Annotated in this window: 51 protein-coding genes (2 of these 51 only partly in view); 22 read left to right on the forward strand and 29 right to left on the reverse strand. The window is 70.4% G+C overall.

Going from position 1 to position 55,716, the window contains the following annotated elements; all coding sequences use genetic code 11:
- Positions 1-221, reverse strand: the 5' end (the start) of a protein-coding gene (gene epmB / locus ACX93N_RS04810; protein ID WP_459427258.1) for an EF-P beta-lysylation protein EpmB. The gene continues 805 nt to the left of window position 1, outside the view; the window shows 221 of its 1,026 coding nt (coding positions 1-221); it begins with the start codon at positions 219-221; its stop codon lies off the left edge, out of view.
- Positions 222-229: 8 nt separating this feature from the next.
- Positions 230-1,519: an NAD(P)/FAD-dependent oxidoreductase gene (locus ACX93N_RS04815; protein WP_459427259.1), complete on the reverse strand. Its 1,290-nt coding sequence runs from the start codon at positions 1,517-1,519 to the stop codon at positions 230-232.
- Positions 1,520-1,636: 117 nt separating this feature from the next.
- Here ACX93N_RS04815 and ACX93N_RS04820 point away from each other — a divergent pair, with 117 nt between their 5' ends.
- A complete protein-coding gene (locus ACX93N_RS04820; protein ID WP_459427260.1) occupies positions 1,637-2,986 on the forward strand; it encodes a glutamine synthetase family protein in 1,350 nt (449 codons plus the stop codon).
- A gap of 9 nt (positions 2,987-2,995) precedes the next feature.
- On the forward strand, positions 2,996-3,838 hold the full coding sequence (locus ACX93N_RS04825; protein ID WP_459427261.1) for a hypothetical protein: 843 nt from the start codon (positions 2,996-2,998) through the stop codon (positions 3,836-3,838).
- Between the two features lie 30 nt (positions 3,839-3,868).
- Here ACX93N_RS04825 and ACX93N_RS04830 read toward each other — a convergent pair whose 3' ends face one another.
- Together ACX93N_RS04830 and ACX93N_RS04835 are read right to left on the reverse strand one after the other, a co-directional pair.
- On the reverse strand, positions 3,869-4,087 hold the full coding sequence (locus tag ACX93N_RS04830) for a PA3496 family putative envelope integrity protein (RefSeq protein ID WP_459427262.1): 219 nt from the start codon (positions 4,085-4,087) through the stop codon (positions 3,869-3,871).
- Between the two features lie 367 nt (positions 4,088-4,454).
- On the reverse strand, positions 4,455-4,961 hold the full coding sequence (locus tag ACX93N_RS04835; protein WP_459427263.1) for a shikimate kinase: 507 nt from the start codon (positions 4,959-4,961) through the stop codon (positions 4,455-4,457).
- 138 nt (positions 4,962-5,099) lie between these two features.
- Here ACX93N_RS04835 and gcvT point away from each other — a divergent pair, with 138 nt between their 5' ends.
- Entirely contained in the window at positions 5,100-6,209 is a 1,110-nt protein-coding gene (gene gcvT, locus ACX93N_RS04840) for a glycine cleavage system aminomethyltransferase GcvT (protein ID WP_459427264.1), read from the forward strand.
- A 55-nt stretch (positions 6,210-6,264) separates the two neighbouring features.
- Here gcvT and ACX93N_RS04845 read toward each other — a convergent pair whose 3' ends face one another.
- From ACX93N_RS04845 to ACX93N_RS04870, 6 genes are all read right to left on the reverse strand, one after another.
- Positions 6,265-6,816, reverse strand: coding sequence for an HNH endonuclease (locus ACX93N_RS04845; protein WP_459427265.1), 552 nt, complete (start codon positions 6,814-6,816; stop codon positions 6,265-6,267).
- Positions 6,817-6,939: 123 nt separating this feature from the next.
- The gene (locus tag ACX93N_RS04850) at positions 6,940-7,557 is read right to left on the reverse strand and encodes a fumarylacetoacetate hydrolase family protein (RefSeq protein ID WP_459427266.1); all 618 of its coding nucleotides are present in this window, start codon (positions 7,555-7,557) and stop codon (positions 6,940-6,942) included.
- Between the two features lie 15 nt (positions 7,558-7,572).
- On the reverse strand, positions 7,573-9,381 hold the full coding sequence (locus tag ACX93N_RS04855) for a cation:proton antiporter (RefSeq protein ID WP_459427267.1): 1,809 nt from the start codon (positions 9,379-9,381) through the stop codon (positions 7,573-7,575).
- 175 nt (positions 9,382-9,556) lie between these two features.
- The gene (locus tag ACX93N_RS04860; RefSeq protein ID WP_459427268.1) at positions 9,557-9,991 is read right to left on the reverse strand and encodes an acyl-CoA thioesterase; all 435 of its coding nucleotides are present in this window, start codon (positions 9,989-9,991) and stop codon (positions 9,557-9,559) included.
- The gene (locus ACX93N_RS04865) at positions 9,988-11,742 is read right to left on the reverse strand and encodes an O-linked N-acetylglucosamine transferase, SPINDLY family protein (RefSeq protein WP_459427269.1); all 1,755 of its coding nucleotides are present in this window, start codon (positions 11,740-11,742) and stop codon (positions 9,988-9,990) included. The genes ACX93N_RS04860 and ACX93N_RS04865 overlap by 4 nt, the downstream gene beginning before the upstream one ends.
- Positions 11,739-13,106 (reverse strand): radical SAM protein, encoded by a 1,368-nt coding sequence (locus ACX93N_RS04870; protein WP_459427270.1) that lies wholly within the window; start codon positions 13,104-13,106, stop codon positions 11,739-11,741. The genes ACX93N_RS04865 and ACX93N_RS04870 overlap by 4 nt, the downstream gene beginning before the upstream one ends.
- Before the next feature lie 43 nt (positions 13,107-13,149).
- Between ACX93N_RS04870 and ACX93N_RS04875 the strand changes: the two genes are divergently transcribed.
- Positions 13,150-14,832, forward strand: a complete 1,683-nt coding sequence (locus ACX93N_RS04875; protein ID WP_459427271.1) for a choice-of-anchor U domain-containing protein — start codon at positions 13,150-13,152, stop codon at positions 14,830-14,832.
- Here ACX93N_RS04875 and ACX93N_RS04880 read toward each other — a convergent pair.
- Positions 14,829-16,199 carry an MFS transporter gene (locus tag ACX93N_RS04880; RefSeq protein WP_459427272.1) on the reverse strand — a complete coding sequence of 457 codons (1,371 nt, stop codon included), beginning with the start codon at positions 16,197-16,199 and terminating at the stop codon, positions 14,829-14,831. The genes ACX93N_RS04875 and ACX93N_RS04880 overlap by 4 nt on opposite strands.
- Before the next feature lie 126 nt (positions 16,200-16,325).
- On the opposite strand from ACX93N_RS04880, the gene ACX93N_RS04885 reads away from it, so the two are divergent.
- Positions 16,326-17,738: a DUF1254 domain-containing protein gene (locus ACX93N_RS04885; RefSeq protein ID WP_459427273.1), complete on the forward strand. Its 1,413-nt coding sequence runs from the start codon at positions 16,326-16,328 to the stop codon at positions 17,736-17,738.
- Positions 17,739-17,746: 8 nt separating this feature from the next.
- Here ACX93N_RS04885 and ACX93N_RS04890 read toward each other — a convergent pair whose 3' ends face one another.
- Complete coding sequence (locus tag ACX93N_RS04890; RefSeq protein WP_459427274.1) at positions 17,747-19,519, reverse strand: amidohydrolase; 1,773 nt, start codon at positions 19,517-19,519, stop codon at positions 17,747-17,749.
- A gap of 317 nt (positions 19,520-19,836) precedes the next feature.
- Here ACX93N_RS04890 and ACX93N_RS04895 point away from each other — a divergent pair, with 317 nt between their 5' ends.
- The 6 genes from ACX93N_RS04895 to ACX93N_RS04920 all read left to right on the forward strand — a co-directional run bounded on the left by ACX93N_RS04895 (position 19,837) and on the right by ACX93N_RS04920 (position 28,802).
- Complete coding sequence (locus tag ACX93N_RS04895) at positions 19,837-22,251, forward strand: TonB-dependent receptor (protein WP_459427275.1); 2,415 nt, start codon at positions 19,837-19,839, stop codon at positions 22,249-22,251.
- Between the two features lie 4 nt (positions 22,252-22,255).
- Positions 22,256-24,121, forward strand: coding sequence for an NAD(P)-binding protein (locus tag ACX93N_RS04900; protein ID WP_459427276.1), 1,866 nt, complete (start codon positions 22,256-22,258; stop codon positions 24,119-24,121).
- A gap of 3 nt (positions 24,122-24,124) precedes the next feature.
- Positions 24,125-25,495 (forward strand): Na+/H+ antiporter NhaC family protein, encoded by a 1,371-nt coding sequence (locus tag ACX93N_RS04905; protein WP_459427277.1) that lies wholly within the window; start codon positions 24,125-24,127, stop codon positions 25,493-25,495.
- Positions 25,496-25,541: 46 nt separating this feature from the next.
- On the forward strand, positions 25,542-25,976 hold the full coding sequence (locus tag ACX93N_RS04910) for a cupin domain-containing protein (protein WP_459427278.1): 435 nt from the start codon (positions 25,542-25,544) through the stop codon (positions 25,974-25,976).
- Positions 25,977-26,094: 118 nt separating this feature from the next.
- Positions 26,095-26,550, forward strand: a complete 456-nt coding sequence (locus ACX93N_RS04915) for a (2Fe-2S)-binding protein (RefSeq protein ID WP_459427279.1) — start codon at positions 26,095-26,097, stop codon at positions 26,548-26,550.
- Positions 26,547-28,802: a xanthine dehydrogenase family protein molybdopterin-binding subunit gene (locus ACX93N_RS04920; protein WP_459427280.1), complete on the forward strand. Its 2,256-nt coding sequence runs from the start codon at positions 26,547-26,549 to the stop codon at positions 28,800-28,802. Before ACX93N_RS04915 ends, ACX93N_RS04920 begins: the two co-directional genes overlap by 4 nt.
- 13 nt (positions 28,803-28,815) lie before the next feature.
- On the opposite strand, the gene ACX93N_RS04925 is transcribed toward ACX93N_RS04920, so the two are convergent.
- On the reverse strand, positions 28,816-29,769 hold the full coding sequence (locus ACX93N_RS04925) for an XdhC family protein (RefSeq protein WP_459427281.1): 954 nt from the start codon (positions 29,767-29,769) through the stop codon (positions 28,816-28,818).
- 330 nt (positions 29,770-30,099) lie between these two features.
- Here ACX93N_RS04925 and ACX93N_RS04930 point away from each other — a divergent pair, with 330 nt between their 5' ends.
- On the forward strand, positions 30,100-31,077 hold the full coding sequence (locus tag ACX93N_RS04930) for a zinc transporter ZntB (protein ID WP_459427282.1): 978 nt from the start codon (positions 30,100-30,102) through the stop codon (positions 31,075-31,077).
- Between the two features lie 69 nt (positions 31,078-31,146).
- The gene (locus ACX93N_RS04935) at positions 31,147-31,527 is read left to right on the forward strand and encodes a rhodanese-like domain-containing protein (protein ID WP_459427283.1); all 381 of its coding nucleotides are present in this window, start codon (positions 31,147-31,149) and stop codon (positions 31,525-31,527) included.
- Between the two features lie 29 nt (positions 31,528-31,556).
- On the opposite strand, the gene ACX93N_RS04940 is transcribed toward ACX93N_RS04935, so the two are convergent.
- The 7 genes from ACX93N_RS04940 to ACX93N_RS04970 are packed head-to-tail and all read right to left on the reverse strand — an operon-like array spanning position 31,557 to position 39,001.
- Positions 31,557-32,321, reverse strand: a complete 765-nt coding sequence (locus tag ACX93N_RS04940) for a hypothetical protein (RefSeq protein WP_459427284.1) — start codon at positions 32,319-32,321, stop codon at positions 31,557-31,559.
- A gap of 3 nt (positions 32,322-32,324) precedes the next feature.
- Complete coding sequence (fumC, locus tag ACX93N_RS04945) at positions 32,325-33,728, reverse strand: class II fumarate hydratase (protein WP_459427285.1); 1,404 nt, start codon at positions 33,726-33,728, stop codon at positions 32,325-32,327.
- Positions 33,725-34,159, reverse strand: coding sequence for an ion channel (locus ACX93N_RS04950; protein ID WP_459427286.1), 435 nt, complete (start codon positions 34,157-34,159; stop codon positions 33,725-33,727). Before ACX93N_RS04950 ends, fumC begins: the two co-directional genes overlap by 4 nt.
- The gene (locus tag ACX93N_RS04955; RefSeq protein WP_459427287.1) at positions 34,150-35,193 is read right to left on the reverse strand and encodes a DUF2955 domain-containing protein; all 1,044 of its coding nucleotides are present in this window, start codon (positions 35,191-35,193) and stop codon (positions 34,150-34,152) included. The genes ACX93N_RS04950 and ACX93N_RS04955 overlap by 10 nt, the downstream gene beginning before the upstream one ends.
- 27 nt (positions 35,194-35,220) lie before the next feature.
- Entirely contained in the window at positions 35,221-36,357 is a 1,137-nt protein-coding gene (locus ACX93N_RS04960; RefSeq protein WP_459427288.1) for an HlyD family secretion protein, read from the reverse strand.
- 9 nt (positions 36,358-36,366) lie between these two features.
- A complete protein-coding gene (locus tag ACX93N_RS04965; RefSeq protein WP_459427289.1) occupies positions 36,367-37,890 on the reverse strand; it encodes an efflux transporter outer membrane subunit in 1,524 nt (507 codons plus the stop codon).
- A gap of 10 nt (positions 37,891-37,900) precedes the next feature.
- On the reverse strand, positions 37,901-39,001 hold the full coding sequence (locus tag ACX93N_RS04970; protein WP_459427290.1) for an AI-2E family transporter: 1,101 nt from the start codon (positions 38,999-39,001) through the stop codon (positions 37,901-37,903).
- Between the two features lie 200 nt (positions 39,002-39,201).
- Between ACX93N_RS04970 and ACX93N_RS04975 the strand changes: the two genes are divergently transcribed.
- Positions 39,202-39,630 carry an FKBP-type peptidyl-prolyl cis-trans isomerase gene (locus tag ACX93N_RS04975; protein ID WP_459427291.1) on the forward strand — a complete coding sequence of 143 codons (429 nt, stop codon included), beginning with the start codon at positions 39,202-39,204 and terminating at the stop codon, positions 39,628-39,630.
- Positions 39,631-39,724: 94 nt separating this feature from the next.
- Entirely contained in the window at positions 39,725-40,573 is an 849-nt protein-coding gene (locus ACX93N_RS04980) for an ion transporter (protein WP_459427292.1), read from the forward strand.
- Here the strand turns inward: ACX93N_RS04980 and ACX93N_RS04985 are convergent.
- Positions 40,570-42,780 carry a hybrid sensor histidine kinase/response regulator gene (locus ACX93N_RS04985; RefSeq protein WP_459427293.1) on the reverse strand — a complete coding sequence of 737 codons (2,211 nt, stop codon included), beginning with the start codon at positions 42,778-42,780 and terminating at the stop codon, positions 40,570-40,572. The genes ACX93N_RS04980 and ACX93N_RS04985 overlap by 4 nt on opposite strands.
- Before the next feature lie 25 nt (positions 42,781-42,805).
- On the reverse strand, positions 42,806-43,774 hold the full coding sequence (locus tag ACX93N_RS04990) for a fatty acid desaturase family protein (RefSeq protein ID WP_459427294.1): 969 nt from the start codon (positions 43,772-43,774) through the stop codon (positions 42,806-42,808).
- 95 nt (positions 43,775-43,869) lie between these two features.
- Between ACX93N_RS04990 and ACX93N_RS04995 the strand changes: the two genes are divergently transcribed.
- Positions 43,870-44,064 (forward strand): DUF2061 domain-containing protein, encoded by a 195-nt coding sequence (locus tag ACX93N_RS04995; protein WP_459427295.1) that lies wholly within the window; start codon positions 43,870-43,872, stop codon positions 44,062-44,064.
- Here the strand turns inward: ACX93N_RS04995 and frdD are convergent.
- From frdD to ACX93N_RS05020, 5 genes are all read right to left on the reverse strand, one after another.
- On the reverse strand, positions 44,061-44,402 hold the full coding sequence (gene frdD, locus ACX93N_RS05000) for a fumarate reductase subunit FrdD (RefSeq protein WP_459427296.1): 342 nt from the start codon (positions 44,400-44,402) through the stop codon (positions 44,061-44,063). The genes ACX93N_RS04995 and frdD overlap by 4 nt on opposite strands.
- Positions 44,399-44,797, reverse strand: a complete 399-nt coding sequence (locus ACX93N_RS05005) for a fumarate reductase subunit C (RefSeq protein ID WP_459427297.1) — start codon at positions 44,795-44,797, stop codon at positions 44,399-44,401. Before ACX93N_RS05005 ends, frdD begins: the two co-directional genes overlap by 4 nt.
- Positions 44,790-45,545, reverse strand: coding sequence for a succinate dehydrogenase/fumarate reductase iron-sulfur subunit (locus ACX93N_RS05010; protein WP_459427298.1), 756 nt, complete (start codon positions 45,543-45,545; stop codon positions 44,790-44,792). The genes ACX93N_RS05005 and ACX93N_RS05010 overlap by 8 nt, the downstream gene beginning before the upstream one ends.
- Positions 45,542-47,317, reverse strand: a complete 1,776-nt coding sequence (gene frdA, locus ACX93N_RS05015) for a fumarate reductase (quinol) flavoprotein subunit (protein ID WP_459427299.1) — start codon at positions 47,315-47,317, stop codon at positions 45,542-45,544. The genes ACX93N_RS05010 and frdA overlap by 4 nt, the downstream gene beginning before the upstream one ends.
- Positions 47,318-47,402: 85 nt before the next feature.
- On the reverse strand, positions 47,403-48,875 hold the full coding sequence (locus ACX93N_RS05020) for an amidase family protein (RefSeq protein WP_459427300.1): 1,473 nt from the start codon (positions 48,873-48,875) through the stop codon (positions 47,403-47,405).
- Positions 48,876-48,973: 98 nt separating this feature from the next.
- Between ACX93N_RS05020 and ACX93N_RS05025 the strand changes: the two genes are divergently transcribed.
- From ACX93N_RS05025 to ACX93N_RS05050, 6 genes are all read left to right on the forward strand, one after another.
- Positions 48,974-49,390, forward strand: a complete 417-nt coding sequence (locus tag ACX93N_RS05025; protein ID WP_459427301.1) for a DUF1330 domain-containing protein — start codon at positions 48,974-48,976, stop codon at positions 49,388-49,390.
- Between the two features lie 8 nt (positions 49,391-49,398).
- Positions 49,399-50,643 carry a serine hydrolase domain-containing protein gene (locus ACX93N_RS05030; protein ID WP_459427302.1) on the forward strand — a complete coding sequence of 415 codons (1,245 nt, stop codon included), beginning with the start codon at positions 49,399-49,401 and terminating at the stop codon, positions 50,641-50,643.
- A gap of 90 nt (positions 50,644-50,733) precedes the next feature.
- Positions 50,734-51,471 carry a DUF1538 family protein gene (locus ACX93N_RS05035; RefSeq protein WP_459427303.1) on the forward strand — a complete coding sequence of 246 codons (738 nt, stop codon included), beginning with the start codon at positions 50,734-50,736 and terminating at the stop codon, positions 51,469-51,471.
- On the forward strand, positions 51,468-52,265 hold the full coding sequence (locus ACX93N_RS05040; RefSeq protein WP_459427304.1) for a DUF1538 domain-containing protein: 798 nt from the start codon (positions 51,468-51,470) through the stop codon (positions 52,263-52,265). The genes ACX93N_RS05035 and ACX93N_RS05040 overlap by 4 nt, the downstream gene beginning before the upstream one ends.
- A gap of 4 nt (positions 52,266-52,269) precedes the next feature.
- The gene (locus ACX93N_RS05045; RefSeq protein WP_459427305.1) at positions 52,270-52,620 is read left to right on the forward strand and encodes a P-II family nitrogen regulator; all 351 of its coding nucleotides are present in this window, start codon (positions 52,270-52,272) and stop codon (positions 52,618-52,620) included.
- Positions 52,617-53,018, forward strand: a complete 402-nt coding sequence (locus ACX93N_RS05050) for a CBS domain-containing protein (protein ID WP_459427306.1) — start codon at positions 52,617-52,619, stop codon at positions 53,016-53,018. The genes ACX93N_RS05045 and ACX93N_RS05050 overlap by 4 nt, the downstream gene beginning before the upstream one ends.
- Before the next feature lie 87 nt (positions 53,019-53,105).
- Here the strand turns inward: ACX93N_RS05050 and ACX93N_RS05055 are convergent, their stop codons facing one another.
- Together ACX93N_RS05055 and ACX93N_RS05060 are read right to left on the reverse strand one after the other, a co-directional pair.
- Positions 53,106-54,323, reverse strand: a complete 1,218-nt coding sequence (locus tag ACX93N_RS05055; RefSeq protein ID WP_459427307.1) for a lipocalin-like domain-containing protein — start codon at positions 54,321-54,323, stop codon at positions 53,106-53,108.
- Positions 54,313-55,716 carry the 3' portion of an FtsX-like permease family protein gene (locus tag ACX93N_RS05060; protein WP_459427308.1) on the reverse strand. The gene runs 1,152 nt beyond the window's last position, so the window shows 1,404 of its 2,556 coding nt (coding positions 1,153-2,556); the start codon falls outside the window, past its right edge; it ends in the stop codon at positions 54,313-54,315. The genes ACX93N_RS05055 and ACX93N_RS05060 overlap by 11 nt, the downstream gene beginning before the upstream one ends.

A 55,716-nucleotide genomic window follows, 5' to 3' on the forward strand; every position in this document is an offset into this window, starting at 1 on the left:
ACCTGCCTGAGCAGCGGGTCGTCCGGGTCGCCCCGGCGCATGCGGGCGAGGAAGGGCCGCGGCACGCGCAGGGCGAACGCCGCCGCGGCACCGGTGCTGTCGCCGAAGAGCGCCGGGTCAAGGTCCAGCGCCGTGGCGAGCTCGGCCGGGTCCGAGAGGGCCGTGCGCAGCTCTGCCTGCCAGTCGCCGGCCGGCGAGAGCGGGATGGCGTCGTTGGTCACAGCCAGGGTCAGCGGGCGAGGCGGTCGCGCAGACTGTAGAAGAGCATGCCGGCGACGAGGCCCGGGAAGCGCAGCAGGGTACCGCCGGGGAAGCGCCGCGTCGGCATGCCGGCCATGATGTCGAAGCGCTCGGCGCTGCCGCTGATGACCTCGGCGAGGATCTTGCCGGCGAGGGTGGCGATGGGTACGCCGTGCCCGGAATAGCCGTGGGCGTAGAAGATGCGCGCCGACAGGCGGCCGAGATCCGGCAGGCGGCTCATGGTGATGGCCAGGGTGCCGCCCCAGCCGTACTCGATGGCAGTGTCCTCGAGCTCCGGGTAGATCCTGAGCATGTAGGGGCGCACGAAGGCCCTGATGTCGCTCGGGAAGGTCCGCGTGTAGGTTTCGCCGCCGCCGAAGAGCAGCCGGTTGTCCGCGGACAGCTTCCAGTAGTTGATCACGAAGCGCGTGTCGGACATGGAAGCGTCGTCGCGGATCAGCCGGCGTGCGGTTTCCTCGGGTAGCGGCGCCGTGGCCAGCATGTAGTTGTTGATGGGCATGATGCGCCCGGCACAGCGCTTTTCGAGCTTGTCGAGGTAGCCGTTGCAGCCGAGCACCAGGTAGCGGGCCTTGACCGTGCCGTGCGCTGTGCGCACGCGCACGGCGGTGTCTTCCCGGTAGTCGAGGACGCGGCTATCCTCGAAAAGTTCGGCGCCCAGCGCCTGTGCCGCGGCGGCCAGGCCCAGCGCGTAGTTGAGCGGGTGCAGGTGCCGGGCGCCGTAATCCATGAGGCCGCCGTGCATGCCTCGGGCGGAGGTCCACTCGGGCAGTTCCGCCGGTGGCACGTAGCGCAGCTGGTCGTAGCCGTACTGCCGGGCGAGGTGCTCGGCCTCGCCTTCGAGGTCGGCCCCGGCCTGCGCGCTCGAGGCGACGTGCAGGTTGCCGGTCTTGAGTTCGCAGTCGATGGCGAACTCGTCGATGAGGCCGCAGACCGTGTCCACGGCCTCCAGGCCGAGGTCCCAGAGGGCCCTGGCCCGCTCTTCGCCGACCAGCTTCTCCAGCTCGGGCTGGTCGACCCGCTGCCCGGTGCCCACGTGGCCGCCGTTGCGCCCGGAGGCGCCCCAGCCGACCTTGTTGGCCTCGAGAAGGATGACGCTGTAGCCCTGGCGGCGCAGGTGCAGGGCGCTGGAGAGCCCCGTGTAACCGCCGCCGATGATGCAGACATCGGCCTCCCGGTCGCCCTCGAGGCGGGGAAAGGACAGGTCTCGATTGGCACTGGCGGCATACCAGGATTCGGTGTGGGGCTGGCCTTCTTCCATGGCAGAACTCTAGCAGGTGACAATGCGCGCCAAGGATACCACCCCGGGGTTAGGCCCCCTTGCCGGCCCGCGAAAAGTGCTGCGATACTGCCGTCAATCCCCCGAGTGGACGCATCCATGGACGATGAAAAGCAGGTCATCCGGGACTGGCTGAAACAGCACCAGATCTCGGAGGTAGAGGTGCTGGTGCCGGATCTGACGGGCAACGCCCGCGGCAAGTTCATCCCCGCCCACCAGTTCCTCAACGACAGCCTGCCCAAGCTCCCCGAGAGCATTCTTGTCCAGACGGTCACCGGCGAGTACTCCGACGAGCACTGGGAGTTCGTCGAGCCCACCGACACGGACATGCTCCTGAAGCCGGACGTCAGCACCCTGCGCGTCGTGCCCTGGGCGCGGGAACCGACCGCACAGATCGTTCACGACTGCTACAACCTCAAGGGGGACCTGCACCCGCTGGCCTCGCGCACGATCCTGCGCAAGGTGCTCGCGGCCTACAGCGAGGCGGGGCTTTCGCCGGTGGTGGCGCCCGAGGTCGAGTTCTACCTGGTCGCCCGCAACCTCGACTCCGACTACGAGCTCGAGCCCCCGGCGGGGCGCTCCGGCCGCAAGGAGACCGCGCGCCTGTCCTACGGTATCGATGCCGTGGCGGAGTTCGAGGACTTCGTGGAGGACATGTACGAATACGCCGACGCGCAGGAACTCGACGTGGATACGCTGATCCACGAGAACGGCGCCGCGCAGATGGAGATCAACTTCCGCCACGGTGACCCGCTGAGCCTCGCGGACCAGGTCTTCGTCTTCAAGCGCACGGTCCGGGAAACGGCGCACAAGCACAACATGTACGCCACCTTCATGGCCAAGCCCATGCGCATCGAGCCCGGCAGCGCGCTGCACATCCACCAGAGCGTGCTCGACGTCGAAACGGGCCGCAACATCTTTGCCGAGGACGACGGCACCTTCACCCCGGCCATTCTCAGCTATATCGCCGGCCTGCAGCGCTATACGCCGGAACTGATCAGCCTCTACGCGCCGAACGTGAATTCCTACCGGCGCCTGGCCCCGGATATCTCCGCACCGATCAACCTCAACTGGGGCTTCGACAACCGCACCACCGCCTTCCGGGTGCCGCACAGCACGCCGGACCACACGCGGGTGGAGAACCGTTTCCCCGGCGCCGACGCCAACCCCTACCTCGCCATCGCCGCGAGCCTGGCCAGCGGCCTCATCGGCATGCGCGAGCAGCTGACACCGACGGAGCCCCATGCGGGCACGGCCAACGAGGACGACGTGGAAGTCGCCCGGACCCTGGAGGAGGGCCTGCGCAACCTGCGCGCGACACCCGCGCTCTGCGACCTGTTCGGGGACCTGTTCCTGCGCGCCTACACCGCCGTGAAGCTGGACGAGTTCGAGGAGTTCAACCGCGTGATCAGCTCCTGGGAGCGTGAGCATCTTCTCCTGCAGGTCTGAGCGGGCGCGATGACTCTCACCGGGGGCCTCTTCGACAGCCGCCTCGGCTATCGCCTGTTCCAGGCGGTGAAGTACGCGACCTATCTCGCGCTCTGCTTCAACGTCTACCTGTTCCTGCGCGAGGAACTGCTCTCCCTGGAGCATACTTTCACCGGCGGCCTCGCCCTCGGCGAGGTCGTCCAGGTCTTCGCGGCCACCATCGACACCGCGGCCTGGGTGATCCTGCTGCTGCTCTTCGAGCTCGAGACCTGGGTGCTGGATGACGAGCAGATCCGCGGCTGGACGCGCCGGCTGCTGCACTGGACGCGGCTCGCCTGCGGCGCCGCGATCGTCTACGCGTTCACCGGCTACGTGGCCGAGCTGGCGACGCTCCTGGATGCCAGCGTCCTCGAGGGCTTCGACGCCTGCCAGCGGCTATCCGAGCCCTGGTCCGTGCTGGACAAGCTCGACGAGTACTCGCCGCTGACGGCGGCGAACTGCGCGAGCCTGGGGGCAGCGCCGCTGCAGATCAACGGCTTCCAGATCCTCGCCGACGCCGATGTGCTGCGCCAGGCGCGGTGGCTGGCCTGGACGGATGTGATCAACGCCGGGGCCTGGATCCTGGTGGTGATCCTGCTCGAAGTGGAGGTGCGCCTGCAGCTGCGGGGTGACCTCTCCGATCACATCATGCGGATCAACAAGTTCCTGAAGTTCGGGGTCTACGGGGTGCTGTTTCTCGCGGCGGCCTACTGGGGCTATGCGGGGGACTTCCTGGATTTCTGGGACGCTTTCCTCTGGCTCTTCGCGTTCATCTTCATCGAGCTGAACGTATTCGACTGGCAGCAGGAGACAATGCACGGCGCGCCCGCCTGAAGCGCGCCGCCGTGCCGCCGGTCTGCCCGGCTAGTAGTCGTCCAGTTCGAGGTCGTAGTCGCCCAGTTCCTCGCGCAGGCGCTTCTCCTCCAGCCGCCGTTCCGCCCGCCGCCGCATGGCCGCGAGGCGCTGCTTCCGGGAACTGAAGGCTTCCAGCGGCTCGAAGTCGTCGCCGTCGTAATCGCCGATGACGGGCTCGAAGCCGTCGTCGTGGCCGTCGAGGTCGGCCGCCTGTTCGCGCTCACCCATCAGAGATCCTCCCCGGTATTGGCCAGCACGCCATTTCCGCGGAATATCGGACACCGGGGCCGCCGAGTAAAGTGAATTTTGCTGGCATTTGCCGGCCATGGCCTGCTGCCCCGGACAACCGGTTTCCGCGCCCGGCGCCCCCGGCTTCGGCCCCCTGGGCCTCGAAACCAGGCGGCCCGGCCCCATCCCTGGCGGGTGCCGCGCAACGTCCCTGTCGCCGCTCCTCCCTGAGCGCGTGGCAGACCGGGCCGCCTGCGGGGGTCACAGCAAGGCGCATGCCAGCGCGCCGTCGGCCCTTAGCTACGGCGCTTGCGGGGCGGGTCAGCGCGCAGCGCGCGTTGCGGACGCGCCCGCGGACATGGCGGGGTCAGGGCAGGGCCCGGAAGATCGCATCGGCCACGGCATCGGCGTTGCCGGCTGCCGCGTCCACGGTGATGTCGGCGTAGCGTTCGTAGAGGGGACAGCGCTCCCCGTAGACGTCCGCGTAGGACTGCCCGGCGCCGCGGGCAATGCCGCGCAGCGGGTTCGCGGCGACCCGCGCCTCCAGGGTGGCGAGGTCCGCGGCGAGGTAGACCACCGGTCCGGCCGCGCGAAGCCGCCGCATGACTGCCTCGGAGTAGATCACGCTGCCGCCGGTCGATACCACGGCGTCGTCCAGGGGAACCTCGAGAAGCACCTCCTCCTCGATTTCCCGGAAGCGGGGGTTGCCCACGCGATCGACGATGTCCTGCAGGATCTCGCCCTCGCGCACCTGGATGGCGAGGTCCGTATCGGTAAAGGCGAGCCCCGTGCGCTTGGCGAGAATGACCCCGACGGTGCTCTTGCCCGCGCCGGGCATGCCGATGAGGCTGATGGTCTTGTGGCGGCTGGACATGGCGGGCCTCGTTCCCGGGGGCAGGGGGCATTATGCGATTCCCTGCCGCCACGGCAAGGGATGCGGGACCCGGGGGCGGCTTGCCTCGCGGCCGGGGGGCTGGGTAGAGTGTCGCGCCTGCCCGCCCGGAGAACGCCCATGAGCTTCCTGACCACGCCCCTCGATGCCCTGCACCGCGAGCTCGGCGCCCGCATGGTGCCTTTCGCCGGCTACGAGATGCCGGTGCAGTATCCCGCCGGCATCCTCCGCGAGCACCAGCACACGCGCGAGCAGGCAGGCCTTTTCGACGTATCGCACATGGGCCAGCTGGTGATCGAGGGCCCGGGCACGGCGGCCCTGCTCGAGCGCCTGGTTCCGGCGGATATCGAGGGCCTGGCTGTGCACAGCCAGAGCTACGCGCTGCTCACCAACGGCGAGGGCGGGGTGCGCGACGACCTCATCATCACCCGCTGGGGCGAGGAGCGTTTTTTCCTCGTAGTGAACGCGGCCTGCAAGGCCGAGGACATCGCCTACCTCGAGGCCAGCCTGGACGGGCAGTCCCTGGCCGTGCTGGAAGACCGCGCCCTGCTCGCCCTGCAGGGGCCGGCCGCGCGCGCGGTCCTGGCCGGGCTGGCCCCGGACCTCGCCCGGCTGCCCTTTCTGCGGGGGGCGGAAGCGGTCATCGACGGCGTGGATTGCTACGTGACCTGCTCCGGCTATACGGGGGAGGACGGTTTCGAGCTGTCGCTGCCCGCCGCCCGTGCGCAGGCCGTTGCCCGCCGCCTGCTCGCGGCGCCGAGCGTCGCGCCGGCGGGTCTCGGGGCGCGCGATTCGCTGCGCCTGGAAGCGGGGCTCTGCCTCTACGGCCATGAACTCGATGCGAAGACCAACGTCGTCGACGCGGGCCTTTACTGGTCCGTGGGCAAGGCCCGCCGGCCGGGCGGCGATCGCGAGGGCGGGTTCCCCGGTGCCAGTGCCATCTTCAGCCGCAAGGCCTCCGGCCCCGAGCGGCGCCGTGTCGGCCTGCGGGTGGAGGGCAAGCGGCCCGTGCGCGACGGTCAGCCACTGTTCGCCCCGTCCGGCGAGGAAGTGGGGGTGATCACCTCGGCCTGCTACGGGCCGAGCGCCGGCGGGCCCATTGCCATGGCCTACGTGGCTGCCGCCTTCAGTGAAATCGATACACCGCTTGAAGCCGAGGTCCGTGGCAGGCGTCTGCCGGTGCGGGTGGCGCCGATGCCCTTCGTCCCGCAGCGCTACTACCGCGGCTAGCGGCTCCTTGCGGCCTGCGGCGCCGGGCCGGCCGTTCGCGGGCCGCCGGCGTTGCTCAGTTGGCCCAGGCGCGCTCGGCGCGGAACTGTCGCGAGAGGTACTCCATCTGGTCCGCGAGGATCCGCTCCTTGGCGAGGAAGTGCCACTCGTAGGGGTTGGGGCGGAAGGGCACCGCGAGCAGGGGCATGCCCGCCTCCTCCGGCGTCCGGTTGTCCTTCTGCCAGTTGCAGCGCCGGCACGCGGCGACCACGTTCTCCCAGCGGTCCGAGCCGCCGCGGGAGACCGGAAGCACGTGGTCTCGGGTGAGTTCGCCGCGCGGGAACTGGCTGCCGCAGTAGAGGCAGCGGTGGTCGTCCCGGCGGAACAGGGTGCGGTTGCACAGGGGCGGGGTGAAGCGCTGGATCACGCGTCCGTCGAGGGCGACGATCGGCTGCACCTCGATGAAGGACCGCTCGCCGCTGAGGCGCTGGATGCCGCCGAAGACCGGCGGCAGCAGGTCGCCGATGCCGTAGACCACCGCACCCCGGGCGTAGGCGGTGATCGCCTCGTGGAGGCTCATCCACCCACGGGGCTGGCCCGCGAGATCCAGCTTCAGTATCGCTTGCACTTCAGCACCGCTCGCATAGGCCGCGATCCAGGGAAGTTCAACCCACGCTACTGCAATTGCCGCGGGGAAACAATCCTTCGCTGGTCCTTTGCCGGCCGGGGTTCGCCGGCCTGGGCCCGGCGCTCAGGGTTCGGCGGCCCAGTGCGCGCTGCACAGCGGCGCATCCGCGGCGTACACCGTACCCTCGAAGTCCGCGCCGGGCTCGACGGGCCCGACCCCGGCCGGTGTGCCCGTCATGACGATGTCCCCGTCCTCCAGCGTGAACACCCGGGACAGCTCTTCCAGGATGAAGGCGGGCTTGTAGATCATCAGCCCGACGCTGCCGGCCTGTCGTTCCTCGCCATTGATCGTGAGCCGGAGGGACAGCCTGTTCACTGAGCCGTCGAACGGCGTGAAGGGGCCGAACAGCGCCGCACCGTCAAAGGCCTTGGCCCGCTCCCACGGCAGCCCCCTGTTCTTGAGCTCGCCCTGGAGTTTCCGGCGGGTCAGGTCCAGGCCGAAGGCCGCCGCGCTGTAGCGGCCACCCTCCACGAGCAGGGCGATCTCCCCTTCGTAGTGGAGTGGCTCCCCGTCCCGCGTCGCGTACAGGCGGTGGCCGATGGCCGAGTTCGGCTTGGCGAAGACGACCATCTGGTCCGGTATCTCGTTCCCGAGCTCCTCGATATGGCGGACGTAGTTGCGCCCCACGCAGAGTATCTTGGACGGAGCGACGGCCCGGCCGGCGACGTCGATGCGGTTCATGGCTTCCTCCTGGCATCAGCCCCTGCTGGCGGGCTCTCCGGCACCGTTACCCCGGGCGGCCCAGACGAGGGCGATGAGCTTGCTGCCCGGGTCCAGGGGCGGCTCCTCGTCCTGGGTGAACACGCGCAGCTTCTGCCCTTCGGCGAGGGAGAACAGCGGGATCATCCGGTTGCCCGTGGTCTCCTTCCAGTTGTCGACGTCGAAGGATTCGGTGAGGTTGATCACCTTCACCTCCGCGCCCTGGGCGAGCAGGCTGGCGAACTTCTCGTAGGAGAGGTCCTCGCTGAACATGCGCGGGACCTGGTAATCCTCCGGCAGGCGCTCGCGCTCGCTGGCGTCCCGGTCCTCGGCGTTGCGCAGGCTGAAGACCCGGTTCGGTCCGAACTCGCCGCGGTATTTCATGCAGGCCAGCGTGTTCCAGCGCGAGCGGCGGGACATGGCGAAGAGCCGGCCGATGCCGACAAGTTCCAGGTACTGGTCGGCGTGCGAGGAGATCGGGTCGCCGTAGTAGGTCTCCAGCCCCGCCATGCGCGCAGCGCGTACCTCCTCGTAGGATGTGTCGGCCAGCTTGACCCGGAAACCCTGGCGCCGCAGCACGTCGCCGACCGCCCGGGCCACCGGATTGGCGCCGACGATGAGCATGCCGTTGGGCTCTTCCTCGGCAAGGCCCAGGGCCCGGGTCACGGGCCGCGCAGTGATGCTCTGCAGGACGACCGTGGCGATGATCACCAGGAAGGTGTAGGGCACGAGCTGCACCGCATCGCTGTAGCCCGCGTCGGCCAGGCGAAGCGCGAAGAGGCTGGAGACGGCGGCAGCGACGATACCCCGGGGCGCGACCCAGGACAGCAGCGCACGCTGCTGCCAGCTGTAGCCGGCGCCGATGGTGCAGGCCCAGACCATCACCGGGCGGGCGAGCAGCACGACCAGCAGCACCGTGACCCCGCCCCAGCCCGTGGCCAGGATGTCCAGCGGGTCCACCCGGGCGCCGAGAACGATGAACAGGACGGAAATGACAAGGATCGACAGGCTCTCCTTGAAGCTGAGGATCTCGCCCACGCCGACGTCCTTCATGTTGCCGAGAAGGACGCCCATCACGGTCACCGCGAGCAGGCCGGACTCGTGGGCCGCAAAATCGCTGGCGGCGAAGACCAGCACCACCCAGGCGAGGGTGACGACGTTGGCGAGATACTCGGGTACCCAGTGCCGGCGCAGGACGAAGCCGAGGCCGAAAGCGCCGGCAAGGCCGACCACGAGGCCTACCGCAATGCTCTTTCCGAAGACCACCCAGCCCTCGCTGCCCGGAACGAGGTACTGGAAGACGAGCACGGCGAGGAGCGCGCCGACCGGGTCGATGAGGATGCCCTCCCAGCGCAGTACCTGGCTCACGTCCGCGCGCGCCCGCATGGTGCGCAGGAGCGGGTTGATCACCGTCGGGCCGGTGACCACCATCAGGGCCGCGAAGAGCAGGGCGAGGTGGGGCGCAAAGCCCGCGAAGGCCACGCAGCCGCCGGCGATCAGCAGCCAGTTGAGCAGTGCGCCCCAGCTCACCAGGTGGGTGACGGTGCGGCCGTGCCCGCGGAGATCCCGGAAGCGCAGTGTCAGGCCGCCCTCGAAGAGCACGAGGGCGACGCCGAGGGAGATGAACGGAAAGAGCAGATCGCCGAACTGCTCGTCCGGGCGCAGCACGCCGGTGACGGGGCCGGCGACGATACCGAGCACGAGCAGGGCGAGGATCGACGGCGTTTTCAGCCGCCAGGACAGCCACTGCGCGCCCACGCCGAGGACGAGAACGGCGGCGAGAATATACAGCAGGTAGTTGTCCATGAGGGGCTCCCGGGGCAGCGGTCCGCCCGCGCGGGCGGCGTCAGTCGTCGCTACAGTACAGCTTGCAGGGTGCGCTGACGACCTCTGCGACCCTGCCATCGCCGGGGCGCTGGCAGGCGGCCCGCGCCTGCCGGTGGCCCGGGAGTGGCGCGCACGCGGGTGCGCAGGGGGTCGTTCACCCGCCGGCCAGCGCGGGCTGGCGTGTCAGGATCGCCTCGCGCAGGGCCGCGGGGATGGGCGTGGCGCGCCGGCTGCCCCGGTCGACAAACACCTGGCGGATGTGTCCGCGGGCCAGGGCCGTGCCGCAGGCATCGTTGAACAGGGCGAAGTCGAGTTGCGCGCTCGTGTTGCCGAGATGGCTGTAGCCGACCTCCGCCCGCACCGTGTCCTCGATGCGGCACTCGTCGAGGTAGTCGATATTGATGTTCACCGTGAAGACGAGGCAGGGCGTCGTCGAGGGGTCGCTCCAGTCGAAGCCCAGGGACGACAGGTAGGTGCCGGCGGCCTCGTCGGCGAAGACCAGGTAGTTGGCGAAGTACAGGTGCCCCTGGGCGTCCGTATCCCGGTAGCGGACCTTGAAGAATTCGCGGTGTGCGGTGGCTGTGTTCATGCTGTGGTTGTCTCCCCGGGTTCCGTGGGCCGCTTCGCGGTGGCGGCTTTGCGCAGCGCTGCCAGCAGCGCGTCCGCCGCAGCCTCGCGGTCGTTGAGGGCCGACTGCAGCAGCCGTTCCCGCAGCCCCGCGCGCAGGGCCTGCAGCGCCGTTCGGTTCCCGGCTAGGTCGGTGGCAGCGCTGACCCAGGCGTCCGGCGTGGCGGCAGTGAGCTCATCCAGCCCGCAGGCTTCCAGCAGCGCGAGCCCCTGGCGGCTGACCGGACGGAGGCCGTAGAGCGAAACCACCGGCACCCCCATCCAGAGGGCCTCCAGCGTTGTCATCCCGCCCGTGAACGGGTAGCTGTCCAGCATGATATCGATTTCGCCGTAGCTGGCCAGCAGGTCGCGATACGCGCTGGATCCGGCGAAGCGCAGGCGTTCGCCTGCGATGCCGTGGGCGGCAAACAGCTCGCGCACATGGGCCTGGTAGCGGGGGTCGGCGCCGTGGCGGTGCTTGATGAACAGTTCGCTGTCTGTCACGGTCGCGAGGAGCCGCGCCCACAGTGCCAGGCAGTCGTCGTTCAGCTTCGCGCTGTTGTTGAAGCTGCCGAAGGTGACAGCGCGGCGCCGGAGGGCGGGCGGCGGCTGCACCGGCGGGTCGGCGGGGAGGTCCGGGAGCAGCAGCGGCGGTGCGTCGACGGCGACCACGGGCTCAGGGAAGAAGCACGCGGCGCCGTCGGCAAGCAGTCGGCGGCCCAGCAGGCTGGCCGCCAGCGCCGGGTTGCCGACCGGCCCGGGGTAACCGAGCCAGCTCACCTGCAGCGGGGCGGGGCGCAGGGCCAGGGTCCGCTGGCGGTTCCCGGCGCTGTGTCCGGCGAGGTCGACCAGGGCGTCCGGCCTGTCGGCGGCAATCCGCATCGCCAGCTCACGGTCGTCAAGCCGCGCGGTGTCCCGCCAGTGACCGCAGGCCGCGATGCGCCCGCTGGTGCCGTCGCGGCGCGCGCCGTCGGCGTAGAAGAAGAGCTCGCAGCCGCGGGCCTGCAGCGCCGGCAGCAGCGGCGCCAGGATGGAGCCCACCGGATGCTGGTAGAAGTCCGCGGAGAGGAAGGCGATGCGCCGGGGCTCGGTGCGGGCATCGCGGGGTAACGGGGGCACCGGCAGGACGTCTCCGAAGCGCGCTGCCGCGGCACGCAGGTCGGCGCTAGCGAGCACGGGGTCATAAAGCGTCGCCATGGCGTGGTTCGAGAGGAGGTCCAGGCGGGAGCTGTCCTTCTCCCAGGCGGCGAGGAATGCAGCCCGGGCGGTCGTGGTATCGGCTGCATCCAGGCGCAGCATGCCCCAGCTGTTCCACGTGTCGGGGCTGCCGGGGGCGAGGCCCAGCGCCTGCTGGGCGAGAGCGGTGGCCTCTCCCAGGGCCCCGCGCAGGCGCAGGACACCGGCCTGGTTGGAAAGGAACGCGCCGTCACCGGGCGCGAGGCGGTGTGCCTCCCGGTAGCAGGTTTCGGCCTGATCCAGCTTGCCGGCGTGTTGCAGCGTGAGCCCCAGGTTGTTCTGCGTCGGTGCGTGCGTCGGATCGCGGCTTGCGGCCTGCCGCAGCATGGTCTCTGCGAACGGCTCTCCTGCCAGGTGTGCGAGATAGCCCCGGTTGCACAGCGCCGCCACACAGTCCGGTTCGCGGGCGAGCAGCCGGTCCAGCGTTTCTGCTGCAGCCTGCCGGTCGCCGGCGCCGAACTGTGCTTCCGCGGCGGCGAGGGCCTCATCCCTGTTCATCGGCTGGCCACGATGGTTTCGGGCAGCTCGCTGATGGAGTAGTCGAGCCCCGCGCCGCGGCAGCGTCCGCAGAGGGCATGCCGGTAGCGCGCCGCCTCAAGGTCCTCGTGCGCCGTGGTGAGGAAGCTCCCCGCGATGCGGTTTTCCGGCGCATAGGTCGCGCAACACAGGGAGACACTGCCGTCGACGTTGATCACGGTCTGGTTGAAGCGGAGTTCGCAATCATAGGCCTTGCGGCGGTGGCGCCGGACATGCTCGGCATTGCGTACCGGGTCGACGAGCAGTTCTCCGTAGAGCGGGTCGGCGATGTTCCGGCCCTCCACCAGCTGCAGGAGCTTTTCCAGCGGCTGCCAGAAGGCCTGCACCGGCTGCCACTCGAAGCCGAGTGCCTCGCAGGCGCTCCGGACCTCGTCGCGCTCATGGTAGTTGTGCCGGTACAGGTGCTGTCCGACCCAGACGCGGCATGGCCGCGGGCTTTCTGCAACGATTGCGCGCAGGCGTTCCAGGTTGTGCTTGACCCGGTCGATGTCGCCGCCGGTGTGCGAGCGCTGGTAGCTGTCCGGGTGCCAGCCAGAGAGCGACACCTTGATCACGTCGGGCAGGTTTCCGGCAAGGCGCTCCAGCCCCCGGTCGTAGTTCAGGTTGGTGGAAATCATGCTGGGCAGCCCCGCCCCGCGGACCGCGCCGATGATCCGGTCCAGAGCCGGATGGAGGAGCGGCTCGCCCCAGTTGTAGAGCCAGACGGCGGCGCGCCCGCCGGGAGCTTCGCGTTTCACCTTGGCCAGGATGTCGAGAAACAGCGGCTCCGGCATAGTGCCCTTGGGGCGATGGCTGTCGTCGCTGTTGGCAACCGGGCAGCTGGGGCAACGCAGGTTGCAGGTGCCGACGATATCGATGGCGTAGACGTAACGGTCCGCCTCGCGAGGGGCATAGCGGAGGAGGGTCTCCCCGGCGACGGGGTCGTAGACCTCGGGCGCCAGGTAGGCCGGCGCCTGGCAGCGCTCCCATGCATCGCGCAGCGCTCGGTCCGCCGGTGAGTGTGTCCGGGCCAGGCGGAGCCAGGGCCGGGCCTGCTCGCGATAGCCGCGGCCGAAGAGCTCGAGCCCGGCGCGGCGGGGAAGGTCAGCTGTCGCCGGCATGCCGGCCCCGAGCGACCAGGCCCTGTTGGCCTCCTGCTCGCCGCGAGCCAGCTGGCCGGCCGCGAGCAGCGCGACCGCCAGCCGGGTACGCAGGGCGACATCGCCCGGATCCGCTGCCAGGAGCCGTTCGTAAATGCGGGCTGCGGCGTCGTGGTCACCGACCCGCTCCCGGGACGAGGCGAGCGCAAGGTCGTCTGCGGCGCCTCTTTGCCTCAAACCGTCCATGGCCTAGTATGGCTGCCGAAAACAACGAAGAAGAGTACGCGCGATGCAGTCCCACCGCCAGCCCGCCTTTGCCCTGACACCGCTGGTTGTCGCCCTCGCAGCGCTGCATCATGCCAGCCCCGCCGGGGCACAGACCTGCCCCGCGGGGCAGTACGACGACGGTAGCAGCTGCGTGGATGCGCCCGCGGGCTCTTTTTCGACCGGCGGCGCGGTGACCGCCGCCACGCTCTGTCCGGCCGGTCGTTTCACGGCCACCGCGGGGCAATCCGCCTGCACCCTGGCCCCGGCGGGTACCTTCATCGCCAGCGCGGGCCAGACGGCCGCGAGCGATTGCCCGGAGGGGGCGTTTTCCGCGAACAGCGGCGCCTCGGCCTGTACGCTGGCGCCGGCGGGCAGTTTTGTCGCCAGTACCGGCCAGCAGGCGGCCACGCTCTGTCCCGCGGGTACCTTTTCCGCTACCCCGGGTGCGACTGCCTGCAGCGATGTGCCGGCCGGCAGTTTTGCCCTCGCCGGCAGCACGGCGGCCACGGCGTGTGCGCCGGGCAGCTTTACCAGCACCCCCGGGCAGTCCGCCTGCACCCTGTCCCCGGCGGGTACCTTCATCGCCAGCGCGGGCCAGACGGCCGCGAGCGATTGCCCGGAGGGGGCGTTTTCCGCGAACAGCGGCGCCTCGGCCTGTACGCTGGCGCCGGCGGGCAGTTTTGTCGCCACTACCGGCCAGCAGGCGGCCACGCTCTGTCCCGCGGGTACCTTTTCCGCTACCCCGGGTGCGACTGCCTGCAGCGATGTGCCGGCCGGCAGTTTTGCCCTCGCCGGCAGCACGGCGGCCACGGCGTGCGCGCCGGGCAGCTTTACCAGCACCCCCGGGCAGTCCGCCTGCACCCTGGCCCCGGCGGGCAGCTTCATCGCCAGCGCGGGCCAGACGGCCCCGAGCGACTGCCCGGAGGGGGCGTTTTCCGCGAACAGTGGCGCTTCGGCCTGTACGCTGGCCCCGGCGGGCAGTTTTGTCGCCAGTACCGGCCAGCAGGCGGCTACGCTGTGCCCCGCCGGTAGCTACACGGCGACCGCCGGCTCGAGTGCCTGCCTCGATGCACCGCCCGGCACCTTTGTGGCCAGCGCCGGCGCGGCCACGCCCGAGCCCGCACCGGTGGGCTTTTTCGTCGCTAGCGCCGGTGCTACGACGGCTCTGCAGTGCCCCGCGGGCACGACCACCCGCGAGCCCGGGCAGGCGGCCTGTGAAAACAGCGGTGCCACCTTCGCGGTGACGGCGGGCGCGGGCTGGAGCGTGCAGGACAGCGGCACACGCGTGCTCTTCCCGGGACATCCGTCCCTCGATGGCCTGCCTTCAGGCGTTGATTTCCCCCTGGGCCTGGCCGAGTTACGCCTCGACGGCGGTGCCGTCGGTGGCAGCGCGCAAGTGACCATCAGCTACGATTCAGAACTGCCGGCCGGCGCCGAGGTCTGGAAATACGGTGAACCGCCGGGGGGTGGTGGGCCGGCCTGGTATCGGTTCGATGGCAATGCATCGATCGAGGGCAACCGGCTTGTGATCACGCTGACCGACGGCGGTGTCGGTGATTCGGACGGCAGCGCCAACGGCGTGATTGTCGATCCGGTGGGTGCCGGCTGGGCATCGGCCCGCCCCGTGCCTTACCCAGCTGCGCTGTGGCTCGCCCTGGTCGCCGCCCTGGGCGGGCTCGGCATGCGCGTGCTGCGCCGACGCTAGCTGCGCTCCCTGCGCGCCGCGAGGCGCCGGCGCAGGTCGCGGTGCCTGGCCTCGTCGATGGGGAAGCGGGCCATCATCGCCACGGCGACCAGCTTGAGCACGATGCTCGGCGCGCCGTAGAGCACCGCGAGCAGGCGCACGGCCTGGTCGCTGTTGCCGCCCTGGGCCGAGAAGCCGACCAGGTCCAGCAGCGGAAAGATCGTGCCCACGGCCAGGGCGAAGGCGAGCTTCGAGGCGGTGCCCCAGAGCGCGAAGAAGAGCCCCGGGCGCCGCTGGCCGTTCTCCCACTCGTCCCATTCGATGAGGTCGCCGTTGATGGCGCTGGGCAGCGCCAGGTCGGCGCCGATCATCAGCCCCGTGCCCGCGACGATCGCGATGTACCAGGCCGTGTCTCCGGCGCCGAGGAAGGGGGCGCCGGCGAAGAACAGGCAGGAGCCGACGACCGCCACGCACCAGGCCTGGTGCTTGCCGACGCGCCGGGCGACGGCTACCCAGGCCGGTATGGAGACGGCACTCGCCGCAAAATACAGGAACAGCACGGGCCCGGCGATGCCCGGGCGCTCGAGGACGTGGGTCACGTAGAGCAGGAACAGGGTCGCAGGGATCGCGTTGGCCGTGCCGTTCACCAGGAAGGCCAGCAGCAGGCGCCGGAAGGGCGAGGGCTGGCGAAGCAGCGCCCAGGCGCCGCGCAGGCTGTTGCCGCCGCCGGTCACCGGGGACCGGTCCGGGACCCGCCAGAGCGCCCACGGCACGACCACGGCAAGGCCGATGATCAGCAGCAGGCCGATGGCGCGCAGGGAGTCCGCCAGCGTATCGTTGTCCGTGTTGTCGATGAGCAGCAGGCCGCTCAGGGTGCCGAGCAGGCCGAAAAAAGTGCGCGCCCCGGTGATCCGCGCCCGCTGGTGGTAATCGGCGGTGAGCTCGGCGCCCCAGGCGTTCATGGGCACCACGGCGAAGGTGCCGGCGATGTAGATGGCGATACCCCACCAGAACAGGTAGCCGTTGCCGACGCCGGGGGCCGGGTTGAACAGGTACCAGGCGGCCACGGCCAGCAGCGGCGCGCTGGCCGCGACCCACACCCGGCGCCGGCCCAGCCGTGGCGGCGTGCGGTCGGAGAGAAAACCCACGACCGGGTCCGTTACCAGGTCCCAGAGACGGGCCACCAGGAGGATGCCGCCGACGGCACTGAGGCTCAGGCCCAGCACCTGGGCGTAGTAGGTGGGTACGATCACCTGGAGCGCGATGAAGCCCGCAGCCAGGGGAAAAGCGAGGGCGCCGTAGGCCGCGAGGAGGCCAGGGCGCGGCGCGGCCGCGCCCTGCGCCGCGCCGTGCCGTGTCCTTTCCTGCGCGTTCTTGCCTGAAGTCATGCCCTTCCTACGCGCCGGGCGGCAAAAAGGACGCCCGGCCGGCATCGGGGTAGACTGGCGTCTGCGCACGCCAACGGGGGATACTGTGTTGTCCCGCTACAGGGCGGCCGTCAGCCGAGGTCCGCTATGACACGCAGCCAGCGCTCGCTTTACACCCTGGTTCTGGGCGTTGCACTCCTTGTGCTTGTCGCTGCCGCTGCCTATCGCTGGGCGCTCGCCAACCCCGGCGGGCTCGGCCCCCGGGCCCTCGCTGAAACGGCCGCCAGGGGGTACCTGTTCGGCTATCCGCTGGTGCTCATGGACGAATCCGCACGGAGCGCGGGCGAGGATGTACCCGGCGCCACGGTGAACGCCCTGCGCCACGTCCGTGACTTTCCGGGCTCGGGTTTCAGGGCGGTCGTGCGGCCCAACCTCGACACGCTCTACTGCATCGCCTGGCTGGACCTCTCGCGCGGGCCTCTTGTTCTCGAACTGCCGTCGGTTCCCGATCGGTTCTACCAGTTCCCGGTGCTCGACGGCTGGAGCAACGTGGTGGCCTCGCCGGGATCGCGGACCCTGGCGGGGCGCCCCGGGCGCTTTCTCATCGCGGGTCCGGCCTGGTCCGGCGATGTACCCGCCGGGGTCGAACTGATCGCCGTACCGACACGCATCGCCTGGCTTCTCGGCCGCATCCACGCACGGGGCGAGGCGGATTTCCCGGCGGTCCATGCGCTGCAGGACCGGGTTCGCCTGGCTCCGCTCACCGCTGCGGCGCGGGAGCCCTGGCCCGCCGCGGCGGCCGCGCCGGATGTTCCCGGTGACCTGCCCCCGGACCGGGTGGCGGCGCTGCCGGCCCTGGCGTTTTTCCAGCGCCTGGCGGCGCTGCTCGAAGACAACCCGGCCGCGCCGGCGGACCGGGAGGCGCTGGCGGCCCTCGCCCGCCTCGGTGTCGAGCCCGGCGACGGGCCCGCCCCGGAGGCCTTTGGCTGGCTGGCGCGGCGCCTGCTGGCCCGGGGCGTGGAGGAAAGCCGCCGGCGCCTCGCCGCCGCGGTGTCGGACCGGCCCGGCGGGCCTGCGGGCTGGCGCCTGGCCATCGACGGCATGGGACGCTATGGCACCGATTACCGGCTGCGCGCGGGCGTCGCCCTGATCGGCTTCGGCGCGAACCTGCCGGAGGATGCGGTCTACCCGACGACCGACCGCGACGGCAACGGCGACCCCTTGAGGGGTGGTCGCGCCTACCGGCTGCGTTTCCCGCCGGGCGGCCTGCCACCGGCGCGGGCCTTCTGGTCGCTGACGGTCTACGACGGGGAGGGTTACCTGCCGCCGGACGTGGGCGGGCGGCACCGCCTTGGCAGCTCCGATGCGCTGCATCCCGATGCTGACGGCGGCCTGACGCTCTTTCTCCAGCCCGAGCCGCCGGCCGGTGACGCGCAGGCGAACTGGCTGCCGTTACCGCCGTCCGGGCCGGTGCAGCTGACGCTGCGCCTCTACGAGCCCGGTGGCGAGGTGCTTTCCGGCCGCTGGCAGCCGCCGCCGGTGATGCCCGCGGAGGGCTGAGCGGCGCTTCAGGGCGCGCGGTAGACCACCGCGCCGTCGACCAGGGTCATGACCACATCGGCCTGGTGGATCGCGTAGGGGTCGAGGTCGAAGAGGTTCTCGTCCAGCACGACCAGGTCCGCCTGCTTGCCCGGCTCGATGGAGCCGATCTCGTCCTCCAGCCGCAGCTGCCAGGCCGCGTCCAGCGTGTAGCCGCGGATGGCCCGGGCCAGGGCGATGCGCTCGTCCTTCGGTGGCTGCACCGGGTAGTCCGCGTCGCCGGCGGGCTGGCGGGTGAGCGCCATCTCGATGTTGTAGAGCGGGTCCAGGCCGTTGAGGCCGATCCAGCTCGCCGGGTAGTCGCTGCCCAGGGTCACCTTTGCACCGCCCTCCGCGATCGAGCGCAGCGGGTAGAGGTGGCCCAGCCGCTCCTCACCGAGGTACGCCAGGGCGATGTCGTCATAGGCGTACCAGGTGGGCGTGGACTGGACCACGACGTCCAGCTCGCCGAAGCGCGGCACGTCCGCCGGGTTCACCACCTGCGCGTGGCAGATCGTGAAGCGGCTCGCGGTGGCCGGGTGCGCCGCCCGGGCGGCGGCCACCATGTCGAGAGCCATGCGCACCGCGCCGTCGCCGATGGCGTGCATGTGGATGTCGATGTCCCGCGCCGCCGCCGCGCTGGCCACCGTGCTGGTCGGCCCGATGGGAATGAGCGGTTCGGCGCGGTGTCCCGAGGGCTGCAGGTAGGGCTCGAGCGTGTAGGCGGTCTGCGCTTCCACGGTGCCGTCGAGGGACAGCTTGAGCACGCGGACGTCGAAGAACTCGCCGTGGAAGCGCGCCTGGAGTGCCGCCAGGTCAGCAAGCGCCGTGGGCAGCTGCCGGGGGCTGTTGACGTAGTGCGAGCCGACGATGCGCAGGGGAATCCGGTCGTCGGCGGCGAGGCCGCCCATAAAGTCGAAGAGCCGGCCGCCGCCCTCGATCATGCCCGCGTCGAAGGCGGCGGTGATGCCCATGGCCGAGAGTGTCGGCAGGAACTGTTCGGCTGCCCGGGCGAGCGCCTCGTCGGAGGCGACGCCGAGCGCGTCGCTGACCCAGCCGAAGGCCTCGCCCTCGATGAGCCAGCCGGTGGGGCGCCCGTCGGGGTAGCGCTTGTAGTAGTGCGCGCCGGGGATCGGGTCCTCGCTGTCGGCGTCGAGGCCGACCTTCTCCATGGCGGCCGTGTTGATCCAGGCCGAGTGCCCACCCTCGTCGATGATGATCGCCGGCCGGTCCGGGACGGCCCGGTCCAGGTCCTCGGCGGTGGGCCCCTGCGGTCCGAAGGCGGCGCCGAGGAAGCCGAAGCCCAGCACCGGGTCGAGCGCCGGGTTGGCCTCGGCGTGGGCTCGGATCGTCTCGATCAGTTCCGCGGGCGCCATGTCCGGCGACAGGCCGACCGCCTCGAGGTAGGGCAGGGTGCTGCCGATATGCATATGGCTGTCGATGAAGCCGGGAAGCACCAGCTGCCCGCCGAGTTCCACGATCTCCGTGTCCGCGCCCGTGAAAGCGGCGACGCCGGCGTCGTCACCGACATAGAGGATGCGGTCGCCGCGGATCGCCACGGCCTCCGCCCAGGGAGCGGCGCTGTTCAGCGTGTAGACCGCGCCCCCGCGGAGCACGCGGTCGGCGGCCTCGGCGGCAGCGGCCTCGCCGCCGGTGAGAGCCAGTGCCGTGGCGAGAATCATCGCGCCGGTCGCCGTCCCGGGCAGGGTCCTGTGCAGAGTTCTGTGCAGAGTTCTGTAGAAGCTGCCTGTGATGCCCTGCATGCTGTCGGCCTCCCGCCTTCTCGCCAGTACGCTGTGCCAGCGCAGTATAGACCGCGCCTGGCGCAGGGCCGATGGCGCCTACCCCTCGATGGGTAGCGGCAAAGCGGTGTTCCCGCTTGCCGGCCCCCGGGCTTTTGCGTAGCCTCAAGAAAAAATACCGACAGGCGGTCGCTTGCACGCCCCGGGCGCGGCGAGCAGACCCGGCGACAGATCGGTAGCAAGGTACCCGCAAGATAACGTCGAGTCCCTCGCGGCGCCTGCCGGCCTCAGCCGGCCCGCGCCGCCGCGGGGTCCATTACAAAAGCCAGGGGGTAGCTATGACCAGGCGTCACCGTTCCATTCCATCCAGCGCTCGCCGGGGTATCAGCCTCGCCGTGTCCGCCGCACTGTTCTCCGCCGCCAGTAGCGCACAGCAACTGGAGGAGGTGATCGTCACCGCCACCAAGCGGGCCGAGTCCGTCATGGACGTGCCGCTCGCGGTGCAGGCCCTGTCCGGGGACTTCCTGCGCACCGTGAACACGGACGACATCAAGGACCTCGTCTCCTTCACACCGGGCGTTACCGGCAACTCGAAGGACAGCTTTCTCGACACCATCGCCGTCCGCGGCATCTCCACCAACGACTTCGGCAACGGGGGCGACCCGTCCCTCGGGGTCTACAAGAACGGCTTCTACCAGGGCCGTAACGGTGCCGCGGTCACCAGTGTCTTCGACCTCGAGCGCTCCGAGATTCTCCGCGGCCCGCAGGGTTTCCTCTTCGGGCGCAATTCCATTGCCGGCGCCCTCAACATCATCACCCGCAAGCCCGTGCGCGGCGACAGCGACAGCTACATCGACCTGCGCGCCGGCGAGCGGGGCATCTTCCGGGCCGAGGGCGGTACCAACTTCGATCTCGGCGAGGCGATCGCCGTGCGCGTCGCGGGGCTGCACTCCCGCGAGGACGGCTACGTCGACAACGTGATCACCGGTAACGAGCACATCGAGCACGAGAAGACGGCCTTCCGGGTGACCGGCGTCTACGATGCCGGCGGCGCGCTCGACGCGACGCTGTACCTTGAATACGAGGACCGGGAGCAGTCCGGCACGATCTACCGGGCCACCGGCAACGGTCCCGCCTATGCCTTCCTGGAGAGCATCTACGGCGAGATACCGGTGCCCGGCGACCCGCGGGACGTGCGCATCGACGAGCCCCGGAACGGGCTCATCGACAACGGCGAGATCTTCCAGGTCGGCCTGGAGCTGAACTATGACCTCGGCTGGGCGACCCTGACCTCGCTGACCGGCTACAAGGACCACGACTATCACTACACCGAGGACTTCGATGCCACGGCGCTCGCGATCTTCAACTACGAACAGGTGCAGGAGGGCGAGTATTTCGAGCAGGAACTGCGCCTGACCTCGGACACGGACGGGCCGCTCAGCTGGTACGCGGGGGTGTCCTACTACCGCGAGGAGATCGATACGGAATTCCTCGGGCAGCAGGCGGAGGACGTCTACTGCAACGTGTACTGGGGCCAGTCCTGCGCCGACCTGTTCGAGTTCTACAACACCTACTATGGCGGCGCCTACGCCTACATTCTCAACGACTACTGGGGGACCTACAGCTGGACCCCGAGCGCGAACGACGGCCTGATCGACGACTGGAACCGTACCCGCGGCAAGTACCAGGGCTGGGCCGCCTACGTCGACCTGCAGTTCCGCTTCAGTGAGCAGCTGGATGCCAGCTTCGGCGTGCGCTACAACGACGACGAGAAGGAGATGTCCCAGGAGGTCCTCACGGACCGCAACCAGAGTCTCCTTGGCCAGGTGGTGCAGACGGGCTTCACGACCCCCGAGGGGCCCGTGTCCGACACGCAGAGCTGGAGCGAGCCCACCTGGCGCGCGGTGGTCAACTGGCGTCCGACGGACGGCCAGTTGCTCTATGCAAGCGTCACCACCGGCTACAAGCAGGGCGGCTTTAACAGCTTCTCCATCACGCCCGGCGGTCCCTTCAGCGGCGTCGAGGCGGTGCCGGGGCAGTTCCGGCCCTCGTCCTTCGACTCGGAAACCGTGATCTCCTACGAGGTGGGCTACAAGGGCACGCACCTGGACGGCGCCAGCCAGCTGCAGCTCAACGCCTTCGTCTACGAGTACGAGGACCTGCAGGCGACCTGCAGCGAGCCGGGCTCGCCGATCGTCGTCGTCTGTAACACGGGTACCGTCGACGGCCAGGGTGTGGAGGGTGTCTGGAACTATGCCTTCGCCGAGCACTGGAGCTTCGGTGTCGGCTTCTCCTGGTTCGACAGCGAGGGCAAGGGCGTACAGGACTTCTGCGCCGACGGCGAGGAATTCCTCGGCGACCGCAACGCCTGCGAGGGCTCTCCGCTACCGGGGATTCCCGAGTGGACGGCCTACGCCACCCTCGACGGCGCGATTCCCCTTGCCAGCGGGGAGCTCTACGGCAACCTCACCGGCTTCTGGGAAGACGATGCTCCCGCCGACTGGGTGCCGTTCACACCGGAGACGATCGCCGCCGGCGCCCGCGAGGGGGGCGGCTACACGGAGGTGCAGGCCCTGGCCGGCTACCGCTCGCCGGTGGGCTGGTCCCTGGCGCTCTACGTCGAGAACCTGCTCGACGACGAGTACTACGACTTCGAGGGCGGCGTCTCCTCCGCGAGTTCGCCCTACGTGCAGTCGGACATCAGTCCGAGCCGCCCGCGCACCGCCGGCGTCCGCTTCAGCTGGAACCTCTAGCGTCGTGACGCGTCGCCTGCCGATCACCCGCCGGGATTTTCTCGGCGGTATCGCCCTCGGCACGGCCGCCGGCGCGCTGACGCCGGCCGAGCTGCTCGCCGGGACGGCCCCCGCCCCTTATCCGCCGGCCCTCACGGGCCTGCGCGGCAGCCATCCCGGTGCCTACGACGTCGCCCACGCCCTGGCCTGGGAGGGCCGTGAATTCCCGCGCCCGGCGGCGCCGGATGAGTCACCCTATGACCTGGTGGTGGTCGGCGGCGGAATCTCCGGTCTTGCCGCGGCCTTCTACTGGCGCCAGGCGAAGGGGCCGGACGCCCGCATCCTGATCCTCGACAACCACGATGATTTCGGCGGCCACGCCAGGCGCAACGAATTCACTGTCGATGGTGAGCTGCTCGTCGGCTACGGCGGCAGCCAGTCCATCGACACCCCGGGGAGGTACTCGCCCGAGGCCGGTAAACTGCTGCGCGACGTGGGCATCGTCACGGACCGCTTCTACGAGTACTTCGACCAGGCGTTCTCGGAGCGCATGGGGCTGGACGCCGGGATCTGGTTCAGCGCCGAGGCCTACGGCCGCGACGTCACGGCGCCGGGGCTCGATCTCTGGCGCAACCCGGAGAAGGGGCTGGACCCGGCCCAGGTCGCCGCCTACCCGATCGACGACGCGTCCCGCGAGGCGCTCCTCGCGCTGCTGGGGAGCCGTCGCAATTACCTGGCCCACCTGGCGCCGGCGGCGCGCGTGCCCTGGCTGAAGCGCACCAGCTACCGGGATTTTCTCCTCGGGACCGTGGGGGTTCCCGAGGCCGTCTACCTGCTGCTGCGCGACCAGATGCGCGGCTGGTGGGGTGTGGGCTGGGATGCCGTATCCGCCGCCCAGGCGGCGGACCTCGGCATGCCGGGGACGCGCTACCTCGACCTGCCGGAGCCGCCGTCGAACGCGCAGGAGCGCGATGAGCCCTACATCTTCCACTTTCCCGATGGCAACGCCGGGGTTGCCCGCTCCCTGGTGCGTGCGCTCATCCCCGGCGCCATCCCGGGCAGCACCATGGAGGACCTGGTACTGGCGCGCGCCGACTACGGCGCACTGGACCGGCCGGGGCAGGCCTGCCGTCTGCGCCTCTCGAGCACGGCCGTGGACGTGCGCCACCTGCCCGACGAGTCCGCCGTGGATGTCTGCTACGTGCACAACGGGCAGGTACGCAAGGCCCGGGGCCGCCATGCGGTGCTGGCCTGCTACAACGCCATGGTGCCGTATCTCTGCCCTGAGCTGCCGGCCGCGCAGCGGGAGGCGCTCGAATACCCGGAAAAAGTGCCTCTCGTCTACCTGAGCATGGCCGTGCGCAACTGGCGCCCCCTCGCGGAGCTCGGCATGCACAGCATCAGCGTGCCCCAGCCGGACCTCATGCACTCCTTCGGCCTCGACTTCCCCGTCAGCATGGGCGGTGTCGAGTTCGCCCGGGACCCGGAGCAGGCAACGATACTGCATGGCAGCTACATTCCCGCAGCGCCGGATCTTGGCCTCAGCGCCGTCGAGCAGCACCGCGTCGGCCGCCGCGCCATCTACGAGCTGTCCTTCGCCGATTTCGAGCGGCGCATCGTCCGCCAGCTCGACGGGGCGCTCGGCGCGGCCGGGTTCGACGTGGAGCGGGATCTCGCGGGCCTCACGGTCAACCGCTGGCCCCACGGCTATAGCTACGAGTACAACGAGCTCTTCGACCCGCCGGGCTACGACCGCGACCGGGGGCCGCACCTCCTCGGCGCGCGGCAGCTCGGCCGTATCTCCATCGCCAATTCCGACGCGTCGGCCTGGGCCTTCGTGGACGGCGCCATCGACGCGGCCTGGCGCGCCACCCGCGAGCAGCTGGGCTAGCCCGTGGAGCCGACCAGCTGGGGCGCGCTCTGCCTTCTGCCCACGGGCCTGGTCTTCCTTCTCGCCCTGTGGACTCACCGGCCCATCGAGTCCCTGCTCTCGGGCTCGCTGCTGGGCCTGATGATGCTCCATGGCCCGGGTTTCGTGACGGCCATGGCGGAGACCTCGGTCACGGTGCTGACTGACCCCGACGTCGCCTGGGTCATCCTGGTCTGCGGCCTCATGGGCGGCCTTATCGGCCTGCTCCTGCGCACCGGCTCTACCTCGGCCTTTACCGCCTACCTGACGCGGCGGGCGGGAACCCAGCGGCGGGCGCTGTTCATCACCTGGCTCCTGGGCATCGCCATGTTCGTGGACGACTACCTCAACTCGCTCGCCGTGGGCGCCGCCATGCGCGACATCACGGACCGCTTCCGCGTCTCCCGGGAGAAGCTCGCCTACGTGGTCGATTCCACGGCGGCCCCGATCAGCGTCATCATTCCCTACTCCACCTGGGGCGCCTTTTTCGCCGGCCTGATCGTCGCCAACGACCTGGCTGCGGAGGGCGAGGGCCTGGCCGCCTACATCGCCGCCATTCCCTACATGTTCTATGCCTGGGCGGCAGTGCTGGTGGTGCCGCTGGTGATCATGGGCTGGCTGCCGTCCCTCGGGCCCATGCGCGCGGCCGAGCGCCGCGCCGTGGAAGAAGGGGAAATGGTGCCGCCGGAGGCCGCGCACATCGAGGCCGCGAACCGGTCCATTCAGCCCAAGGACGGCATCAGGCCCCGGGTGTGGCTGTTCGTCGCGCCGATGGTGGGCCTGGTCGCCGCCACCATGGCCGCCGGCAACGATTTTCTCGTGGGTATCTACATCGCGCTCGGCGCCACCGTGCTCACCGTGCTGGCCCTGCGCCTCCTCGACCTGCACGAGACTTTCGACACGGTCATCGACGGTTTCAAGATCATGATCGAGCCGCTGGCCGTCCTGGTCGCCGCTTTCATCCTCAAGGAAGTGAACGACGCCCTGGGGCTGGCCGCCTACGTGGTCGCCAGCCTCGAGCCGCTGCTTTCGGCGCAGTCGCTGCCGGTGGTGATCTTCATCAGCATGGGGCTGGTCTCCTTCATGACCGGCTCCAACTGGGGCGTCTTCGTCATCGTGCTGCCGATCGTGGCCAGCCTCGGCCGGAGCCTCGGTGCCGACATGACGCTGCTCATCGGCGCCACGCTGTCCGCCAGCACCTTCGGCAGCCACGCCTGTTTCTATTCCGACGCGACCGTGCTCACGGCGCAGGCGACGGGCTGTACGCCGCTCCAGCATGCGCTGACCCAGCTGCCCTACGCCCTGGTGGCCGCGGCGATCGCCGCGGCCGGTTATCTCGCCATGGGCTATCTTTAAGCCCGTGCCCCTGCCATACCCACAGACCCGACCCCTGGAGGTTTACATGTTGCGCGCCAAGTCCCTGATCGCCGCCGGCTTTCTCGCCGCCGCCCTGCCCGTCGCTGCCGGAGAGGCCATTCACCCGGCAGAAATGAGCCGGGAGGACCTCGCGGGCGGGCTCTTCGACAGCCCCGAGACCCTGGTCAAGGAGGACGGGACCGTCCTCGATATCACCTCCCTGAAATCCTCGGATGGCAAGTTCGCGTCGGGCATGTACCGGGCCGGCCCCTCGCGCTGGGAGATCGAGGAGCCCTACGGGGTCGACGAGTTCATGTATTTCCTCGAGGGCGGGGTCACGCTGACCTCCAGTGACGGCACGGTCACCGAGATCGAGGCGGGCGAGGGCGTGACCATCCCGAAGGAGTGGACCGGCGTCTGGGAGACCGACGGCTACACCAAGATCTGGGTGATCTACTCCGCCGACGGCTCCGGCCTTTAAGCCCTGCCCCCGGGGCAGCGGCGCCTCGCCGCGCTCCGGCCGCAGGCCGGTCGCAACGCGGCCGGTGCCGCGCTAAGGTAGGAGTTCACACCGTTTCGGATAGCAGCGGGAGAGGCTGATGATCAAGTTCACCGTCAACGGCGAGACGCACAGCGTCGAGGGCGACGGCACGCTGCCGCTGCTCTGGTACCTGCGCGACGTCGCCGCGCTGACCGGCACCAAGTACGGCTGCGGCGCCGGCCTCTGCGGGGCCTGCACGGTCCACCTCGACGGCGAGGCCGTGCGCAGCTGCGTGACGTCGGTCGCCGCCGCCGAGGGCAAGGCCGTGACCACGATCGAGGGCCTTGCCGAGAACGCGGACCACCCGGTACAACAGGCCTGGGCGAAGCACCAGGTGCCCCAGTGCGGCTATTGCCAGCCCGGGCAGATCATGCAGGCGGCGGCGCTGCTGTCGAAGAACCCGTCGCCGGATACCGCTGCCATCGACGAGGCCATGGCCGGCAACCTCTGCCGCTGCGGTACCTACCCGCGGATCAGGGCCGCTCTTCTCGACCTCGCGGAGCCCGCATCATGACCGATTACTTCGACCTGTCCCGCCGGCGCTTCCTGCGCACCACGGCGGTGGCCGGCGCCGCCGTGTTCGCGGTGCCGCTCATCGGCCGCCGGGCCGTGCCCGGCGCCATCGCCTCGGAGGCGGCGGCCGCGGGCAGCGAGGCGCGCCTCTTCGTCGCCCTGCAGCCCGACGGCACGGTGGAGATCACCTGCCACCGCTCCGAGATGGGGCAGCACGCCCGCACCGCGGTGGCGCAGATCGTCGCCGACGAGCTCGAGGCGGACTGGAGCCGCATCACCATTGCCCAGGCCCTCGGCGACAAGCGCTACGGCGACCAGAATACGGACGGCTCGCGGAGCATCCGCTTCAACCTGGAGCGCCTGCGCCTGGTGGGCGCCACCGTGCGCCGCATGCTCCGGGACGCCGCGGCGGAGCGCTGGGGCGTGGATGCCGGGAGCTGCCGGGCTGAACAGCACCGCGTTCACCACGATGCCAGCGGGCGCTCCCTCGACTACGGCGAACTGGTCGAGGCCGTCGCCGGCCGCGAACCGCCGGCGGATGTCACGCCCAAGGACCGCGCCGACTGGCGCTATATCGGCAAGGGCAAGGCCATCGTCGACATGCAGGACATCGTCAGCGGCCGTGCCACCTTCGCCGCCGACGTGCGCCTGCCCGGCACCCTGGTGGCCATGATCGCCCGGCCGCCGGTGGTGCTCGCCGACGTGGCCTCCGTCGACGACGGTGCCGCGCGCGCGGTGCCCGGCGTGGTGGACGTGATCCGCATGCCCGCACTTTCGGAGAACCCCGTGGATTTCAATCCGCTGGGCGGGGTGGCGGTACTCGCCGAGCATACCTGGGCGGCGCAGCTGGGCCGCGACAAGCTCGAGATCGACTGGACGGACTCGCCGAACGCGGGCTATGACTCGGCCGGCTTCCGCGGCCGCCTCGAGGCGGCCTGCCGCGAGCCCGGCGACGTGCACCGCAGCAAGGGTGACGTGGAGGCCGCGCTGGCCGAGGCCGGCGACGCGCGGCGGCACGCCGCCGAGTACTACGTGCCGCACCTGGCACAGGCGCCCATGGAGCCGCCCTGCGCCACGGCCCGCTTCGAAAACGGCGTCATGGAAGTCTGGGCCGCGACCCAGAATCCGCAGGCGGACCAGTCCCTGATCGCCGGGCTGCTCGACCTGCCGCCGGAGAAGGTGAAGGTACACGTGACGCTGCTCGGCGGCGCTTTCGGCCGCAAGTCCAAGCCGGACTTCTCCGCGGAAGCCGCCTGGCTGGCCCACAAGAGCGGCCGCCCGGTGCGCGTGCAGTGGCAGCGCGAGGACGATATCCGCCACGGTTTCTTCCACACCGTGAGTGCGCAGCGCCTCGAGGCGGCGCTGGACGACGATGGCCGGCTCACGGCCCTGCGTCACCGCTCGACCTTCCCGACCATCAACGCCACCTTTGAAGCCGGCGCCGAGGTGCCGGGCTTCGAGACGGATCTCGGGCTCTCCGACGCGCCGCTGGCCATCCCGCACATCCAGGCCGAGACCGGCCGCGCCCCGGCGCAGGTGCGCACGGGCTGGATGCGCTCCGTGGCCAATATCTACCACGTGTTCGCGCTGCAGTCCTTCCTGGCGGAGATGGCCCACAAGGCCGGGCGCGATCACCGGGATTTCCTTCTCGAGGCCATCGGCCCGGACCGCATCATCGACTTCGAGGCCGAGGGCTCGACGTTCGGCAATTACGGCGCGGACTTCGATGAATATCCCTTCGATACCGGCCGCCTGAAGCACGTGCTGCGGCGCGCGACCGACATGGCCGGCTGGGGCCGCGAACTGCCCGCCCGCTCCGGCCTGGGCCTGGCGGTGCACCGCAGCTTCCTGACCTATGTCGCGACCGTGGTGGAGGTCGCCGTCGCCGAGGACGGCAGCCTGCGGATCCCGGGGACCTGGGTGGCGGTGGATGCCGGCACCGTGGTCAACCGCGACTCCGTGCGCAACCAGATGGAAGGGGCGTCGGTGTTCAGCCTGAGCTACGCGCTGCACTCGGCGATCACGGTGAAGGACGGTGCGGTGGAGCAGGGCAACTTCGACGACTACCCCGTGGCGCGCATGCCCGAGGCGCCCGCGGCCATCAGCGTCGAGGTGGTCGACTCCGACGCGCCGCCCGCCGGTGTCGGCGAGCCGGGCACGCCGCCCTTTGCGCCGGCGCTGTGCAACGCGATCTTCGCCGCGACCGGGAAGCGCATCCGCGAACTGCCCATCGGCGAGCAGCTCCGCGCCTGAGCCGCGCGCGGGCTCAGGCCGCCGCCGGTCCCCGGCGGCGCAGCTGCACCAGCTCCGCCATGATCGCCACGGCGATCTCCAGCGGTGTCTTGCTGCCGATCGACAGGCCCACGGGGGCGTGCAGACGCGCCAGCGCGCTCTCCGACACACCCAGTTCAAGCAGCCGCTCACGGCGCGCCTCGGTGGTGCGCCGCGAGCCCAGGGCGCCCACGTACCACGCCTCGCCCTCCAGCGCCTCCATGAGCGCCATGTCGTCGATGCGCGGGTCATGGGTCAGGGTGATCACCAGCGAGTGCCGGTCGGCCGCGTGTTCCCGGGCGACGTCATCGGGCATGCCCTGCAGGAGCGGCACGGCGGGCCCGGTCCACTGGTCCAGGGCGCTCTGCCGCGGGTCCGTCACCAGCACGTCGTAGTCCATGGCCAGCGCCAGTTCCGCGAGGCTGGCGGCCAGCTCCCCAGCGCCGACCAGGAGCAGGCGCTGCAGCGGGCCGAAAACCTGGTGAAACTGCCCCCCGTCCAGCTGCGGTGCGGTCGGCGTCTGCCGGTCGTTGAGGGTCGTCCTGCCGCTGTCGAGGTCCACGCTGCGGCAGAGACAGCGGCGTTCCCCGATGGCGGTGCCGAGGGCCGCGAGCCAGGGGCGGTCATCGGGGCCGAGGCGCTGCAGCAGCAGCGTGAGCCGGCCGCCGCAGGGCAGGCCGAGGCGGGCGTTCTCCTCGGCGCTTACGCCGTATTCCACCTGCGCAACGCGACGGCCGGCGAATTCGCCGGACGCCAGCCGGTCGAGGAGATCCTCCTCGACGCAGCCGCCGGAGACGGACCCCGCGCGCGTGCCGTCATCGGCGCAGGCGAGGAGCGAGCCCACGGGGCGTGGCGAGGAGCCGCTGGCGGCGACGATGGTCACCAGCCAGGCGCCGCGGTCGCAGTGGTCGTGGGCGAAGTCGAGGACCTGCTGATCCCGGTGTTCCATCCGTGCTCCGTGCCGGCGGGGCTGTCACCGCCCCGGGGCCCTCGATTATAGTCGCGCCCATGGTGCCCCCTCGACCCTCGATCACGCTGCGACCCGCGCGCCCGGATGACCTGCCCGCCCTGCTGGCCATCGAGGCCGGGAGTTTCGCCGGCGACCGGCTCAGCCGCCGCGCCCTGCGCCGCTGGCTCTCCGTGCCGCATGCCCGTTGCCTCGTGGCCGAGAGCGCGGCGGGTGTCCTGGGCTACGGGCTCGCCAGCCTGCACCGGGCCGGGCGCGTGGCGCGCATCTATCAATGGTATTTTGCGACAGAGCCCCGGGGGGAGGAGCGCGATGGACGACTGGCCGGAGGGCGTGATCCACGCCCTGCAACTCGATGGCGCGGGAGGCGCCCGGGAAGTCCCCTGGGAGGAGGTCCTGGCCTGGCGCCCCGGGGACGGCTGCCTCTGGCTGCACCTTCGCCTGGATGAGCCCTCGACCCGCGCGTACCTGAAAGCGCACAGCGGCCTCAACGACATCGCCATCGACGGCCTGCTCATGGAGGAGACCCGGCCGCGGGTGCTCACGCGGGCCAGTAACCTCCTGCTCACGGTGCGCGGCATCAACCTGAATCCCGGGGAAGACCCGGAAGACATGGTCTCCCTGCGTCTCTGGAGCGATGGCGAGCGGGTGATCACCGTGCGCCGCCGCCGGCTGCAGTCCACGGAAGACATGCTCGAGGGGCTCCGCGCCGGCGACGGCCCCGAATCGGCCCCGGCGCTGCTGGTGGCCTGGCTCGATCGCCTCGTCCAGCGCATGAGCGACAGTATCGAGGGTTTCGAGGACGCGGTGCTCGGCCTCGAGGAGGACCTGCTCCTCGACGATACCGGCTCCCTGCGCGCGAGCCTCGGCAGCCTGCGCAAGCGCACCATTGCCGTCCGCCGCTACCTGGCCCCCCAGCGCGAGGCCCTGGCCCGCCTCGCGACGGAACCGCTGCCCTGGGTCGGGGAGCTCGACCGGCTGCGCCTGCGCGAGATCGCCGACCGGCAGGTGCGCCTGGTCGAGGCTATCGACGAGGTCCGCGAGCGCGCCGCGGTTGCCCACGACGAACTCGCCGCGCGCCTGTCGGAACAGCTCAATGCCCGCATGTACCTGCTCTCCCTGGTCGCGGCGCTGTTCCTGCCCCTGGGCTTCTTCACCGGCCTCATGGGTATCAATGTCGGCGGCATGCCCGGGGTGGAGAGCGAGAGTGGCTTCTGGGTGGTCGCCAGTGGCTGTGTCGTGGCAGCGGTACTGGTGCTCGGAGCCTTCCGTCTCCGGCGCTGGCTTTGACCGGGATCATCCGGCCGCCGGCGCACTGCGTTAGACTTGCTGCACCAAAACCCTGTTGAGGAGCGAGCCGTGAAGACATCCCACGACCTCGTCGCCGATGCCAAGGCGAAGATCCACGAGGTGACCCCGGATGAGGCCGAGGCGTCCCTCGCCGATATCGACCTGGTGATCGACGTCCGCGAGCCTGAGGAATTCCGCGAGGACCACCTGCCCGGTGCCGTGAACATCCCGCGCGGGATGCTCGAGTTCAAGCTCACCGCCGACCCGGCCCTGGAAGACCGTACCCGGCGGGTGCTGGTCTATTGCAAAACCAGCGGCCGCGCGGCCCTGTCGGCCGCCGCCATGCAGGAGATGGGCTATCTCCACGTGGCCTCGATTGCCGGCGGCATCGACGCCTGGCGGGAGGTGGGCAAGGAACTGGTGAAACCCGCGCTGCCGGACTTCGACTAGCCCCTCGAGCCGGTTCGTCGACACGCGTTTCAGCCGGGGAGCAGCACCTCTTCGCAGATCGCGCGTACGTCGTGTGCCTGCCCGCCCTCCTCGAGGGTGAGGTAGAGGGTGATCAGGTAGAAGCCGACCCAGACGAAATCGCTGTGCAGCGTGTAGTCGTGGGCCAGGAAAAAATCGAAGAGCTCATCGAAGGACGCCTTGAAGCTGTCGATGGCGAAGCGCTGCCGCGACTGGCTGATGCCGAAGTGCTGCCGCAGCAGGCCGAACAGTTCGTCGCGGGCGGCGTCGGGCAGCCCCTCCCGCAGCATGCCGGTGGCGAGAAGGGCGCGCTCCAGCAGCGCCTCGTCGCCGCTGTAGAAGCCGCGGTAGATGTCGGCCATGCCCTCCCGGAACGCCGGCCGCAGCTGCACCCAGAGCCCGTTCGGGACGAACACCAGCGCCCGGCCGTCCAGCGCGAAGCGCTGGCTGCGCAGATCCAGGAACAGGCCCTCCTCGTTGAGCCACTGCGCGAAGTAGAGCCGCAGCAGGTCGTCGCCGCAGCGCTTGCGAACGCGCGGCCCGTCCACCGCCGCCAGCGGGCGCAGGCCATCCAGGCCCTCGGCAAGCAGGACCCCCGGGTCGCGCGCCGCCAGGTCCTCGCGCAGCCTCCCCACCCCCGAGCCGCTCACGAAGCGCCAGCTTACGGATTTCAGGCTGCCGAGCAGGGGCTTCCACTCGATGGCGTCCCAGCCCCGGGCGGGCACGAAGCGGGCGAGCTGGCGCAGGTCCTCGGGAACGAAGCGAGGCAGCTGCACGGTTCAGTCGTCGTCCCGGCCGCCGGGGCGCGTCATGGCGTCGACGTCCAGCAGCCGGTCGAAGGTCTCTCCGTCCACCGCGCCCTCCGCGAGGGCCGCTTCGCGCAGCGTCGTACCCTCGGCGTGGGCGCGCTTGGCGATGGCCGCAGCCCGGTCATAGCCGATGGCCGGGGCCAGGGCGGTCACCAGCATGAGGGACTGCTCGAGGTGCGTCGCGATCCGGTCGCGCTCCGGCGCCATGCCCGCGAGGCAGCGCTCGGTGAAGCTGTCCGTGGCGTCGGCGAGCAGGCTGATGCTGGTGAGCACGTTGTAGATGATCACGGGCTTGAAGGTGTTGAGCTGCAGCTGGCCCTGCAGGCCCCCGGCGGTCACGGCGGCGTGGTTGCCGATGACCTGCACGCAGACCATGCCGAGGGCCTCGGCCTGGGTCGGGTTGACCTTGCCGGGCATGATCGAGGAGCCGGGCTCGTTGGCCGGGAGCCGGAGCTCGCCGATGCCGCAGCGGGGGCCGGAGGCGAGGAGGCGCACGTCATTGGCCAGCTTGCCGAGGCTGACGGCGAGGGTGTTCAGCGCCCCGGAGAGCTGCACCAGCGCGTCGTGCGCCGCGAGGGCCTCGAACTTGTTCGGTGCCGTGCGGAAGGGCAGCCCCGTCTCCTCGGCCACGAGGGCGGCGAAGCGCCCGGCGAAGCCGGCCGGGCAGTTGAGGCCCGTGCCGACGGCGGTGCCGCCCTGGGCCAGGGCATAGACGTCCTCCAGGGCCCCTGCGACGCGCCGGCGCCCCAGCGCGGCCTGGGCCGCGAAGGCGGAGAACTCCTGCCCCAGGGTCAGGGGCGTGGCGTCCTGCAGGTGCGTTCGGCCGATCTTGTTGATCCCCTCCCAGGCCGCCGCGTGCTCGCCCAGCATCTCCTCGAGCCGCGCCAGGGCCGGCAGCAGGCGCCGGTGGGCCTCCCGGGCCGCCGCGATGTGCATGGCCGTGGGGAAGCTGTCGTTCGAGGACTGGCCGCGGTTCACGTGATCGTTCGGGTGCACCGGGTCGCGGCTGCCGAGGGTGCCGCCGAGGAGTTCGCAGGCGCGGTTGGCGATCACCTCGTTGGCGTTCATGTTCGACTGGGTGCCGGAGCCGGTCTGCCAGACCGGGAGCGGGAAGTGGTCGTCCCGGCGCCCGTCCATCACCTCCCGGGCGGCGCGGGCGATGGCGTCGGCGAGGTCCGCCGGCAGCGCGCCGAGTTCGCCGTTGGTCCGCGCCGCGCAGTACTTCACCAGGCCCAGGGCGCGAACCAGGGCCAGCGGCATGCGCTGGTCGCCGATGGGAAAATTGCCCAGGGCGCGCTGGGTCTGCGCGCCCCAGTAGCGGTCCGCGGGCACTGCCACCGTGCCCAGGGCGTCCTGTTCCTCGCGGGTGCTCACAGCGGGCGGTCGCCGAGGACCCGGCGCAGGGCGTGCTGGAAGGTCTGCATCAGCGCCGCGGTGGAAATACCGACCATGAGGATGCCGTTGATGGCTTCGAGCGGGCCCAGCAGCGCGTGCCGTTCGGACATGACGATATCACCGTAGCCGAGGGTCGCGAAATTCACGGCCGAATGGTAGACGGCCGCGGCGAATTCGTCGAATTCACCGATGAACAGGAACAGGGCGGCCCAGGCGGCGACCTGGGCGAGGTTGCCGAAGATGAGGATGAGCATGACCCCGGTGAGCACCTTGAGCGCCGAGCCCAGGGCGTGGTCGCGGATACGGGCCTGGCGGCGGGTGTAGAAGCGCAGCGCCAGCACCACGAGCGTGGACTGGAGAACCAGGCAGATGGCCATCACGGGCACGCCGAGAAGGAGGTTCAGGAGCACGGTATGGCCTCCGGGGGGGCGGGGGGCGCCGCGCGGCGCCGGTCGCGCCAGCGCTCCAGCGCGGTCATGGCCAGTATGGCGTAGCCGGTGACGCCGAGGAACAGCGCCATGCGCAGGGCGAAGGCCTGGTACACGTCCTTGCCGGTGGCGCTGTCCTGCACCGCTGCGCCGAGGAGGATGAGTAGGGTCGCCAGGGCGTTCACCCACCAGCCGGGGCCGTGGCGGGTCGGCGCCAGCCCGTAGAGGCGGTAGCCGGTGTACCCCGCGAATACGGCTGTCCAGAGCGCGAAGAACCACAGCGTCGGGGCGAGACCCAGGAGCAGCCAGAAAAGCATGGCACCGGCACCGCCGGCCACGGTCGACGTCAGCAGCTCCCTCGTTGCCGCCCGGGCGCTGACCGTCGACGCCTCCCGCGACAGGAGCAGGGATTTCATGGCCACCGGCAGGTAGAAGGCCGGGTCCAGGAGCAGGAGGCCGATCGGCGGTGCCATGAACAGCGTGGCGCGCAGGGCGATCCACTGGCTGTCGGCCGGCGCGGGGGCCGGCGGTGGCGCTGCTGCCGGGCCGGTGGCGCGAAAGAGCGCGAAAGCGACGACCTGGCAGAGCAGGGCGACCGCCATGGCCAGGACCATGGCCTGGATGAGCATCGCGGCGAGGCCGGGATCTACGGCGGCAATCGCGGGGATGACCGCACAGCCGATGGACAGGAGCATGCCGGCGGGCGCCTTGCCCTCGCTGGTGGCAATGCGGGTACTGAGGTAGATGCCCGCCGCCATGAGCGCAAGGCCCGTCACCGGCCAGGCACTGGCGATCGGGCCCAGGATCACGCCGATGCCCAGGGTGAGCGCCAGGGCCAGCAGGATGGCGATGATGCGCTTGGGCCCGGGCGCCGTGTTGGCGGTGCTGGTCAGGAAGAGGGTGAAGAGGGCCGCCAGGAAGGGCAGCGGCAGCGCCAGGCCGTAGCCCAGCGCGATAGCCAGCGCCGTCGCCGCGGCGAGCCGGTGGCTGCGGCGGCGCGCCTCCAGGGCGGTCACCGGGCGCCGTCCATGAGGGGCGTTACATCAGTACGCATAGGAAAACAGGCTGGCGAGGCGGATGTAGAGCTTGCCGAGGGGCGCGAGCAGCCCCGAGCCCTCGCCGTAGGCGATCACCGAGGCCTGGCCGCCGACCAGCACACGCTCGCGAAAGGCCTTCGGCAGCGGTTCGTCGAAGGCCACCTGCACCGGGAAGCGTTGTGCCGGGCGCAGCCAGTCGCGGCTCGAGCGCACGGTGGGCAGGTTGCCCGCCGGCGCATCGCGCCCGCCGCTCACGCCGCGGCCGATGCCGCGGATGCGCCCCGGGTAGACGTGTCCGGGCAGGACATCGAGGACGACCTCCACCGGCGTTCCCGGTGCGAGGTGCCCGAGGTTGTTCTCGGTAAAGGCCGCGTTGACCCACAGGTCGTTGAGGGCGATGAGCGTCAGCACCGGGCTGCCGGTGCCTGCGAACTGTCCGGCCTCGGTGCGCAGGTCGGTGACGAAGCCGTCGCTTTCGGCGACCACGGTCGTGTTGGCGAGGTCGAGTTCCGCCTTCGCGACCCGGGCCCGGGCCGCCGCGAGCTGCGTGTTGTCCTCGCCGGGACCGCCCATGGCATCAATGGCCCGCTGGACCTCGGATTGGGCCGCGGCGACCCGGGCCCGCGCCGCCTCGAGGCTCGCCTCGGAGATCTCCAGCCGGCGCAGGGACACGGTACCCGGGTCGTCCTCGCGCAGCCGCCGCAGCCGCCGGGTGTCCTTCTCCGCCTTTTCCCGGTTGGCCTCGGCGGCACGCAGGTTGGCCCGGGCGGTCGCGACCGCCGCCTCCCCGGCGCGCACCTGCTGGCGCACGTTGGCGAGGTCCGCACGCGCGCTCTCGGTGGCAATGACGTACTGGCTGTCGTCGATCCGGAAGAGCGGCTGTCCCTCTTTCACGCGCTCGTTGTTGCCGACCAGCACGGCGGTGACCTTGCCGGCGACCTTGGGGGCGACACCGACCACGTAGGCCTCGACCCGCGCCTGGCTGGTATAGGGCGTATAGCGATCGGCCAGCAAGTACCAGCCGAGGCTCAGGGCGATGATCGCCAGGAGCAGCAGGCCGCCGCGGCGCCCCGCTGTGGGCGGGGGAGACTCCTCGGGCTCCCTGGGAGGCGCTTCCGGCGCCGGCGTATCGGGCTCGGTCATGGCGTGTTCCTATTCACGGGGGGCGGGCGGCTCCGCCGGCGGCGCGTCGAGAAGGACATCCCAGGCGCCGCGTTCGCGCAATTGCCTGCGGACGTCGCCGGGCAGCAGGGTTTCGGCCGTGGCGGGCTCCCAGCCGCCGCCGAGGGCGGCGTAGAGCTGGATGACCGCCTGCAGGTGGTCGCCCTGGTTGCTGATGGCGCGGTCCGCCTGGGCGGCCAGGGCGCGCTGCGCGTCGAGCACCCGCTGGAAGCCGGAATAGCCCTCCTGGTAGCGGCGGGTGGCCAGGGTGAGGGAGCGCTCGGCCGCAGCGAGGGAGGCGTCGAGGTCTGACTGGCGTTCAGCGGTCTTCACGACCTGCACCGCCGCATCGTCGATTTCCCGGGCCGCCGTGAGCACCGCCGCCCGGTAGCCCTCGAGGGCCTGCTGCAGCCGCGCATCCTCCACGCGCACCGCGTTCTCGAGGCGCCCGTAATTGAGGATGTTCCAGCGCAGCGTGGGCCCGGCGGCCAGGACCGTGCGGTCCGGTGACAGCGCCAGGGAGCTGCCGGACCAGCCGATGCTGCCGGCGAGGCCGATGGCCGGGTACAGGTCCGCGGCGGCGACTCCGATGCGAGCGCTCTGCGCCGCGGCCTGCCAGGCGGCCGTGCGCACATCCGGGCGCCGGGCGAGGAGCCGCGCCGGCAGTGCCGGGATCGCCCGCGGGGCGACTGCGGGCAGGCTGTCGTCGATGGTCTCGAGCCCCGGGATGTTCCCCGGGGGGCGGCCGAGGAGCGCGGCCAGGGCGTTGCGCTGGCGGGCGAGAGCGATTTCGAGGCCGGGGATGCCGGCCCGGGTGCCGAGGTACTGCACCTTGGCCTGCTGCAGGTCGAGCTCCGAGGTCTGGCCCTCGTCGAAGAGACGCGTCGTGATCTGGAGGCTGCGCGCCTGCACCCTGACATTCTGCCGGGCCACGCGGATTCGCCGCAGCGTGGTCTTGTAGCCATAGTAGCGGGCTGCCACCTCCGCGGTCAGCAACAGCTGGGCGTCGCGTCGGGCCGTGATCGAGGCGAAGCTCGCCGCCTCCGCCGCCTCCACGGCGCGGCGATAGCGGCCCCAGAAGTCGAGCTCCCAGCCCAGGGACAGACCCAGGCTGGCGCTGGTGTCGCTGCGATCCGGCGACAGCCCTGAGCTGTCGTCGACACCCGCTACCGCCGCGCTGCCCTCGATGCGCTGGACCTGCGGGTAGCGGCTGCCGCCGGCGATGCCGAGGACGGCGCGGGCTTCCAGCACGCGCAGCCCCGCCGTGCGAAGCCCCGGGTTGTCGCGGTGGGCGAGGGCCAGGAGCGCCTCCAGCTGCGGGTCCTCGAAGCGGGACCACCAGCGAGCGAGCCTGTCGTTGAAGGCGGGGTCGGTGCCGTCGACCTGACCGTAGAGCGACGGCTGCCAGGCCGCCAGCCAGTCGATCTCCGGCTCCCGGAAATCGGGGCCCAGGGGCGCGCAGGCGACACCGGCCCCCAGCGCAAGAACAAGCGTCAGCTGTCGGGCGAGTGGCATGGGTGATCGTTCAGGCGTCGCCCCGGCCTGTTCCGGGCATGGCCCCGGCGGCGGGCGCTTCCCGGTCCACCCAGGCCATGAGCAGCTGGTAGCCCATGGCCAGCAGGACGGCGCCGGTGAACAGGCCCATGAGGCCGCTGGTTACCATACCCCCGAGAGCGCCGAGCAGAATGACCGGCATGGGCGCCTCGACGCCGCGGCCGAGGAGCAGCGGCTTCAGGATATTGTCCGCGAGCCCCGCCAGGAGGAAATAGAGCGTCAGGGCTGCATTGGCGAGGGTGCCGTGTTCGCTGCCGAGCCAGAGCCAGGCGATGGCTGGCAGGGTGACGACGAGCGCGGGAATCTGCACGATGCCGAGGACCAGCGCGGCGAGGGCCAGAAGGCCGGCAGCGGGGATGCCGGCCAGCAGGAAACCGATACCGAACAGCACCGCCTGGATGAAGGCGACACCGACCACGCCGGCCGCCACCGAGCGGGTAGTGGCCACCGCGAGCGTATGCAGTTGCGCGCCGCGTTCCTCGCCTGCTGCACGGCAGCAGAGGCGGCGCAGGGCGCCCGTGCCGCTATCCGCATACGCCATCATGACGCCGGCGATGATGAAGGCGCCGGTGAAGAAAAGCAGCGTGGCCATGGAACTGCCGGCGGCGCCCATGGCCCAGCGTGCGATGCTGCGCAGCTGCTCGCGATGCTCTGTGAGGAAGGCGGAGAAATTCGCGGCGGCCTCGGTCCAGGCGGCATGGAGCTCCGGGCCGATCAGGGGCCAGGCGGCGACCGCGTCCCTGGGAGGCGGCACTTTGAGCGTGCCCGCCTCGAAGGCGCGGTAGCCGCTCACCACGTCGCCTGCGAGGGAGGTCGTCAGCAGCACCGTCGGCGTGCCGATGAGTGCGAGAATGACCAGCACCAGGAGCGTGGCGGCGCGGCCCCGGCGGCCGCCGAGAGCGCCGGCAAGGCGCCGGTTCAGCGGGTTCAGGGTGACCGCCAGGATCAGCGCCCAGAGCAGCAGGCTGGCAAAGGGTGAGAGGATGTGTGCACAGGCGTAGGCCAGGAGCGCCAGCAGCGCAACCTGCACCACTGTTTCGATCACCGGTCCGCCGTGGTACTCCGTGCTCATGGCGTGTCTCCCTCGTGATGGTTTCCGGGCCCCGGCCGCTGGCGGCCCGTTCTTCCCACCCCGGTACACGCCTTCCCGCCTGGCAAAGGATACTAGCACGGCGGCGGCACGCGGTTTCACGCGCCCTGCGGCGTCTGTTAGGGTGACCGTATGCCTGGTAATGACACCGGGTCTAAAGCCACGCCCGGAGGAGGCACAGCATGAAACAGGCACAGGCGGGTGATACCGTCCGCATTCACTACAGCGGCACACTCAACGACGGTACGCAGTTCGATACCTCGGAAGGCAGCGACCCCCTCGAGTTCGCCGTCGGCAGCGGCACGGTCATCGCCGGTTTCGACAAGGCCGTGGAAGGCATGGCCGTGGGCGAGAGCAAGTCCGTGAAGATCCCGCCGGAGGAGGCCTACGGCCCCCGGCACGAGCAGCTCGTGCAGGAAGTGCCGAAGACCGCGCTGCCGGAGGACATCGCCCCGGCCGTGGGCATGCAGCTCCAGGGCAAGAGCGCCGACGGCCAGGTCATGAACCTCGTGGTCACCGGCGTCGGTGACGAAGAGATTACCGTCGATGCCAACCACCCCCTGGCCGGCGAGGAACTGACCTTCGATATCGAGCTGGTCGAGATCGTCTAAAGCAAGGCGCCGCCCTTGAATGCGGCGGCGCGGCGCCTATCATGTTGGCGACCCCGGGGCGTGCCCGGGGCCTTTCCCGTCAGGGTGCCTCTTCATGTCCAGTCCAGGCCAGAACGCGGAGCGGGGCCCGCGCCGTACACCCGCGCTCAAGGCGCTGCAGAGCATCGAGAGCAGCCGCCTGTTCCAGGGCGCCGTTATCAGCATCATCCTGCTCTCGGCGCTGACCATCGGCGCCAAGACCTACGACCTGCCGCCGCTCCTCGAGCGCAGCCTGCCCGCGCTGGATACGGCAATCACGCTGTTTTTCCTGGTCGAGATCCTGCTGCGCTTCGCCGCCTGTCCGCGCAAGCACCGTTTTCTGCTGAACGGCTGGAACCTGTTCGATACGGTGATCGTGCTCGGCAGCCTGGTGCCGCTGGAAAACGCCGATGCGGTACTGATCGGCCGCCTGCTGCGGGTCTTCCGGGTGCTGCGGCTCGTGTCCGTGGTGCCGGAACTGCGGCTGTTGATCAATGCGCTGCTCAAGGCCATTCCGCGCATGGGCTACATCGCCCTGCTCATGTTCGTGATTTTCTATATCTACGGCGCGGTCGGCGCCCTGTTCTTCGCGCCGGTGAACGAGGTGCTCTGGGGCGACATCTCCATCGCCATGCTCACGCTGTTCCGGGTTGCCACCTTCGAGGACTGGACGGATGTCATGTACGAGACCATGGCCGTCTATCCCCTGTCCTGGCTTTTCTACCTGAGCTTCATCTTCCTCACCGCCTTCGTCTTCCTGAACATGATGGTCGGTACGATCCTCGAGGTCATGACCGAGGAGCACAACGCGCGCAGCCAGCGTGCGGCGCATGACGAGCGGCAGCAGCTGGCGGACCAGCTGGCCCGCCTGGAGGCGAAGCTGGATTCCCTGCAGCGCAGCCCGGGAGACCGCGAGGGAGCCTAGTCGCAGGCGTTGTCGCGGGCGTTGGCGCCAGGGGGGTGTGCCGAAGGCTCGCGGGCGAGTTCGCGAGCCATGGTGGTGATGAGTGCTTCCCGGGTGAAGGGCTTGGCCAGGAAGCGGTTCATGCCCGCCGCCAGGCAGCGGTCGCGGTCACCGGCCATGTTGTTCGCCGTGAGCGCGATGATCGGCGTGGCCGCATTGCCGCCGGCACCGGCGCGGATGGCCCCGGTAGCCTCGAAACCGTCCATGCCGGGCATGCGGCAGTCCATGAGGATCAGGTCGAAGGTTTCGTTGTCACAGGCGGTCACGGCTTCGCGGCCGTCGCGGGCGGTCGTGACCGTACAACCGGTGCCGCGGAGCTGGGTCTCGACGAGCATCCGGTTCGTGGCGCTGTCCTCGACGAGGAGCACCCGGGCGCCGGCAAGCGCCCCCTCCTCGACGGCTTCGCCTGCTTCGGTTTCCCCGGCGACAGTGTCCACCGGCCCCGTCGCCGTGGCGGCGACCGGTAGCGCAACGCTTACCCGGGTCCCTTCGCCGGGGGCGCTTTCGAGCTCCAGGCTGCCACCCATGAGCTCGATGAGGCTGCGCACGATGGTGAGGCCGAGGCCGGTCCCCCGGCGCTCCACGGGCTGTTGCGCCTGGTAGAACGGCTGGAAAATGTGCTCCCGTTCCTCTGCGCTGATACCGATACCGGTATCGCTGACCTCGAGCTCCAGGCATCCCGGGCCCGGTGCCATGCGCAGCGTGATGCTGCCCTCGTCGGTGAACTTGATGGCGTTGCCGATCAGGTTCAGGAGAACCTGCCGCAGCCGCCGCGCATCGCCCGTGACGGCCTCCGGCAGCGCGGGCGAGGGTTCGTAGTGGAGCCTGAGCCCCCGATCTTCGGCGAGGGGCCGGAGCCCTTGCACGAGATTGTCGCCCACGGCTCGCGGGTCGAAGGGTTCGCTGGCGATGGAGACCTTGTCGGACTCCAGCCGCGAGTAGTCGAGGATATCGTCGATGAGTGCGCCGAGGGATTTTCCCGCCTCCCTGAGGGCCGCCACCCAGCGTTGCTGCTCCTGATCAAGGCGGCTGTCGGCCAGTGAGTCGCCGAGGCCGAGGATTACGTGCAGCGGGGTGCGGATTTCGTGGCTCATGTTCGCCACGAAGCGCGACTTCGCGCTGTTGGCCCCCTGGGCGAACTGGGCCAGGGTGAGTGCCGAGTCCCGGGACTGCTCGAGCTCGGCCAGGGCTTCACGCAGGGCTGCCTCGCGCCGGCGCCGGTCTTCCGCGTTCACGAACAGCTCGGCAAGCAGCGCCAGCAGGCTCGTTTCCACCTCGGTCCAGGTCCGCTCTGCGCGTACCGCGTCGAAGCCGATGAAACCGATACAGTTATCGCCCTGCAGCATCGGCAGCGCAATCAGCGACTTGATGTCCTGCGGCTCGAGGAGCTCCCGCAACGCGTGGCCCTCGGGCAGCGCGTGCACCGCGGATACGAGAAAGGGCAGGCCCCGCCGGTGGGCGCTGGTCCATTGCTCGATCGCGTCGATGGGCACCTGCTGGAGCTGGTCGATCTGCGGCTCGATGCCATCGGCGCACCACTCGTGGCTGTTGCTGGTCTCCCCGTGCTCCCAGTCGTAGTCGAAGCGATAGGCCCGGTCGGCACCGACGAAGCGGCTGACCTCCCCCAGCGCGTCGGTCATGACCTGGTCGAGGTCCGCCAGGGGCGCGTTGATCATGGTCATGGAGAGGGAAATGATCAGCCGGTGCAGCTCCGGGCGGTAGAGGGACTCCGCCTTGCCCGTCTCGACCCAGGTCACGTCCCGGGCGGTGCCCACCAGGGCACCGGCGGGCGCGGTGCCCGGCCCGGCGCGGGTTCCGCGGCAGAGAATCCGCCGCTCCTCCCCGTCCTCGAAGCGCAGCCGGAACTGGAACTCCAGGCGGTCGCGAAGGTCGCGCTCGAGGTAGTTGGCCACGGTGCCGGCTACCCGCTCCCGGTCTTCCGGGTGGATCAGGGACAGCAGCTCCCGGAACTGCACTGAACGGGTTTCCGCCGGCAGGCGGAAGAGCCGCGCGAGGCGCTCGTTGACCTGCACGGTGTCGCTGCTGCCGGCTGCCTGCCAGAGCGCGAGCTGCTCCAGTTCGAGCGCGGCTTCCAGCACGCGCGTTTCGCCGGGAACGGCGGCTTCCGACGCGGGCAGAAGCCGGGAGCCATCCCTGTTCTGCGTCATGGCATTCCTCGCGCTGCCGGAGCGCTCAGGCAGGCGCGGGGGCCGGGCCAATGACGGCGCTCAGGACGGCGCCGTAGGAGCGGGTAGCGGGCACGCTGTCGAGCGCGCCCCGCTCGCGCAGCAGGCGGTGGAAGCGCCGCAACCGGTAGCAGGGGACGCGGGGCAGCAGGTGGTGCTCGAGATGGAAGTTCACACCGTTCGGCGCGAGCAGCCAGCGCTGCCACCAGGGCGCGTCCACGGTGCGTGTATTCTGCCGCGGGTCCGGGTGGTAGAGGTCGGGGACCGCGGCGTGTTCAGCCACCTGCCTCAGGCGGATGACCAGCATGAAGGTGGTCAGGAAGCTGCCGAGCCAGGCAGCGTACAGCCAGGGCAGGCCGGAGAGCAGGGCGAGCGCCAGAAGAACGGCCTGCACGAGGAGCATCTGCCGGAAGGGCCGGGTGCCCGCGCGCGTCGCGCCCGCCGTCACCCCGCCCGCGGCCCCGCGCGCCACGGCCGCCAGCAGCCTGAGCCCCGTGCGGCCCGACAGGTCGCGCAGCACCTTGCGGCGAAAGCTCGCGCGGTCCACCGGGTAGGCAGCGTAGTTGGGCAGATCCGGGTCGTCCCGCGTGCCCGCCTTGCGGTGGTGTTCCCGGTGGCCGGCGGCATAGCTCGGCAGGTCGTTGAACACCGGCAGGGCGCACAGCCACTGGCCCACGAGCCGGTTGAGGCGGGAGCTTGCGAACAGGGTTCCATGCCCCGCCTCGTGCATGAGCACGGCGAGACCGAGCTGCCGTCCGGGCAGCAGCAACAGGGCGAGCAGCACAGTCAGCGGTCCCGGGGCCAGGGCAAGCGGTGTCAGCACGGCGGCGATGCTCGCCCAGTTCGCGGTGACGAGCAGCCAGGCGCGCAGGTCACTCCGCTTGCACAGCGCGGCGAGTTCGTCGGCTTGCAGGTAGTCCCGGGCGTCGAGTACCGCACCGCTGCCTTCGCCCGTCGCCGTCCGTTCAATCAGCATTGTCGATAACCGTCATCATTTTTATCTGCTTCCCCGCTATCCGTACTGCCCGCAGACTGTACAGAGGGATGAGGGATATAGAAGGGAAACGTACCATGGCTGGAAAGAAAACGGCGAGCTTTGCCGCCGTCCACTTCACGGTGGCGTTCGTCCTGGGCTGGCTGGTCACGGGCAGTCCCTGGCTTGGAGGCACCCTCGCGCTGCTGGAACCGCTGGTCAACACGGTGGCTTTCTACCTGCACGAGCGTGCCTGGCAGTCCGGCGCGGCAGCGCGGGTAGCTGGCGTCTAGCGCACCAACAGCCAGCTGGCGCTGGCAATGGTCAGCACGGTGGCGCTGCCGTAGCAGAGGAGCGCGACCAGCCCGTGGGGCAGCGGGACGTGCAGTTCCTGCAGGCCGTGATGCAGCCGGTGCACCGTGTGGTAGAGCGGCAGGGCAATCACGGCCAGGAGCAGCAGCTTGCCCAGCGGGTTGGCAATGAAGGCATCCACGGCGTGCCAGGTCGCCACCGGCTCGGCGAAGGGGAGCAGGAAGCCCGTGGCCAGCACCAGCCCCGGCCCGATGAGGGCCAGCAGCATGCCGCCGGCGCCGAAGAGGCTCCAGGCGATGGGTTCGTTGGATCGCTTCATGAGCCACCTCCCCCGAGGGGCCAGCTGGCAAGGGCCGCGCCCACGACGACGGCGGACCCGATAAGCGCCGCCACCTGGTGGCCCCGCTTGATGGTGATGCCGCTGAGTCCCGGCACCACGAGCAGCTTGGGCACGAGCTCGATCCAGGTGACCGCGTGCAGCACACAGGCCGCCAGAGCGATCGCATGGAAAACCAGCCAGCCGGGTGACTGCAGCGCCTCGAGCCAGCGGGTGAAGGCAAGCTGCCCCTGCGTATAGCGGTACAGGCCGCTGACCAGCACCAGGGCGTAAACGAACAGCGGCAGCGCCGTCGCCTCGCGCAGCAGGTAACGGCGATAGGCCGGGTTGCGCTGCCACCAGTTCCAGCGCTGGGTCGGATACCAGGGTTTACGCATCGCGCTTGCCTCCCGCCAGCCGGAGCAGGTTCAGCCCGTAATTGATCGTCGAGGCGACCTTGCCCCGGTTGACGGCCTGCGCCGGGTCGACGTCCTTGGGACAGACCTCGGAGCAGTAGCCGACGAAGGTACAGCGCCAGACCCCCTCGTCGGCGTTCAGCGCCGCCATGCGCTCGCCGGCGCCGTCATCGCGGGAGTCGAGGTTGTAGCGCAGCGCCAGGGTCAGCGCCGCCGGCCCGAGGAAGCTGTCGTCGCGCCCGAACTGCGGGCAGGCGGCATAGCACAGGCCGCAGTTGATGCACTGGCTGAACGGCTGGTAGCGCTCGAGCTCCGCCGGTGTCTGCCGGTACTCGCCCTCCGTGACCGGGCGCTCGGCCTCGTGGAACATCCAGGGCTTCACCGCCTCCAGGTGGTCCATGAACCCCTCGAGGTCGACGATGAGGTCGCGCTCCACGGGGAAATGGTCCAGGGCCTGCACGTGCAGTTCGCCCCGGTCTGCGAACTCGCGCAGGAAGGTCTTGCAGCCCAGTCGCGGTTCGCCGTCGATCATGACGCCACAGCTGCCGCAGATCGCCATGCGGCAGGACCAGCGATAGGCCAGCGTCGGATCCAGCTCGTCCTTGATGTAGTTGAGCGCCTCCAGGACCGACAGGTCGGCGCTCAGTGGCACATCGTAGCGTTGCTCCGTCGGCGCCTCGTCCTCGCCGGGGCGGTAGCGGGCCACGTAGAGGGCAATGCTTTCACTCATTGCGCCGTCTCCTTGGCCCGCGCGGCACCCCCATAGAGCCGCTCGCCGGGCTGGGAGCGGGTGATGTTCACGTCCTGCCAGGCCACGGCGGGCGCCTCGGTGCCGCGGTAGTGCGCGAGGCTGTGCTTGAGAAAGTGCGTGTCGTCGCGCGCCGGGAAGTCCTCGGGGCGCTGGTGGCTGCCGCGGGACTCGCGGCGGGCGAGGGCCGCGGCGGTCATCGCCTCCGCCACATCGAGGAGGAAGCCGAGCTCGATCGCCGAGAGCCACTCCGTATTGAAGGCGAGGCTGTCGTCCTCAAGCTTGAGCCGCCCGTAGCGCTCGCGCAGGTCGCGGAGCGTTGCGGCGGTCTCTTCCATCGCTGTGGGCATGCGCTGGATGCCGACGCCGGCCTCCATGGCCTCGGCCATGGCGTTGCGCAGGTCCGCGAGCTTCTCCGTGCCTCGCTTGGCGCGCAGTGCGTCCCGGCGTGCCGCGTTGTCCCGCGCCTGGGCGAGCAGTTCGCCTTCGGCCGGCGTGCTGCCGGCGCGGGCCATCGCCGCCGCCGCCTCGCCGGCCACGCGGCCGAAGACGGAAAGCTCGGCAAGGGAGTTGGAGCCGAGGCGGTTGGCGCCGTGGAGCCCCACGCTGGCGCACTCGCCGGCGGCGAACAGGCCGGGCAGGGCGGTGGCGGTGCGCCCGTCGGTCTGGATACCGCCCATGGTGTAGTGGGCCGTGGGGCGCACCGGGATGGGCTCGTGCACCGGGTCGACGTCGATGTAGGTGCGGGCGAGTTCCCGGATGAAAGGCAGGCGTTCGTCAATGTAGGCCTCGCCGAGGTGGCGCAGGTCCAGGTTGACCGCCTCGCCGCGCGGCGAGGACAGGGTCCGCCCGGCCTGGGATTCGTGCCAGAAGGCCTGGCTTACCTTGTCCCGGGGGCCGAGTTCCATGGTCTTGTTCTGTGGCGCGCCGAGCGGGGTCTCGGGGCCGAGGCCGTAGTCCTGCAGGTAACGGTAGCCCTCGCTGTTGGTCAGCACGCCCCCTTCGCCGCGGGCCGCCTCGGTGATCAGGATGCCGGAGCCCGGCAGCCCGGTGGGGTGGTACTGGACGAACTCCATGTCGCGCAGGGGCACGCCCTGGCGGTAGGCCATCGCCATGCCGTCACCGGTGACGATGCCGCCGTTGGTGTTGTAGCGGTAGACCCGGGCCGCGCCGCCGGTGGCGATGATGACGGCCGGCGCCAGGAGCGCGACGTGCTCGCCGCTGGCCATGTGAATGCCCTGCACGCCGCCGCAGTGGCCGTCGGCCACCAGCAGGTCCGTGCAGAACAGCTCGTCGAAGCGGCGGATGGACGGATACTTGAGCGAGGTCTGGAACAGCGTGTGCAGGATGTGAAAGCCGGTCTTGTCGGCGGCGAACCAGGTGCGCTCGATCTTCATGCCGCCGAAGGCGCGCACGTTCACGCGGCCGTCGGGCCTGCGGCTCCAGGGGCAGCCCCAGTGTTCGAGGCGCAGGTTCTCCTCCGCGGCGTGGCGCACGAAGTACTCGACCACGTCCTGGTCGCAGAGCCAGTCGCCGCCGGAGACCGTGTCGTCGAAGTGATTGTCGATGGAATCGTGGTCCTGCACCACGCCGGCACAGCCGCCCTCCGCGGCCACCGTGTGGCTGCGCATCGGGTAGACCTTCGAGACGAGCGCGATGTCGAGGGACGGGTCCGCCTCGGCCGCGGCGATGGCCGCACGCAGGCCGGCGCCGCCGCCGCCGATGATCACGATGTCCGCGCGCTCCTGCCGCATGCCCGGGCCTCTCTTTGAACGTGGGGAGAGTGTAACGAAGCCGGGCACCGGCGGTCAGGTCGCCGCGGCTTTCCCTTGATTCAGGTCAGGGACCGCGGCGGTGCAGCGCTTCGAGGCGGTGGGCGATACGCAGGAGCTCATGGTCCTCGCCGCGCCGGCCGACCAGGGAAATGCCCAGCGGCAGGCCGTCCACCGTGCCGAGGGGCAGCGTCACGTGCGGGTTGCCGGCGATGGCGGGCAGGGAGGCCATGCTTTCGCCGAAGAACGCGTCACCGTTCACCGGGTCGATCATCCACGCGGGGCCTTCCGTGATGCCGATGAGGACATCCAGCTCCGCCTCTGCGAAGAGCCGGTCCAGGCCCTCCTGACGCGCCAGGCGGCGGAGCCGGGTCCGGGTGGTCTCGTAACCGGTCGCGTCGAGCTCCAGGTCGCGGGCGGCCAGGAAGATCTCCTGGCCGAAGTAGCGCAGCTCCCGGCCGGGATGGCCGGCGTTGAAGGCGATGAGGTCTTCCAGGGTCAGTGCCGCGAAGGCGTTCGGCAGGCCAGCCAGGTAAGCGGCCAGGTCCCGGCGGAACTCATAGAGCAGCACGGCCAGGGCATCGTCGCGGAAGCCCTCGTAGCGCTCGATGGCCAGCCCCGGGATCACGGTGGCGCCATCGGCCCGGGCCCGGGCGAGCACGGCATCCAGCTCCCGGTCCCGCTCCGCGGCGTAGCCCGTGGTGTTGGCGAAAACGCCGATGCGGACGCCGCCGAGGTCGGCAAGGCCTGCCACGTCGGCAAGCCCCGCGGCGACGGCCGCGGCTCCGGGGGCTTCCGGATCGAGCATGGCCGCCAGGGTGCGGGCGGCGAGGGCGACGTCGCGGGTGATCGGTCCGGCGGTGTCCTGGCTGGCGGCGATCGGCACGATGCCGGCCCCGGCGACCAGCCCGTGCGTCGGCTTCACCCCCACGACGCCGTTGGCGGCGGCGGGGCAGACGATAGAGCCGGAGGTTTCGGTGCCGATGGCGATGTCGACGTAGCCCAGGGCCACGGCCACCGCCGAGCCGGAGCTGGACCCGCAGGGCGAGCGCCGCGGGTCCACCGCATTCACGGTCTGGCCGCCGACGGCGGACCAGCCGGAGACCGAGTGGTAGGAGCGGAAGTTCGCCCACTCGGAGAGGTTGGTCTTGCCGAGGACGATCGCGCCGGCGGCGCGCAGCTGCGCTACCAGCGGCGCATCGCGCCCGGTGCGGTTCTCCGCAAGCGCCAGGGAGCCGGCGGTGGTGGGCAGCTCCCGGCTCTCGATGTTGTCCTTGAGCAGGACTGGTTCGCCCCCCAGGGGCAGCGCCTCGCGCTCCGCCGGTGCCAGGGCATCCTGGGCAGCCGCGGCGGCGCGCGCTGCGGCGGCGTCGACGGCGATGACGGCGCCGTAGCTGGCATCACTGCGCGCGATGCGTGCCAGGGCGCTATCCACCGCCTGCAGCGCGGAGCCCGCGGCGGGCGGGCCGGCGAAGGCGAGCAAGGGCAAGCAGACCGCGGCCAGGGCCGCTGCAACGAGGGCGGGAAATGGGCGGCGCATGGAGGTCTCCGTCAGGCATCGAAGCGCGTTTGACGTTAGCACCGGGGCGGGTGACTATCCAGCTTCCTCCTGGAGCGCAGAATGTACGGAGCTTTTTCATGGCGCATATCGATCCCACCCGCGAACAGTTCGAGGCCTTCAAGGCGCTGCCGCGGGATACCCCGATCCTCATGCTCAACCTCATCCGCCTGAAGGAGACCGTCGAGTACCCGGATGGCGAAGTCGTCAGCGGTGCCGAGGCCTACCGGCGCTATGGCGAGCACAGCGGGCCGATTTTCCGCGGCCTCGGTGGCGAGATCGTCTGGCGCGGCACCTGGGAGGCCATGGTGATCGGGCCCGACGACAAGCAGTGGGACGTCGCCTTCGTGGCCCGTTACCCTGACGCCGGAGCCTTCATGGCGATGGTCACCAACCCCGACTACCAGGCGATCGTCCACCACCGCACCCTGGCGGTCGAGGACAGCCGCCTCATGCGCTTTGCCGAGGGTGCCGGCGGCGAGGGTTTCGCCGGGTGAGCCGCGCCATGCCCCGGAGGCGGGTCTCGCGCTCTGCGCCGGCGGAGCGACCGGACTGGCGATGCCTGAAGCGCAAGCTGTTCTGCGCGGCGGGCAGCGCTCTGCTCGCCCTCGCCCCCAATGCACTGGCCGGCGACCCGCACGGGGACGAGCCCATCGGTACCGTTCGCGAAGTCTACGACGGCCTGCTCCTGCCGGCTATCCAGGTCAACACCTTTCGCAACATCCACCGGCTCTTTCCCACCCGCACGGTGCGCGCCGGCGGGGTGCCGCGCCCGCTGCCGCCGGCCGCGGAAACGCTGGGCAACTTCCGCTTCGAGTCCCGCGGCCGCCGCTGGGATCTCTATGACTACCTCTCGGTCAACCGCGTGGCCGGCATGCTGGTGCTCAAGGACGGCGAGGTCGCCTTCGAGTACTACGGCCTGGGCAACGGTCCCGACACGCGCTGGATGTCCATGTCGGTGGTCAAGTCCATGACCGCCACGCTCGTCGGCATGGCGATCCGCGACGGCTACATCGACAGCCTTGACGACACCCTCAAGCGCTACCTGCCGCGCTTCGCCGGCAGCGCCTACGACGGCGTCACGGTGCGCCAGCTGCTGCAGATGGCCTCGGGCGTGCGCTGGAACGAGACCTACACGGACCCGGCCTCGGACCGGCGCGCGATGCTCGAGGCGCAGCTTGGCCAGGAGCCGGGGGCCATCCTCGAGCTCATGGCCTCGCTGCCGCGCGCGGCGGCGCCCGGCACCCGCTGGAACTACAGCACCGGGGAGACGCAGGTGGTCGGCGCGCTGGTGGCAGCGGCCACGGGCCGGCCCGTGGCCGACTATCTCTCGGAGAAGATCTGGCAACCGGCGGGCATGGCCTCGGACGCCACCTGGTGGCTCGCCTCGCCCGGCGGGCTGGAGATCGGCGGCAGCGGCCTGTCGGCGACGCTCCGGGACTATGCGCGCTTCGGCCAGTTCATGCTCGAGGGCGCGGTCGTGGCGGGGGAGCCGACGTTGCCCGACGGCTGGATCGAGGCCGCCACGGGCCCGCAGCGCATCGGCGGCGAGACGGTGGAGTACGGCTACATGTGGTGGCCCCTGGACGAGGGCGCCTATGCGGCCATCGGCATCTTCGGCCAGTTCGTCTACGTGCACCCGGCGGACCGGCTGGTGGTGGCCCTGTGGAGCGCCCAGCCGAAACCCGAGGGGACCGACGCCATCGACGAGTACGTGTTCTTCAACGCCCTCGCCGCCGCCCTGCGCTGATCCGCCCGGCCCCAACCTTGACAGACCTCAAGGCCGGCCGGCGCCCGCACCGTTAGCATGGTGCGTGCCTTGGATCGGGACGGGATTTTCTTGCGCGACAACCTGCTGGCCTTCCTGAAGATCACCCTCGGCAGCCTCCGGGACCTCGCGCCGGTGGTGCTCCTTGTCCTGGTGTTCCAGCTCCTGGTCCTCGGCCAGCCGTTGCCGAACGCGCTGGAACTCGGCCTCGGCCTGGGCTTCGTGGTCCTGGGGCTGACCTTCTTCATCTTCGGTCTCGAGCTCGGCCTGTTCCCCATCGGCGAGTCCATGGCCTACGCCCTCGCCCGCAAGGGCTCGGTGTTCTGGCTCCTGCTGTTCGCTTTCGCACTCGGCTTCGGCACCACCATTGCCGAACCGGCACTCATCGCCGTTGCCGGCGAGGCGGCGGCCATCGCCGCGGACGGCCGCATGATCGAGAACAGCGAGCCGGCGATGGCGCGCTACGCCCTCGGCCTGCGCCTCACGGTCGCCGTGTCCGTGGGTATCGCGATCATCGTCGGCGTGCTGCGCATCCTCCGCGGCTGGCCGATCCACCTCATGATCGCCGGCGGTTATGTGCTCGTGGTCTGCATGACGGCCATCGCGCCGAAGGAGATCATCGGTATCGCCTACGACAGCGGCGGCGTGACCACCTCGACGATCACCGTGCCCCTGGTGACGGCCCTCGGCGTCGGTCTCGCCTCGGCGATCCGCGGCCGCAACCCGATGATCGACGGCTTCGGCCTCATCGCCTTCGCGTCGCTCACGCCGATGATCTTCGTCATGGGTTACGGGATGCTCTACGCATGAGCGACGGGGGACTGCTTGCGGAGTTCCTGGCGACCACCGTCGCCACCATCCGCGACGTCCTGCCGATTGCCGCCGTGCTGCTAGGCTTCCAGTTCCTCGTCATCCGGGAGCCGCCGCCCCACCTGCGCCGCATCGTCATCGGCTTTCTCTACGTGCTGATCGGCCTGTCCCTGTTCCTGCTGGGCCTCGAGAAAGCCCTGTTCCCGCTCGGCCGGGTCATGGCCGGGCAGCTCACGGCGCCCGAGTTCATCGCCGGCCCCGGGGCCGTGGCGAGCGCGCTGAGCTGGGAGGACTACGGCTGGGTGTACCTCTTTGCCTTCGCCGTGGGTTTCAGCACGACCATCGCCGAGCCCTCGCTGATTGCCGTGGCGATCAAGGCCAACGAGGTCTCCGGCGGGGCCATCGGCATCTGGGGGCTGCGACTGGCCGTGGCCCTCGGTGTGGCCGTGGGGATTACCCTGGGCACCTTCCGCATCATCGTCGGCGCGCCGATCCACTGGTTCATCATCACCGGCTACGTGATCGTCGTGCTGCAGACATTCTTTGCGCCGCGGCTAATCGTTCCCCTGGCCTACGACTCCGGGGGCGTCACCACTTCCACGGTAACCGTGCCGCTGGTCGCCGCCCTGGGCCTCGGGCTCGCGGAGACCGTGCCCGGGCGCAGCCCGCTGCTCGATGGCTTCGGCCTCATCGCCTTTGCCAGCCTGTTTCCCATGATGACCGTCATGGCCTACGCGCAGCTTTCCGAACTGCGTGCCCGGCGCCGCGACCCAGAACCTGAGGAGGTAAACTAGCACCATGCACTTCAAGCTGATCATGGCCTTCGTGGAGGACGCGCGCAGCGACGATGTCCTCGATGCGGCCCGGACCGCGGGCGCCACCGGCGCGACGGTCATCAACAACGCGCGCGGGGAGGGGCTCCGGCAGAAGAAGACTTTCCTCGGTCTGTCGCTCGAGACCCAGCGGGACGTGCTCCTGTTCCTGGTCGAGGAGCACCTTGCCCGGCACATCCTCGAGGAGATCGCCCGGGCCGGTGACTTCGACAACAGCCCCGGCACGGGCATCGCCGTGCAGATCGATGTCGAGGACGCCGTGGGCGTTTCCCACCAGCTTTCCGTGCTCGCCGACCGTATCGAGGAGGACCTATGAGCAACGGCAGGATCGTCCGCGTCCGCGACGTGATGCAGGAGCGTTTCGTCTGCCTGGAGGGCATGGCCACCGTGCAGGAGGCCATCGACACCATGGTGCGCGAAAACGCCGACACGGTGTTCATCCGGCGCCGCCACGAGGACGACGAGCCCGGCATCGTGGTGCTGGCCGACATCGCCGAGCAGGTGCTGGCCCGGGACCGCGCGCCGGACCGGGTCAACCTCTACGAGATCATGACCAAGCCCGTGATCGGGGTGGACCCGGCCATGAACATCCGCTACTGCGCCCGGCTCTTTTCCCGCTTCGGCCTGTCCACGGCGCCGGTGGTGGAGCACAAGGACATCATCGGCGTGGTCACCTACCGCGAGATGGTGCTCAAGGGCCTGCTTTCGCGCTGAGCCGCCTTCGCGGCCGCTGCAACCGGCGCGGCTTCAGGATATGCGGCCGCCCCGCAGGCTACGGTGGCAGCGTACGCGTTATCCGGTTCAGCGCTCGTAGCCGGTCATTTCCAGGTAGCCGCGGCCGACGATTTCGCCACTGTCGGGGTCCCTTACCTCGACGGCCCCCTCCCAGTAGCGCACCGCCGTTGCCATGGCCTGGTCATCCAGCAGCGCCTCGACTTCCAGTGCGAGGCCCGCAGCGGGCAGCTCAACGCCCCAGGCCACGGGATAGCGGGCGCCGCTCTCTGCCCGCCACCAGCGCAGCGGCTGGAGCCGGAAGTCGCGGACGCCCAGGGGGCGCCGCCGATTGTCGCCGGTCAGCAGCAGGCCCCCGCTGTGCGGATCACTGCTGCCGTCTTTTCTGCGTAGCTGGTAGAGCATCAGATCGGCCCCGCTGTCGAGCTGCAGGGAAAACCAGTCCCAGCCGGCCTGGCCGTCGCCGAGGGCGCTGGTGCTCCATTCGCGGTCCAGCCAGGATTGGCCGGTGACGGTCTTTGCTTCGCCGGCCACGGTGATGGTCCCGCGGGTCGCCAGCCGCGTGATCGAGTAGTAGTAGGAGGCATTGCCCGGCTCGGCGCTCTTCTGGCTCAGGCCGCCATCGCCCTGCAGCACCGGCGCCCGCAGGGGCTCTAGAGAAAGCGCGAGCTCGAAGGCGTCGGTCTCTATGGCGAGCTGCCAGGGGAAGCGCCCACCGTCGCCGCCGCTGAGCGTCCAGTCCTCAAGCCAGACACGGAAAGGCTGCACCTGCTGCCCGGCGAGGCCGAGAGCATCGCGCGCAAAGCGCTCCCGGTGCCAGTGGCGCCCGCCATCGATCGCGGTAATGGCGACATGAGCCATCCACAGCTGCCGCGCGGCCCAGGCCGATGGCCGCTCTGGCCCCGGCGGCGCCAGGGCAACGCGGAAGAAGGTCACCTGGTAGCCGAAGCGCTCGCCGCTCTCCGCAGCGAGCTGCCCGGTGAAATACCACCACTCGTTGCGGAAGTCCGGGTGGGCGTTGTGGTCCTCGGGAAAGCGGAACTGGCGTGGCTCACGGGCGCGGGCGAAGCCTGCCGTCGCCTCGCCGCCGAGGGCGCTGGCGACGTCGAGCCCGCCCGCCGGTGGCCTCGCCTCGCAGCCGGCGAGCAGGGCAGCCAGGAGCAGGCCGGCGGCGCGTAGTGCCCCTTGTGCTGCAGTCGCCGGAAGGGCGCCGGCCAGCGCTCCTGAGCAAGCGCTTCGCGGCGTGCCCAGCATGCGCGTCCCGATAGCGTCTTTCTCACGGTGCATAGAGCGCCTCGCGCAGCTCGGCCCCGGCCAGGCGGCGGGCCGGCCACAGCGCGGCGAGGGCCGCGGCGGCCACGGCCAGCAGGATTGAGTGGACGATGATCGCCGGGTCGATGTGCATGGCGAGGGACCAGCCGAAGGAGCGGCGGTTGATCACGTCGATGAGCAGCAGCGACAGCGCGCCGCCCAGGGGCAGCGCCAGCAGGCCGGCGAGGAGCCCGCTGGCACCGGCCTGGGCCAGGACCAGGGACAGCAGCTGCCGCGGCGTTACGCCGGTGGCCCGGAGCACGGCGAATTCCCGGCTGCGCTCGAGGAACAGCGCCATGAGCGCGCTGAGGATGCCGACGAAGGCAACGATGATCACGAGCGCGCGCAGCACCTCGGTGATGACGAAGGTGCGGTCGAAGATCGCGAGTGAGCGCTCGCGGATTGCGCGATTGGAATTCACCTGCAGCGTCACGCCTGCCGCCTCCCCCAGGGCGAAGATGCGCTGGCGTGCCGCCTCGGGGTCTGCGCCTGCGGTGAGGGTGAGTGCGACGCTGGAGAAGGCCCGGTCCGGCCAGTGCGCCTCGTACAGCGCCCGCGGCAGCACCGCCGCGCCGTAGGAACTGGCGAAGTCGCGGTACACGCCGCGCACGGGCAGGGACAGCGGCCCGCCGGGGCTGGCCAGGGTCACCGTGCTGCCCACCGCCAGGCCGCGGCGCTGCGCCAGCGGCTCGGACACGAGCACGCCGTCTGCCGCTCCCAGGGTTTTCCCCGTGGCGCCCGGCGGGCCGGCGACCAGCTCGAAGCTGTGCGGCGCGATGCCGGTGGGGCCAAGAACGAGCACGCGCAGCGGTTCACCATCCACCTGCACCGTCCGCTGCCGGGCGGGGGATAACGCGGCGACCGCGGGCAGGGCGGCCAGCCGCTGCTCCCAGTCCGGAGCCAGCTGCGCGCCCTCGCCTTCCCGGTATACGTAGAGATCGCCCTTGAGCGTGGTGTCCAGCCAGCCGGCGACGCTGCCGCGGAAGGAGCCGATCATGATGGCGACGCCCACCGTGGCTGCGACGGCAATCGCCAGCGCGGTGACTGCCGGGCCGGTGTGCGGTAGCGCACTCTGTACACCGCGCAATGCAAGCGTTGACGCGACGCCGCTGCGCCGGGGCATGGCGCGCAACAGGCCGGCGAGGAGCGCCCGCAGCAGCGCGGGGCAGAGCAGCGCATAGCCGGCGATGAGCAGGAACAGTGCGGTGAAGCCGGCCAGGAGTGACCGCTCGGACACGGCGAGCAGCAAGGGACAGCCGGCGAGCAGGGTGAGTCCCGCGAAGACGGCGGCGCGCCCCGAGCCCGCCGCCGCAACGGCCCCGCCTGTCTGCACGAGCGTCGCTGGCGCCGTCCGCGCCGCCTCGCGGGC

It is taken from the genome of Pseudohaliea sp. (assembly GCF_054552115.1).

Excerpts from the sequence above, each read along its gene's own strand:
- ACX93N_RS04815 (WP_459427259.1), bottom strand. The coding sequence starts at position 1,519 with ATGGAAGAAGGCCAGCCCCACACCGAATCCTGGTATGCCGCCAGTGCC.
- ACX93N_RS04820 (WP_459427260.1), top strand. The coding sequence starts at position 1,637 with ATGGACGATGAAAAGCAGGTCATCCGGGACTGGCTGAAACAGCACCAG.
- ACX93N_RS04825 (WP_459427261.1), top strand. The coding sequence starts at position 2,996 with ATGACTCTCACCGGGGGCCTCTTCGACAGCCGCCTCGGCTATCGCCTG.
- ACX93N_RS04830 (WP_459427262.1), bottom strand. The coding sequence starts at position 4,087 with ATGGGTGAGCGCGAACAGGCGGCCGACCTCGACGGCCACGACGACGGC.
- ACX93N_RS04835 (WP_459427263.1), bottom strand. The coding sequence starts at position 4,961 with ATGTCCAGCCGCCACAAGACCATCAGCCTCATCGGCATGCCCGGCGCG.
- gcvT (WP_459427264.1), top strand. The coding sequence starts at position 5,100 with ATGAGCTTCCTGACCACGCCCCTCGATGCCCTGCACCGCGAGCTCGGC.
- ACX93N_RS04850 (WP_459427266.1), bottom strand. The coding sequence starts at position 7,557 with ATGAACCGCATCGACGTCGCCGGCCGGGCCGTCGCTCCGTCCAAGATA.
- ACX93N_RS04855 (WP_459427267.1), bottom strand. The coding sequence starts at position 9,381 with ATGGACAACTACCTGCTGTATATTCTCGCCGCCGTTCTCGTCCTCGGC.
- ACX93N_RS04860 (WP_459427268.1), bottom strand. The coding sequence starts at position 9,991 with ATGAACACAGCCACCGCACACCGCGAATTCTTCAAGGTCCGCTACCGG.
- ACX93N_RS04865 (WP_459427269.1), bottom strand. The coding sequence starts at position 11,742 with ATGAACAGGGATGAGGCCCTCGCCGCCGCGGAAGCACAGTTCGGCGCC.
- ACX93N_RS04870 (WP_459427270.1), bottom strand. The coding sequence starts at position 13,106 with ATGGACGGTTTGAGGCAAAGAGGCGCCGCAGACGACCTTGCGCTCGCC.
- ACX93N_RS04875 (WP_459427271.1), top strand. The coding sequence starts at position 13,150 with ATGCAGTCCCACCGCCAGCCCGCCTTTGCCCTGACACCGCTGGTTGTC.
- ACX93N_RS04880 (WP_459427272.1), bottom strand. The coding sequence starts at position 16,199 with ATGACTTCAGGCAAGAACGCGCAGGAAAGGACACGGCACGGCGCGGCG.
- ACX93N_RS04885 (WP_459427273.1), top strand. The coding sequence starts at position 16,326 with ATGACACGCAGCCAGCGCTCGCTTTACACCCTGGTTCTGGGCGTTGCA.
- ACX93N_RS04890 (WP_459427274.1), bottom strand. The coding sequence starts at position 19,519 with ATGCAGGGCATCACAGGCAGCTTCTACAGAACTCTGCACAGAACTCTG.
- ACX93N_RS04895 (WP_459427275.1), top strand. The coding sequence starts at position 19,837 with ATGACCAGGCGTCACCGTTCCATTCCATCCAGCGCTCGCCGGGGTATC.
- ACX93N_RS04910 (WP_459427278.1), top strand. The coding sequence starts at position 25,542 with ATGTTGCGCGCCAAGTCCCTGATCGCCGCCGGCTTTCTCGCCGCCGCC.
- ACX93N_RS04915 (WP_459427279.1), top strand. The coding sequence starts at position 26,095 with ATGATCAAGTTCACCGTCAACGGCGAGACGCACAGCGTCGAGGGCGAC.
- ACX93N_RS04920 (WP_459427280.1), top strand. The coding sequence starts at position 26,547 with ATGACCGATTACTTCGACCTGTCCCGCCGGCGCTTCCTGCGCACCACG.
- ACX93N_RS04925 (WP_459427281.1), bottom strand. The coding sequence starts at position 29,769 with ATGGAACACCGGGATCAGCAGGTCCTCGACTTCGCCCACGACCACTGC.
- ACX93N_RS04930 (WP_459427282.1), top strand. The coding sequence starts at position 30,100 with ATGGACGACTGGCCGGAGGGCGTGATCCACGCCCTGCAACTCGATGGC.
- ACX93N_RS04960 (WP_459427288.1), bottom strand. The coding sequence starts at position 36,357 with ATGACCGAGCCCGATACGCCGGCGCCGGAAGCGCCTCCCAGGGAGCCC.
- ACX93N_RS04965 (WP_459427289.1), bottom strand. The coding sequence starts at position 37,890 with ATGCCACTCGCCCGACAGCTGACGCTTGTTCTTGCGCTGGGGGCCGGT.
- ACX93N_RS04970 (WP_459427290.1), bottom strand. The coding sequence starts at position 39,001 with ATGAGCACGGAGTACCACGGCGGACCGGTGATCGAAACAGTGGTGCAG.
- ACX93N_RS04975 (WP_459427291.1), top strand. The coding sequence starts at position 39,202 with ATGAAACAGGCACAGGCGGGTGATACCGTCCGCATTCACTACAGCGGC.
- ACX93N_RS04980 (WP_459427292.1), top strand. The coding sequence starts at position 39,725 with ATGTCCAGTCCAGGCCAGAACGCGGAGCGGGGCCCGCGCCGTACACCC.
- ACX93N_RS04985 (WP_459427293.1), bottom strand. The coding sequence starts at position 42,780 with ATGACGCAGAACAGGGATGGCTCCCGGCTTCTGCCCGCGTCGGAAGCC.
- ACX93N_RS04990 (WP_459427294.1), bottom strand. The coding sequence starts at position 43,774 with ATGCTGATTGAACGGACGGCGACGGGCGAAGGCAGCGGTGCGGTACTC.
- ACX93N_RS04995 (WP_459427295.1), top strand. The coding sequence starts at position 43,870 with ATGGCTGGAAAGAAAACGGCGAGCTTTGCCGCCGTCCACTTCACGGTG.
- frdD (WP_459427296.1), bottom strand. The coding sequence starts at position 44,402 with ATGAAGCGATCCAACGAACCCATCGCCTGGAGCCTCTTCGGCGCCGGC.
- ACX93N_RS05005 (WP_459427297.1), bottom strand. The coding sequence starts at position 44,797 with ATGCGTAAACCCTGGTATCCGACCCAGCGCTGGAACTGGTGGCAGCGC.
- ACX93N_RS05010 (WP_459427298.1), bottom strand. The coding sequence starts at position 45,545 with ATGAGTGAAAGCATTGCCCTCTACGTGGCCCGCTACCGCCCCGGCGAG.
- frdA (WP_459427299.1), bottom strand. The coding sequence starts at position 47,317 with ATGCGGCAGGAGCGCGCGGACATCGTGATCATCGGCGGCGGCGGCGCC.
- ACX93N_RS05020 (WP_459427300.1), bottom strand. The coding sequence starts at position 48,875 with ATGCGCCGCCCATTTCCCGCCCTCGTTGCAGCGGCCCTGGCCGCGGTC.
- ACX93N_RS05025 (WP_459427301.1), top strand. The coding sequence starts at position 48,974 with ATGGCGCATATCGATCCCACCCGCGAACAGTTCGAGGCCTTCAAGGCG.
- ACX93N_RS05030 (WP_459427302.1), top strand. The coding sequence starts at position 49,399 with ATGCCCCGGAGGCGGGTCTCGCGCTCTGCGCCGGCGGAGCGACCGGAC.
- ACX93N_RS05040 (WP_459427304.1), top strand. The coding sequence starts at position 51,468 with ATGAGCGACGGGGGACTGCTTGCGGAGTTCCTGGCGACCACCGTCGCC.
- ACX93N_RS05045 (WP_459427305.1), top strand. The coding sequence starts at position 52,270 with ATGCACTTCAAGCTGATCATGGCCTTCGTGGAGGACGCGCGCAGCGAC.
- ACX93N_RS05050 (WP_459427306.1), top strand. The coding sequence starts at position 52,617 with ATGAGCAACGGCAGGATCGTCCGCGTCCGCGACGTGATGCAGGAGCGT.
- ACX93N_RS05055 (WP_459427307.1), bottom strand. The coding sequence starts at position 54,323 with ATGCACCGTGAGAAAGACGCTATCGGGACGCGCATGCTGGGCACGCCG.